This window comes from Paraburkholderia sp. Clong3, from assembly GCF_050436485.1.
Lineage (GTDB): Bacteria > Pseudomonadota > Gammaproteobacteria > Burkholderiales > Burkholderiaceae > Paraburkholderia > Paraburkholderia tuberum.
In genome coordinates this window covers 171673-229343 of sequence record NZ_JBNDMH010000002.1, presented here as the reverse complement: position 1 = coordinate 229343, position 57671 = coordinate 171673, and the positions used below count along the sequence as shown (strand labels likewise).

Genomic DNA, 57671 nt, shown 5'->3' with positions numbered 1-57671 from the left:
CGAGCGTGCCCGCGACGCCCGCGAAAAACGCCGACAGCACGACCACGCCATAGCGAACCCGCCGCGGATGGCAGCCGATCGCCGCCGCGCGCGCCGGGTTGTCGCGCACAGCGTTCGCGAGCCGCATGAACGGTGTGCGCGACAGCGCGAACATCGCGACACTGGCCACGACGCTCCACAGCGCGATTAGCGCATAGGCCTCGCGCGCCGGACCGAAGCTCCAGCCGCCGAGGGCTGGCCCGCTCGCGCGATCGATCGCGACGCCCGCCTCGCCGCCGAACCAGCCCGGCAGCGTCCACGCGGCCGCGACGACGAGCTCGCCGAGACCGAGCGTGATCATCGCGAATGCGGTGCCGGCACGACGCGTCGCGATGAAGCCGAACAGCACGCCGCACAGCGCGCCGCCGATGCCGCCGAGCAACGGCAGCAGCACGAGCGGCATGCCGCCCGCGTTGAACACCCGCGCGGCGATCAACGCGCCGAGCCCCGCATAAGCGGCGTGCCCGAACGACAGCAGCCCGGTCCCGCCGAGCAGCAGGTTGTACGACAGCGCGAACACGATCATCGTCGCGCTTTGCGCGAGATAGCCGAGCAGCCAGCTGTGCGGCCAGATGAAAGGCGGTACGGCCAGAAAGGCGACGAGCGCGAGCCACGGCGCGAGCGCACGGCCGCCCCCGCGAGGCGGCACCTCGCTTTCCAGCGCGTTTGACGACCCGCTCCGCTTACGCATGATCGTCTCGCCGTCCGAACAGCCCGCGCGGCCTCGTCGCCAGCACCGCGACGAGCAGCAGGTACGGCAGCAGCGGCGCCAGTTGCGCGAGCGTCAGCGCGTCCCATTCGGGCGGCAGCACGGCGCCGGCGAGCGACACCACGTCGCCCAACGACAGATCGCTCGCGACCGCCAGCGTTTGCAGGCATCCCACCAGCAGCGACCCGACGAGCGCCCCGCTCAGCGACCCGAGCCCGCCGATCACGACGACGACGAACACGATCGAGCCGAGCGACTCCGCCATCGCCGGCTCGATGACGAACAGCGGCGCGCCGATCACGCCGGCCAGCGCGGCGAGCGCGGTGCCGGCCGCGAACACGCCGGTGAACACGCGCGGCACGTCGTGCCCGAGCGCTTCGACGGCCTGCGCGTGCGTGAGCGCGGCGCGCACGATCAAGCCCGTCTTCGACACGCGCAGCATCGCGACGAGCGCTGCGAGCATCGCGAGCGATACCGCCATCATGAACGCGCGGTAGCGCGTGAAGACCGCGCCGTACAGCGAGAACAGCGGACCGTCGAGCACCGCCGGAATCCTCGCCGACAGCGGACCGAGCCCCCAGCCGAGCTTGACGAGTTCGCCGAGCAGATAGGCGGCGCCGAACGTCAGCAGCAGTTCGGGCAGATGCCCGTGCCCGCGCACGCGCCGCAGCAGCCAGCGTTCGAGCGCCGCGCCGAGCAGACCGACGAGAAGCGGCGTAACCACCAGCGCGCTCCAGAAGCCGGCGCGCGCCGCCACCGAAAAGCCGACGTACGCGCCGAGCATATAGAAGCTCGCATGCGCGAAGTTGAGCACGCCGAGCATGCTGAAGATCAGCGTCAGGCCGGCCGACAGCATGAAAAGCAACAGCCCGTAGCTCAGGCCGTTGAGCAGAGTGATGATGAACGACTGCACGCGTCTAGTCCGCCGGCCCGATGACGCACAACGGTTCGAGTGCCGCGCGCAGCTCGGCGGGCAGGTTCACGGGACGACGCGTCGCGCGATCCACGTAGACGTGCACGAAATGCCCTTGCGCGGCGGGTTCGGCGTCGCCGTCGCGAAATAGCCCCACCTCGTAGCGCACGCTCGACGTGCCGAGCCGCGCGACGCGCAAGCCCGCGTCGATGCGATCGGGAAACACGAGCGGCGCGAAGTAGTTGCACTGCGTCTCGACGACCAGCCCGATCGTCGTGCCGTGTTCGAAATCGAGTACGCGCGCGCGGATCAGATACTCGTTCACGACGGTGTCGAAATAGCTGTAGTAGACGACGTTGTTCACGTGGCCGTAGACGTCGTTGTCCAACCAGCGCGTGGTGATCGGCAGGAAATGCGGATACGCGGCGCGGCCGGCGGGGGCGGGTTTGTTCATCGGACGTGGCGGTTGGTGGAGGCGAGGATCACAGCGACTCGGTCAGCATGCGGCGATAGTCGTCGGCGCTCGCCTCGCGCGGATTCGTGCGATGACAATGGTCGACCAGCGCGCCCTGCACAACCTTGTCGAACATGCTTTCGTCGACGCCCATCTGCCTGAGGCCGGTCGGCAGTCCAAGCCGCGCCGTCATGTCGAACAGCGCCTGCGCGAGATCCGCATGCTCGGGCACCCCCATCACGCGACGCATGCGCGCATAGCGACGCTCGGCCACCACGCTCGGCGCGCGCTCGTTGAAGCGCAGCACCGCGGGCAGCACGACCGCGTTCAGTGTGCCGTGATGCAGCGACGTGCGGCCGTTCATCTTCAGGCCGCCCAGCGGATGCGACAGCGAGTGCACGCAGCCGAGGCCCTTCTGGAACGCCATCCCGCCCTGCATCGACGCGCTCATCATGTTCAGGCGCGCCTCGCGATCGCGGCCGTCCGCGCACGCGCGCTCGATGTTGTGCCACGCGCGTTCGAGGCCGTCGAGCGCGATACCGTCAGCGGGCGGATTGAAGGCCGGCGAGAGGAAGGTCTCGATGCAATGCGCGATCGCGTCCATGCCGGTCGCGGCGGTCAGCCCCGGCGGCAGGCCGAGCGTGAGACCGGGATCGCACAGCGCCGATTTCGGCAGCAGATTCCACGAATGAAAGCCGAGCTTGCGGCCGTCGTTCAGGATCACGATCGCGCCGCGCGCGACTTCGCTGCCAGTGCCGGCCGTGGTCGGAATCGCGATCAGCGGCGCGACGGCGTCGGTGATCTTCGCGCTGCCGCCTTCGATCGTCGCGTACTGCGTGAGCGGCCCCGGATGCGTGGCCGCGATCGCGACGCCCTTCGCGAGATCGATCGACGAACCGCCGCCCACCGCGATCAGCCCGTCGCAGCGCTCGTCGCGATACACCTGGGCGGCCGCGAGCACCATTTCCTCGGTCGGGTTCGACGGCGTATCGTCGAACAGCGGCACGTCGCCGAGCTTCAGCGCGTCGAGTGCCTGCCGCGCAATGCCGGCCGCGACGACGCCCTTGTCGCTGATCACCAGAGGCCGCTCGATGCCGATGCGCGTGCACTCGGACGACAGTTGCGACAGGGCGTCGTAGCCCAGATGAATATGGGTCAGGTAGTAGATGTAGGCCATGCCGTTTTCTCCCTGAGCGTGCGCTCATTGACCGCCGATTGACGTGGATGATCGGTTCGGTGATGCGTCGATGGATGTGCCGAGTCGTGTGGTGTCGCGTGCGTTGTGGGCTGTCTCCATGGTGGCTGTGATTTCTGCGTCGTCTGTGTGCTGGCTAATGTTGCGGCTCGATGGGCCGAACGCCTCACTGCCCCGGCCGCTCGACGAATTCGAACGGCAACCCGCGTCGCCGCATCCATTCGCCGAGCGCCTGGCCGGTGCCCGCGCGCCACGGCCGCAGCTTCGCGGGCTCGACGAGCCGGTATTCGAGCAGCTCGGGCGACAGCGCGATCGTCCCATGCGCCTTCACGTGATACGCGATGATCAGCTCGTTCTTGCGGATGAATTCGTACACGCCGATCAGCTCGACCGACCCGGCGTGCAGCGAGGTCTCCTCCATCACTTCGCGCGCGATGCCCTGCTCCGGCGTCTCGCCGTTTTCGAGGAAGCCGGTGATCAGCGCGAACATGCCCTCGGGCCACGCGGCATTGCGCGCGAGCAGGATCTTGCCCTCGTACTCGACGATCGCCGCGACGACCGGCAGCGGGTTATTCCAATGGACGTAGCCGCACTCGATATCGGGACAGCTCTGACGGACGCGGCCGCCCTCGTGGTCGGGGTCGGCGCGTTCGGTCAGGGGTTTCGCGCAGCGGGGACAGAATCGGTACTCGGTCATGGCGGGGGACGTCTCTTTGTTTCGTGTTTTCTGGCGGGTCGCAGTTGGGTGGCTTTGCGCGTGTGCCGAGTGGTGCATCGAGGCGCCGGTGGTAACTCGGGTTCCAGCAACCTCACGCGTCTTCCATCACGCGACGCACAGCTCACGCACGTCGGCGGCGAAACGCTCGACCGTGTCGGGCTGCGTGTCCCACGCGCACATCAGCCGGCAACCGCCCGCGCCGATGAACTCGTAGAACTTCCAGCCGCGCGCGCGCACCGCCTTCGCGGCATGCGGCGGCAACTGCGCGAACACCGCGTTCGATTCGCTCGCAAACATGATGCTCACGCCGGGGATTTCCTGCAAGCGCGTCTCCAGCAGACGCGCCATCGCGTTCGCGTGACGCGCGTTGCGCAGCCATACGTCGTTGTCGAGCAGGCCGAGCCACGGCGCGGAGATGAAGCGCATCTTCGATGCGAGCTGTCCCGCCTGCTTCAACCGATAGGCGAAATCGTCGGCGAGCGCGCGGTCGAAGAACACCACCGCCTCGCCGACCGGCAAGCCGTTCTTGGTGCCGCCGAAGCACAGCACGTCGACGCCCGCGCGCCATGTGATTTCCGACGGATGCACGTCGAGCGCGGCGACCGCGTTCGCGAAGCGCGCGCCGTCCATGTGCACCTTCAGATGACGTCGCTTCGCGATCGCCGCGATGGCGCGCACTTCCTCGACGCTGTAGACGGTGCCGACCTCGGTCGACTGCGTCAGCGTGACGATCTTGGGCTTCGGATAGTGGATATCGGCGCGCCGCGTGATGATGGACTCGATCGCATCGGGCGTGAGCTTGCCGGCGATGCCCGGCGCCGTGAGCAGTTTCGAGCCCCCTGAAAAGAACTCGGGGCCGCCGCATTCGTCGGTCTCGATGTGCGCGAGTTCGTGGCAAATCACCGAGTGGTACGACTGGCACAGCGACGCGAGCGCGAGCGAATTGGCCGCCGTGCCGTTGAACACGAAGAACACTTCGCAATCGGTCTGAAACAGGTCGCGCAGACGGTCGCAGACCTGGTTGGTCCAGGAGTCGTCGCCGTAGGCCGGCTCGTGGCCGCTGTTGTTGGCGGCGATCAGCGCGTCGAGCGCTTCGGGACAGATGCCGGCGTAGTTGTCGGACGCGAAATGTTGCATGGTCGAGCGACGCGCCCGGCGACAGGCGCGAGGGAATGACGGAAAGCGGTCATTTTAGTGCGCCCGTGCGAGATTTGTTTTCGCGTCTTAGCTGCAACCGCAATCCGGCATGCGGCCACGGCGCGGGCCACGCGGCACGCGCGTCACTGCGATCAGTCCCGCCGCCCCCGCCAGCAGCGCACCCGCGGCGAGCCACAGCGCCAGCGAAAACGACCCCGTGTGCGCGGCAATCGGCGCGGCCACCAACGGACCCGCGATCTGACCGATGCCATAGGCCGCGGTCGCATAACCCATCAGCCCGGCCGCGTCGTCGCCGCGCAGACGCCGCGCCTCGCGCATCGCGAACAGCGTGATCGCGGTGAACGGCAGGCCGATCAGGATGCTGCCGAGCGAGAACCCGCCCGCCGTCGGCCATACGATGCCCAGCGCGATGCCGAGCGCCTGCAGCACATACGAGCCCGCGAGCAGCGCGCGGTTGTCCCAATGCACGGGCAAACGCGCGGCGAGCAACGCGCCGACGATCAGCGCCGCACCTAACATCGGCCAGAACAGGTCCGGCCACGCCGAGCCCGGCAACGCGTGGCGCGCGATGACCGGCAGAAAGGTCGCGGTGATGATGTAGCCGAAGCCCGGGATACCGTAGAGCAGGACCAGCCAGAACGCGTCGGCGCGGTGGACGGCATGGCTCGTCTGAATGCCGGCCGTACGAGGCGGCTGGTTTGCGCTGGCGCGCGATCCGGTGGCGGGCTTTGCGGTTGCGGAGCTTGCAGCGGCAGGCTTCGCTGTTCCCGCACGCTGCGCTTCGCCAAACGCCGGCCACACCAGCACCGACAGCACCGCGCCGATCGCCGCAAAGCCGATCCATCCGACCACCGCGCCATAGCCGCCCGCGACGCTGACCAGCAAGCCGGTGCCGACGATGCCCACGCCCGGCCCCGTATAGATGACGCCGCTCCACGCCTGCGCGCCGAGTTCGGCGAGCCGCCGCAAGCCCCACTGCGACGCGAACACGAAGGTCCATGCGCTGACCGCGCCGGCGACGAAGCGCACCAGCGCCCACACCCAGAACTGGCCGGTGACGCCCATCGCGAGCGTCAGCAGCACGGTCGCGGCGAGTCCGACGCGCACCATGCGCGCGGGCTCGACCCGCAGCGCCGCGCACGTCATCGCGCCGGCGAAATAGCCGGCGTAATTGAACGACGCGAGCCAGCCGCCATGCTGGATATCGATCTGCGGCTGGCCGAGCGCGGCGCCGTGCAGCATCAGCGGCAGCAGCGGCGTGAATGCGAAGCGCCCGATACCGAGCGCGACGGCCAGCGTGACCATGCAGGCGAGCGCCGCGCGCCGGGCGGCGTGCGGCCCGTGGAAGCGCGGGTACGCGTGGGAAGCGAGATCGTTCATGATCGGACGGTCAAACGGCGATGGTATGAATCCATACTAGCTTGACCTTTGAATCACGAAAAATGAATAATTAGAATGTTATTCATCGCCAGGAGAGAATCATGGATCTGGCCGCTCTGACCATTTTTCGCGCGGTCGTGCGCGAAAACGGCGTGACGCGCGCCGCGGCGAAGCTCAATCGCGTGCAATCGAACGTGACCACGCGCATCAAGCAGCTCGAGGAACAGCTCGGCACCGAGCTGTTCATCCGCGACGGCCGCCGCCTCGTGCTGACGCCGGCCGGCGAGACGCTGCTGCCCTACGCGGAACGGCTGCTCGCGCTCGCCGACGAGGCGCGGCACGCGGTACGCGAGGATCGTCCGAGCGGGCGTCTGCGTCTCGGCACGATGGAAAGCGTCGCGGCGACGCGTCTGCCGGGCCTGCTCGCGCAATATCACCAGCAATGGCCAGCCGTCGAACTGGAACTGGAGACCGGTACGACCGGCAGGCTGATCGAGCGGGTGCGCGAGTTCGAGGTCGATGCGGCGCTGGTCGCAACACCGCTCGATCCGGCCACGCTCGGCGATCTGTTCGAGACCGTGCCGATCTTCCGCGAGGAACTCGTGATGCTGACGCCGCGCGGTCATCGGCCGATCCGCGAAGTGCGCGACATCGCGCTATCGACGCTGATCGCGTTCGAGCGGGGCTGCGCGTATCGCGCGTATATCGAGAAGTGGTATCTGGAGCACGGCATGCGGCCGCAACGGGTGCTGGAACTCGGCTCGTATCACGCGATCGTCGCGTGCGTGGCGGCCGGCGCGGGCGTCGCGGTCGCACCGCGCTCGGTGCTCGATCTGGCGACCGACACGAGCAATATCGCGGTGCACGAATTGCCCGATATCGGCACGATCGACACGCTGCTGGTGTGGCGACGCGGGCATTTTTCGTCGGCGCTCAATGCGTTGCGACGCACGCTGGTGGCGTCGCTGGAAGGGACGGCCGAGGTGGATGCGGTGGCGTCCGCGGATGCGAATGTGGTCTGATCGTTGAATCCGCCCCGGCAACCAGGTTCGACGCAACCCGGTCGGCTTCAGCAAAAGCGAAGGGACCACGCAACGCGCCGATCCTGCTGGCGCACCGCGTGGCCCCTTCGTCGAACCCGGCTCGACTTCTCGTCGAGCCGGACTCAACCGACCATCAGAATCAAAGCTGCCCTTCGACCCAGCCCTTGACGCCCGCGAGCGCCGCCGGCAGGTTGGCCGGCTCGGTACCGCCGGCCTGCGCCATGTCCGGACGGCCGCCGCCCTTGCCGCCCACCTGCTGGGCCACGAAGTTGACCAGTTCGCCCGCCTTGACCTTCTTGCTGGCGTCGGCGGTCACACCCGCGATCAGGCTGACCTTGCCGCCTTCCACCGACGCGAGCACGATCGCCGCGCTCTTCAGCTTGTCCTTGAGCTTGTCGACCGTTTCGCGCAGCGTCTTCACGTCCGCGCCTTCGAGCGTCGCCGCGAGCACATGCACGCCGCCGATTTCGATCGCCTGGCCCGCGAGTTCGTCGCCCTGGCTCGACGCCATCTTCGACTTCAGCGCGCCCAGTTCCTTCTCGAGCGCCTTCACCTGGTCTTGCACCTGGCCGATGCGCTGCGTGAGTTCCGCCGGTTGTGCCTTCAGCGCGGCCGCGGCCGCGTTGACGCGCGCTTCGAGCTCCTGCACGTAGCGCACCGCGTTGTCGCCCGTGATCGCCTCGACGCGACGGATACCGGCCGCGACGCCGCCTTCCATCACGATCTTGAAGAAACCGATGTCGCCCGAGCGATTCACGTGCGTACCGCCGCACAGCTCACGCGAGAAGCCGAGGTCGAGCACGCGCACTTCGTCGCCGTACTTTTCGCCGAACAGTGCCATTGCGCCGCCCTTCACCGCCTCGTCGTACGACATCACACGCACGATGCCGGGCGCGTTCGCCAGCACTTCGGCGTTGACGATTTCCTCGACGCGGCGAATCTGCTCGTCCGTCATCGGCGCGTTGTGGGCGAAGTCGAAGCGGGTCTTGTCGGCGTCGACGAGCGAGCCCTTCTGCTGCACGTGCGAGCCGAGCACTTCGCGCAACGCCTTGTGCATCAGGTGCGTGGCCGAGTGGTTGCGCGCCGTGCGGGCGCGGCGCACCGCGTCGATTTCGGCCTTGACGATGTCGCCGAGCTTCAGCGTGCCCTGCTCGAGCGTGCCGTGGTGGCCGACCACGTCGGCCTGAACCTTCAGCGTATCGACGACCGCAAAGCGCGTGCTGGCGTTGGCGAGCACGCCCTGATCGCCGACCTGGCCGCCCGACTCGGCGTAGAACGGCGTGTGATCGAGCACGACGACCGCCTGCTGGCCGGCCTGCGCCTGCTGCACCGACGCGCCATCGACGTACAGCGCGACGACCTTCGCGTCGTCGAAGACGATTTCTTCGTAGCCGTGGAAGGTGGTCTTCGCACCCGAGTATTCGAGGCCCTGCGCCATCTTGAACTTGCCCGCCGCGCGAGCCTGCTCGCGCTGACGCGCCATCGCGTCGTCGAACGCGGGTTCGTCGACCGTCACTTCGCGCTCGCGGCAGACGTCCGCGGTCAGGTCGAGCGGGAAGCCGTAGGTGTCGTGCAGCTTGAACGCGAGTTCGCCGTCGAGCGTCTTGCCGCTGGTTTTGCCACCTGCGGCGTCGAGATCGGCCAATGCGGCCTCGAGAATCGACATGCCGTGTTCGATCGTCTCGAAGAAGCGCTCTTCTTCCTGACGCAGCACGTCGGTCACGCGCTGCTCGGCCTGCTTCAGTTCAGGGTAAGCGTCGCCCATCTGCGCGACGAGGTCGGCGACGAGGCGATGGAAGAACGAACCCTTCTTGCCGAGCTTATAGCCGTGGCGGATCGCGCGGCGCACGATACGGCGCAGCACGTAGCCGCGGCCTTCGTTGCCCGGAATCACGCCGTCGACGATCAGGAACGAGCACGCGCGGATGTGATCGGCGATCACCTTCAGCGAGTTGTTGCCCAGATCGGTCACGCCGGTTTCGCGGCCAGCGGCTTGAATGAGCGCCTGGAACAGGTCGATCTCGTAGTTGCTGTGCACGTGCTGCAGCACCGCGGCGATGCGCTCGAGGCCCATGCCGGTGTCCACGCATTGCTTCGGCAGCGGCGTCATGTTGCCCTGCGCGTCGCGGTTGAACTGCATGAACACGAGGTTCCAGATTTCGATGTAGCGGTCGCCGTCTTCCTCGGGCGATCCCGGCGGCCCGCCCCACACGTCCGGGCCGTGGTCGTAGAAGATTTCCGAGCACGGGCCGCACGGGCCGGTGTCGGCCATCTGCCAGAAGTTGTCTGATGCGTAGCGCGCGCCCTTGTTGTCGCCGATGCGGACGATGCGCTCGACCGGCACGCCCACTTCCTTCGCCCAGATGTCGTGCGCTTCGTCGTCTTCCTGGTAGACGGTGACCCAGAGCTTGTCTTTGGGCAGCTGGTAGACGCCGGTCAGCAGTTCCCACGCGTAGTGGATCGCGTCGCGCTTGAAGTAGTCGCCGAACGAGAAGTTGCCGAGCATCTCGAAGAACGTGTGGTGACGCGCGGTGTAGCCGACGTTCTCGAGGTCGTTGTGCTTGCCGCCGGCGCGCACGCTGCGCTGCGCTGTCGTGGCCCGCGAATACGGACGCGATTCCGCGCCGAGGAACACATCTTTGAACTGCACCATCCCCGAATTGGTGAAGAGCAGTGTCGGGTCGTTGCCGGGCACGAGGCTCGACGAACGGACGATCGTATGGCCCTTCGATTCGAAGAACTTGAGGAATTTCTCGCGGATTTCAGCGGCTTTCATAGCGGGCGGGGGACGGTCCTGACGGTTCCTGACGGAGACTGGCGGTCGGTGGGATGCGCCAACTTTCTGTTTCTTTAAACGACTGATTATACGGGATCGGCAAGCGCGCGCGGCACTGCGCGCCGCCTAGTTGGCGCTCGCTTGTCCGATCGTCCGATCCGCGCCATGACGTTCGGCTGACTGCGCCCGCGAGCGCGAATCGCTTAAGATGACTTCCGCGAAACTACGCGCGAAATAACGCATGGCAGCTCGCCGCGCGGCCTGCAACCATCAGGAGACATTCAGGAACATGGGCGCTCTCAGTCACATCCGCGTGCTGGATCTCACCCGCGTGCTCGCCGGTCCATGGTGCGCGCAGACGCTCGCCGATTTCGGCGCCGACGTCATCAAGATCGAACGTCCCGAGGTCGGCGACGACACGCGCCACTGGGGGCCTCCCTATCTGAAAACGCCGGACGGCGCGGACACGCGCGAGGCCGCCTACTATCTCGCGGCGAACCGCAACAAGCGCTCGGTCACGCTCGACATCGCGTCGCCCGAGGGTCAGCGGATCGTGCGCGAACTGGCCGCGCAAAGCGACGTCGTGCTCGAGAACTACAAGGTCGGCCAGTTGAAGAAGTACGGCCTCGACTATGAATCGCTCAAAGAGGTCAAGCCCGACCTGATCTACTGCTCGGTCACGGGCTTCGGGCAGACCGGCCCGTATGCGCAGCGCGCCGGTTACGACTTCATCGTGCAGGGGATCGGCGGCTTCATGAGTATCACCGGCGAGCGTGACGGTCAGCCGGGCGGCGGCCCGCAGAAGGCCGGCGTCGCGATCGCCGACCTGATGACCGGCATGTACTCGACGATCGCGGTGCTGACCGCGCTCACGCACCGCGACCGCACGGGCGTTGGCCAATACATCGACATGGCGCTGCTCGACGTGCAGGTCGCGATGCTCGCCAACATGAACTCGAACTACCTCGCGAGCGGCCAGCCGCCGGCGCGCTGGGGCAATGCGCATCCGAACATCGTGCCCTACCAGACCTTCCAGACCAGCGACGGATGGATCATCGTCGCGGTCGGCAACGACGGACAGTTCCGCAAGTTCGTCGAAGTGGGCGGCCGCCCGGAACTCGCCGACGACGAGCGTTTCGCAACCAACCCCGCGCGCGTGCGCAATCGCGAACTGCTCGTGCCGATGCTCGCGGACATGGTCCGCCTGCAGGGCAAGCAGCAATGGATCGCGGCGCTCGAAGCGGCCGGCGTGCCGTGCGGACCGATCAACAACCTCGACGAAGTGTTCGACAACGAGCAGGTGGTCGCGCGCGGTCTGCAGGTCGATCTGCCGCATCCGTCGGGCGGCACGGTCAAGCTCGTGCGCAATCCGATCACCATGACCGGCACGCCGCCGCAGGCGCTGAGCCATCCGCCGCTGCTCGGCGAGCATACCGAGCGGGTGCTGAGCGACGTGCTCGGATACGACGCGCAGACGATTGCCGAGTTGAAGCGCAAAGCGGTGATCTGATCGAGAAGGCGGCGAGACTCAGCGCATCGCCGTTAGCGAAGCCAGCCAGCCCCGCCCCTCGTCCCAATCGTCGAGACCGCTGTCGGCGTTGATGTGGCCGCGCGCGCCGATCCCGATCCAGCGGCTGCCCCACGCGTTCGCGCAGGTTTGTGAAAACGGCACGCCGCCATAAGGATCGTCGCTGCTCGCCACCACGATCGTCGCAAACGGCAGGCGGGTGAGCGGCACCGGCGCAAAGCCGCCCGCGTCCCTCGGGAAGTGCGCTTCGTCCGGATCGGGCACGGCGACCAGCAGCGCGCCGGCCACCTTCGCGAGCTGCGCCGCGCTTGCGTACTGCGAGGCCCAGAACGCCGTGGTCAGACAGCCGAGGCTGTGAGCGGCGAACACGACCGGCGCGTCCACGGCGTCAAGCGCGGCGGCCAGCGTACGGCACCAGGCGTCGCGCGAAGGGTGGTCCCAGTCCGGCATCTGCACGCGGACGACCGCGGGATCGAGCGCTTCCCAGCGCGTTTGCCAGTGGCCTGGGCCGGAGTCCAGATAGCCCGGCAGAACGAGTGTGGTTGATTGGTGTTCGCTCATCGTGCTTCCCCGTGTTCGGCTTATCGCCCGCTCGCGGGATAGCGCGGCGGGCCGTCTACCGTATCACGCGTGCCACGCCGCCACCACGGGGATCGCTCGCGGGCTCGGGTGTCGTGCCGTCCACGCGGATCATCTGCACGTCGCCGTTGAACGCCTGCTGCTCGACCGTAAAGCCGAGCGCCTTCAATTGCGTGGCGAGCTCATCCGGCGCGGGACGGTACGGCTCGAAGTAGATCGTCTTTGGCGGCAGCAGCTGATGATGGAAACGCATCGCGGCGAGCGCGTCCGTCGGTGACATGTCGAAGTCGTACAGATTCGTCATCACCTGGAAGATCGTCGTCAGGATGCGAGAGCCGCCGGGCGTGCCGATCGCTAGCGCGATCTTGCCGTCCTTCAGCAGCAGCGTGGGCGTCATCGACGAAATCGGGCGGCGGCCCGGCGCGATCGCATCCGGCTCGGCATCGGCGGCGCCGGGTGTCGACGCCGCGCCCGTCGCGCCGGCGACGGCTGGCTTGATCACGAAATCGTCCATCGCATCGTTCAGCAGAAACCCGCCGCCGTCCACCACGACGCCCGAGCCGAAATCGCCGTTCAGCGTGTAGGTGTTCGACACCGCGTTGCCCCATTTGTCGACCACCGAGAAATGCGTGGTTTGCGCCTTCTCCGTCGCCGCGCCGCCGTCGACACCGGGTTTCGCCGTCGCGGCGGCCGGCGCTTCGTCGGCTTTGACTTCGGCCGCGCGCTGCGCGAGGTAGGCGTCGTCGATCAGCTTCGCGACCGGCACCGGCGATGCGTCCGGGTCGCCGATATGGCGCTGCCGGTCCGCGAACACGCGATCCTCGATCTGCGCGATCAGATGGATGTACGGCGCTGAATTCAATGCAAGGCCGTCGAACGCCGGCTGCAGATCGGCCCGCATCTTCAGCATCTGGATCAGCCCGAGGCCGCCCGAGCTCGGCGGCGGCGCGGTGATCACGCGGTAGCCGTGCCAGTCGGCCGCGAGCGGCTCGCGCCACAGAGCCTTGTACTGGCTCAGATCCTGGCTCGTGATCAGGCCGTGGCCGTACATCTGCGCGGCGATCATTTGAGCGGTGCGGCCCTCGTAAAACTCGCGGCCGCCGTCGCTCGCGATCCGCCCCAGCGTCTGCGCGAGTTCCGGTTGGCGCAGCATCGCGCCCGCCTTCAGGTTCGCGAAGTAGGCGTCGAAATTGGTCTTGCCGGCGAAACTCCTGGCGGCCGCGTCGCGTCGCTGCTGCAGCCGCGGGTCGACCTGGAAGCCGTCGGTCGCGTAATGGATCGCGGGCGCGAGCACCTGCTTCCATTTGAGCTTGCCGAAGCGCCGCTGCGCTTCCCACATGCCATCGACAGTGCCCGGCACGGCCGCCGCGCGATGCCCGACCGTGCTTATGCCCGGCGCCACGTTGCCCTTGTCGTCGAGGTACATGTCGCGGGTCGCCTGCTGCGGCGCGCGCTCGCGATAGTCGAGAAAATACGGCTTGCCGTCGACCAGCAGCGTCATGAATCCGCCGCCGCCGAGGTTGCCCGCATCGGGCCGCGTGACGGCGAGCGTGAAAGCCATCGCGACCGCGGCATCGACCGCGTTGCCGCCTGCGGCGAAGATCTGCTGCGCGGTGTCGGCGCTGTAGCTATCCGGCGCGGCGACTGCCGACGCATCGAGCGCCGGCTTCGGCGCCGGTGTTTTCGCGGCGGCGGACAGCGGCGCGGCCACGTTCACGGCAAGCGCGGCAAACCAGGCCGAAGCGAGCACACGACGGTTACGGCAAGAAAATCGGGCGCTAGCCAAAGCGCGGGCAAAGGGCGCGCGAAACGCGCCGTGCGTCGGGACAGACATCCGAGAAAACTCCGGCAACGAGGCGAGCATGGCGCACGAGCAGCGGAGCCTCGTGCAGGAAGATGAAGGACAGCGTGGACGGCTCGGGCAAGCCCGCCCCGCGCGAAGGCCCAGCACAGGCGCGCGGGCCGCGCGCAGCAGCGCATCCTAAGTCGGCGCGTCGCGCGTCGCCAACCCGTTTTACCTCCTGTTACAGCCCCGCGCGCCGGCTTGCCTGACTCCGGCAGCCGCGCCAAACCCACTGCGCCGTTGGCTGCGCGCCGCAACCACCTGCCGCGAACGGGCTCGTCAGGTAGAATTGACGGCTACACGGGCGCATTGCGCGCCCCCACGGACTCTCATCTTCTCGCATGAATACCGAACGCAACGACGCGCCCGCGACATCCAATTTCATCCGCAACATCATCGACGACGACAACCGCACCGGCAAATGGAGCCAGCGCGTCGAAACGCGCTTCCCGCCGGAGCCGAACGGCTATCTGCACATCGGTCACGCAAAGAGCATCTGCCTGAACTTCGGCGTCGCGCGCAGCTACGGCGGCGTGTGCCATCTGCGCTTCGACGACACCAATCCGGAGAAGGAAAGCGTCGAGTACGTCGAGTCGATCATCGACTCGGTGCGCTGGCTCGGCTTCGAATGGGAAAAGGACCGCACCGAGCATCTGTACTTCGCGAGCGACTACTACGACAAGCTGTACGAGTTCGCGGAGCTGCTGATCCAGCGCGGCCGCGCGTACGTGGATAGCCAGTCGGCCGAGGAAATCCGCGCGAACCGCGGCTCGGCCACCGAAGTCGGCACGCCGTCGCGCTTCCGCGAGCGTTCGGTCGCGGAAAACCTCGACCTGTTCCGCCGCATGAAGGCGGGCGAGTTCAAGGAAGGCGAGCACGTGCTGCGCGCGAAGATCGACATGTCGTCGCCGAACTTCAACATGCGCGACCCGGTCATCTACCGCATCCGCTTCGCGCATCACTACCGTACCGGCGACACCTGGTGCGTGTACCCGATGTACGACTACACGCACTGCATCTCGGACGCGCTCGAAAACATCACGCATTCGCTGTGCACGCTCGAGTTCGAAGATCACCGCCCACTGTACGACTGGATCCTGAACGAACTCGCCGAGGCCGGTGTCTTCGGGCGTCCGCTGCCGCAGCAAATCGAGTTTTCGCGCCTGAACCTGACCTATGCGATCACCAGCAAGCGCAAGCTGCTGCAACTCGTCAACGAAGGCCATGTGGAAGGCTGGGACGACCCACGCATGCCGACCATCGTCGGCTTGCGCCGGCGTGGCTTCACGCCCGAGTCGATCCAGCTGTTCTGCGAGCGCATCGGCGTGACCAAGGTCGACTCGTGGATCGACATGAGCGTGTTCGAAGGCGCGCTGCGCGACGATCTCGACGAGAAGGCGCCGCGCATCGCCGCCGTGCTCGATCCCGTCAAGCTGATCATCGACAACTTCCCCGAACGCCTCACCGAGCCGTGCCACGCACCGGTGCATCCGCATCATCCGGAACAGGGCCTGCGCGAGTTTCCGATTTCGCGCGAGCTGTGGATCGAGCGCGAGGACTTCACGCAGACGCCGCCGAAGGGCTACTTCCGCCTGTTCCCGGGCAACAAGGTGCGGCTGCGCTACGGCTACGTGATCGAATGCACGCACGCGGACAAGGACGAGAACGGCAATATCGTCGCGGTGCACTGCAACTACTTCCCGGACAGCAAATCGGGCACCGAAGGCGCGAACAATTACAAGGTCAAGGGCAACATCCACTGGGTCAGCGCGGCGGCCGCGTGCCCGGCCGAAGTGCGCATCTACGACCGGCTGTTCAAGGAACCGCAACCGGACGCCGGCGGCCGCGACTTCCTCGAAGCGCTGAATCCGGACTCGAAACGCGTGGTCCAGGCCTACCTCGAAACCGGCGCGCGCCATGCGCTGCCGGAGCAGCGCTACCAGTTCGAGCGCCACGGCTACTTCGTCGCCGACCGCGTCGATTCGAAGCCGGGTAAGCCCGTATTCAACCGCATCGTCAGTCTGCGCGACAGTTGGGGCAAGCCGGCCTGAGCCCGCGCCAGCGAGGGCCCGGCGTTGCGGGCCCATCCGGGTTGCCGGATGTTTCGATCGACACTCACTGCGCGCTCGCCTGAGCGCGCCGGTCCGGGAGGTCCGATGAAGGTTGCAGACCGCCACGGGGAAGGGTCTGAAGGCAGGGTTCGCGTCGCACGGAGCGCGTGCGGCTCACGCTTCCCGCGTCTGCTGCGCGGCATGCACAGCGTGCTGCTTACGCTGGCCGCCTGCGGCGTGCTCGCGTTCACCGGCCCCACCCGCGCGGATGAACTGACCGGCACGCTGAGAAAGATCCACGACGACGGCGTCGTCGCGATCGGCGTGCGAGAGGCGTCGATCCCGTTCTCGTACTTCGACGGCAAGCGCACGGTCGGCTACTCGCAGGCGATCGCGATGCAGATCGTCGATGAAATCAGGAAAACGCTCGGCATGGCGCAGCTGCGGGTTCACGAAATCACGGTAACGTCGTCGAACCGCACGCCGATGCTGCTGAACAACCAGATCGATCTCGAATGCGGCTCGACCACGCACACGGTCGAGCGCGAGAACGTCGCCGCGTTTTCAGACAGCTTTTTCCAGTACGCGGTGCGCATGATCACGCGCAGGAACAGCGGCATCACCGATTTCCCCGATCTGGCCGGCAAGCCGGTCGTGACGACCGCGGGCACGTCCGACGAGCGCCTGCTGCGCAGCCTCAACACCGACAAGCAGCTGAACATGCGCATCATGAGCGTGCGCGACCATCAGGAGGCCTTCAACGCGATGAAGGACGGTCACGCGGTGGCGTTCGTGATGGACGAGCCGATCGTCTACGGTTTCAAGGCGACCGACCCGCATCCCGACGATTTCATCGTGACGGGCACGCCGCTTGGCTACGAGGTTTATGCGTGCATGTTCCGCAAGGGCGACGAGCCGTTCCGCGCGCTCGTGAATCGCGTGATCGTGCGTTCGCAGACGTCCGGCGACGCCGAGCGTCTGTATCGGCAGTGGTTCACGCAGCCGATTCCGCCGCATGGCATCAACGTCAATTTCCCGCTGTCGGAGCAGAACCGCGCGTTGTTCGCGCATCCGAACGACCACGCGCTCGATTGAAGGCGGCGTGCGCCGTCTATAGCGACCGGTGCAACTCGGTGAGCGACAGCGTCGTCTCGAAGAGCCGCGTCAGACTACGGCTCGCATAGCGCGGCACCTCTTCGATCGACGCCCAGCGGTAATCATCCATTTCGGGGATCAGCGTGCCGTCCGAGCGGCGCGGAAACAGCGACGTGCAGGTGCACGTGCTCAGATCGAGCTCGCCGGCACCCGCGCGCGCCGCGAACAGATGCAGGTCCTTGTCGCGCCGGTAGACGAACAGGCCGAGATCCTTCAGCCGATCGGCCTCGAGCGCGATGCCGGTTTCCTCGACCATCTCGCGCAGCGCCGTCACGTGCGGCGCCTCGCCGGCCTCGCCCTGGCCTTTCGGGATGTCCCAGTGCGTCGTTTCGGTGGCGTGCGCGAGCAGCACGCGTCCGTCGGGATCGAGCAGCACGATCCCGCACGAGACGATTCGCGGGCTCATCGCGCAGCCTCACTGCATCCACCTCTCGCCCCGCGCTCACGCATGCTCAACGCTTCTGCAGCTGCCAGGCGCCACCTTCCTTGCAGAAGTTCGGACGCAGGTTCATCGATTGCCCCTTTGCATTGAGTACGACCCCGAGGGTGCGGCAGGTGCGTGCGCCTTCGGTCGAGGTGCTGTCCATCGAGATGGTCGCGTCGATCTTCACGCTATTGCCGGTGCCGTCGTTGACCCACGTGAAGCTCTCGCCGTCCTTCCTGTCATTGAGCGCGCTCATGACCGCATGCTTGATCGAGTCGTTGTCACGCTGTCTCATATAGGTGATCGGCGTGTCGCCCAGAAAGCCGAGGTTCGCGGCTTGCGCGCCGATCGCCGCACCGAGCAGGAGGCTCGCGGCACTGAGGTGGAACAGCACACGGGTTCGCGTCGACATGTAGGACTCTCCTCGAAGTGTGCACGGCGCGCACGGGCGCACGGCGGCTTTTGATCCTGACCTCAAAAGCATAGCATGCACACTTCGGCAGGCAGCGCGCCATCGACGCGGCCATCAACGCGCGGCGGCCGTCCCCTGCAGGCGGAACGTGTTGACGACGTCGCGCAGCATCTGCGCCTGCTCCTGCATCGACTGCGCGGCGGCCGCCGCCTGTTCGACCATCGCCGCGTTCTGCTGGGTGGTCTCGTCCATCTGCGCAATCGCGAGATTGACCTGCTCGATGCCGCGGCTCTGCTCGTCGGACGCGGCGGAAATCTCGCTGATGATGTCGGTCACGCGCTTCACCGCATCGACGAGCGACTCCATCGTGCCGCCCGCCTTCTCGACGAGCGTCTTGCCGCTGCCGACGCGCGCGACCGAATCCTCGATCAACGTCTTGATCTCCTTGGCCGCGTCGGCGCTGCGGCGCGCGAGGTTGCGCACCTCGCCCGCGACGACCGCGAAGCCGCGGCCCTCCTCGCCGGCGCGCGCGGCTTCGACGGCCGCGTTCAGCGCGAGGATGTTGGTCTGAAACGCGATGCTTTCGATCACGCCGATGATATCGACCACCCGCGCCGAGCTCGCCGCGATGCTCTGCATGTTCGCGACGACGTGCTGCACGGCCTCGCCGCCCTCGCCCGCGAGCTGCGACGCCGAGCGCGCCATGCGATTGGCCTGCAGCGCGTTGTCGGCGTTCTGCTTGACGGTCGCCGTCAGTTGCTCCATGCTCGCGGCCGTTTCGCCGAGCGACGACGCCTGCTGTTCCGTCCGCGCCGACAGATCGAGATTGCCCGCGGCGATCTCTTCGGCCGCGACCGTGATCGTTTCGGTGCCGCCGCGAATGCGCCGGATCGCGTCGGCGAGGCGGCTTTGCATGCGCTGCATCGCGAACAGCATGCTTTCCTGATCGTCGCCGGCCAGCGTGACCGGGCACGACAGATCGCCGTCGGCGATCGTCTGCGCGACGCTCGCCGCATAGGCGGGCTCGCCGCCGAGACTGCGCTTCACGTTGCGGATGATCAGCACGAGCGCGACGGTGCTGAAGCTGCCGATCACGAGGATCGTCAGCAGATAGCGCAGCAGGTCGGCGCGGAACGCCGCGTCGATGTCGTTGACGTAGACACCCGAAATCAGAAACCAGTCCCACGCGGCAAAGCGCTTGACGAAGCTGATCTTCGGCACGCGCTCGTTGTTGCCGGCGAGGCGGCCCATGTAATCGACGAAGCCCTGCCCGTGCGCCTGCGCGACCTTGACCATTTCGACGAACAGCAGCTTGCCGTCGCTGTCCGCGTAGTGCGACACGTCCTTGTTGCGCAGATCGGCGAGCATCGGATGCATGATCACGACCGGCGTGGCAGTCGACACGATCATGTAGCCGCTGCCGGGGTAGCGCATCGCGGAGAGTCGCGCCAGCGCCTGCTGCCGCGCCTGTTCGGGCGTCAGCTCGTGCTGGTCGGCGCGCTGCGCGTAGTCGGCGACGATGCCGTACGCGCTTTCCACGACGTTCTGCACCGCCGACTTGCGCTCGGCCAGCATCGTCGCGCGCGACTGCCATGCGGCCCAGCCGCCGAGGCCGAGCAGGCCGAGCCACGTAATCAGCAGCGCGAGCCAGAGTTTGGTGTTGAGGCTAAGTCGGTTCACGCTGATTCCTCCATCGCGGCGCGTCACACGGTTCTGTTGAATTAACGGCGCCCCGCGCGATTTCCTGAGTCGGGAAACACCCGAAGCGAGCCGTACGAACACGCAACAACCTGGCAGCCACCGGGCGTGCAACATTGCACAAAAACAAAAAGGGTTACAGGCGCGAAACCTGTAACCCTTCGATGATTCTGGTACGGCAGGAGGGGCTCGAACCCCCGACCCTCGGCTTAGAAGGCCGATGCTCTATCCAGCTGAGCTACTGCCGTATGGATCGATATCTGCATGAAACCGGCACTCGCGGCGAGCCGCCCGATTTCCCACAAACTAAAATTCTAACTGAGCTGCAACCAACCGGGCCCGGATTATAACCGATCGCCCGGCGCGCTCAGACCGGCTGCGGATGCAGCATGAACCAGCCGAGGAACAGGATCCCCGCGATCGCGCAGTACGCGCCAAACGACGCGAGACGTCCGCGGCCTTCGAAATAGCGCATCAGGAAACGCACGCTCAGGTACGCTGCGATCGCGGTCAGCACGCCGCCGAGCACCGCGTCGGCAAGCTGGCTCGGCGCGTGAAGCAGCTTCGGCAGTTCGAGTACGCCAGCCGCGAAAATGATCGGCGTGCCGAGCAGGAACGAAAACTCGGCGGCTTTCTCGGTGGTGAGGCCGGCCGCATTGCCGGCGATCATCGTCAGGCCACTGCGCGAGAAGCCCGGAATCAGCGCGCCGATCTGCGCGAGGCCGACGAAGAAGGCCTGGCGGAACGTCAGCTTTTCCGGCGCCTGATGCGCGCGCGCGCGTTGCAGACGATCGCCGAACCACAGCAGCGCGCCATTCACGATCAACGCAATCGCGACGATCCGCAGATCATGAAAAAGCGCCTCGAGGCGCTTTTCCAGCACGAGACCGACGAGGCCCGCCGGAATCGTACCGATGATCAGCGCCCACATCATGTGACCGTCGTCGTTGCGGCGGCCGCCGAGCGACGCGAAGAAACCGCGCACCAGCGCGTACCAGCGCGCGCGGAAGTACCACAGCAGCGCGAACGCGGTGCCGAGATGCAGGGCGACGAGGAACGGCAGCAGTTGCGGCGCATGCTTGTCGATATGCATGTCGAACAGGGCTGGCACGAGCAACGTGTGGCCAAGGCTGCTCACCGGAAACAGTTCGGTAACGCCTTGAAGCACGCTCAGAAAAATGAGAAACGACAGGTTCACGCGGCGGTCCTTGTAAGCAAAGTGTCGGGAACTGCGCGCCGCACAAAAGGGGGAGCCGGCGCGTCAAAGGCGCACCGATTATGCCTGGCTACACACCCAGCGCCAAGCGGTTAGGCCACATTCGGAGAAATATTGACGCGCCGCGTCACAACTCGACACCGTTGTTACGCGAGAGCAAGAAAGCGGGCGGCGGATTCGTCGCGCGCGTGCTGCGAAAGCAGGGAATGAAACCAGCGGATCAGCGCTTGAGAGAGTGGAAGAAGTAATACGTGCTGGCGGTGAATATTCCGAATAAGCCCACCGCCATTGCCATTGCGAGATCCATGATGCCTCCTGAGCCGATTCGCCCGGGGGTCGGATGGACCGGACGCTCCGACGGATTATCAATAGGATTCGCCCTTTTCCGACACCCGCAATTTCCCGGGAAGGGTTTCCCCGTAGCGCAAAGCAGCGCAAAATCGCGGTTTCGCCGCGCGCGACGCAGCCGCAGCGAATGGCGCAAAACGCCGCTTCGATGCAGATGCAACGGCCGACCCACGCGGCCGCTTTGCACGACCCTCAACCTCTATCTGGCTAGCTATTGACCATGCCCCTCTCCCCGGAACAGGACATTCTCGAGATCGCCCAGGACGCCTCGGTGCTCCGTTTTTCGCCGCAAGCCGGCGGCCGTCTGCTGTCGTGGACGATCGACGGCGAAGAGGTGATTCACTGGCCCGAGCACGCCGACTGGAGCGTGCCCGCGCGGATTCGCGGCGGCAATCCGCTGCTGTTTCCATTTCTCGGCCGTCATCGCGTCGACGGCAAGATCGGCTATTGGCGTGACGCGCGGGGCACCGTGCGCGAGCTGCCGATGCACGGCTTCGCGCGTGACCTGCCGTTCGAGCCTCACGCCGACGTGCATGGCGCCGGCCTGCGGATGGTTCTGACCGACAGTGAAGCGACCCGCGGCTCCTATCCGTTCGGCTTCCGCTTCGAGGCCGCCTACGAGCTCATCGATCCGCGCACGCTCGACGTGACGCTGACCACCACCAATACCGGCGACGCGCGCCTGCCCTACTACGCCGGCCATCACTTCTACTTCACGCTGCCGCACACGCAGCGCGCGCAAACGACGCTCGAACTGCCGCGCACCGAGCGGTGCCGTCAGCTCGAGGACGGTTCGATCAGCCCCGCCGAGCCGGGCGAACCGAGCTACACACTCGACGAAGACCGGATCTACGACCGCTTCCATTGCCTGACCGGCACGCCCGATCGACCGGTAAGGGTCGAGGCGCCGGGCATCGATCGCGTGATCACGATCGATCTGCAGCGGCCCGGCTCGGTGCCCTGGTACGCGGTGACGACGTGGACTGAAACGCCGCAGTCGGACTTTTACTGCGTGGAGCCGTGGCTCGGGTTGCCCGATGCGATCCACAACGGCCGAGGTTTGCGCTGGCTCGAGCCGGGACAAACCGAAACGGCGGCACTGCGCATTACCGTCGAGAAGACCAGCTGATACGCCGGCGCCGGCGGCGAGCCGCTCGAAGCGGCCGTCCGCCACTTCGCCCCCCTCGCCGGGGGGCGCAACACCAAAACCGTTAGAATCGAACGCTTTGTCTGTCTGTGCCGCGTGATCGGGATCAGCGCGCGGCAGTGCTTTGCGAGGTCCAATGCTGGAAACGACAAGAATCAAACGACTCGGCTGCGCGGCATTGCTCGCGCTGCTCGCCGCGTGCGGGTCGGCGCCGGTGGGGCCGGGCTACTACCGGGTCGAACGGGGCGACACGCTGTCGAAAATCGCGCGCGGCAACCGGCAATCGGTGCAGAACATCGCGCGCTGGAACAACCTGACCAATCCCGACAGCATCGAGGTCGGCCAGGTGCTGCGCGTCGCGCCACCGGGCGGCGCGGCGTCGACGAGCGGCGCGATCCGCAGCGGCGGTGGCGGTAGCAGCAGTGGCAGCGCGAGCGCGGCGGCCGCGCCGCGTCCTGCGCCCGCGGACACTACGCCGGCGACCGCGCCCGCGCCGATCTCGCTGGTATGGCCGGCCGACGGCACGGTGTTCCGCCGTTTCGACGGCGGCAACTCGAAGGGTATCGATATTGCCGCGGCGGCCGGCACGCCCATCGTCGCGGCGGCGCCCGGCACCGTCGTCTATGCGGGCAACGGTCTGCGCGGCTACGGCAATCTGCTGATCCTCAAGCACAACGCCGACTATCTGACCGCTTACGCGCATAACCGCGCGCTGTTGGTGAAGGAAGGCGAATCGGTCAAGCGCGGCCAGAAAATCGCCGAAATGGGCGACACCGATACCGATCGCGTAATGCTGCATTTCGAACTGCGCTACCAGGGCCGTTCGATCGATCCGTCGAAACAACTGCCACCGCGCTAGGCGGCGGGCGCGGGAACCCGCCGTGCTATAAACGCTCAATTCGAAGCGGCGTGGCTGCGCGCCACGCCCTTCCGTTATTTGCAAGGAATCTGAAATGAAAAGCCCATTGGCGCGCGTCGCGACGGCTGCAACGATCAGTCTTGGCCTCCTGACGCTCGGCGGCCTCGGCGGCTGCTCGACCACGACCACGATGACCTATCTGCCGAGCGGCGACACCGGCTTCGCGATCAACTGCAGCGGCAGCGATGCCAGCACGAGCTGGGCCGAGTGCTACAAGCGCGCGGGCGAAACCTGCGGCAACTACGGGTACGACGTGGTTTCGAAAGACGTCGACAACGGCGCGACGTCGGGCGGCACGATCGGTGGGATTTTCGGCGCGAATGTGAAAAACCGTTCGATGGTCATCCGCTGCAAGCAGTAAAGGCAGCGCGCCGTGCGGCACGGGCGGCCGCCGAGCGGCAGAGCGTCACCGCTTAGCGGCGTCGCCAGCGCCCGGAGCGCGGATCGATGCGCGCGGCGAATCGCACCAGCAACGCGAGCGCGATTAGCCACACGCCGACAAAAATGATCACCCCGGTCATGAGTCTCGCGCCGAAAAAAATAATCCGCCATCATCGGCCGCACATGTGAATTCGCGGTGAAGATCGCTGCGGCAGGTTAAACATCCGCGTAAATCCATTCAAAAAAAAGCCCGGCACGAGGCCGGGCTAACGGGGGTTCGGCGCATATCGGCAAAGGACCGGTTCACCATGCGCCAGAACGAAATCTAACAATCCGGATTTCCAAGCGCAATGTATTAATTTTGCAGCCAATGTTACACGGCGTACGGATTCCGCAATCCGTGAATCGGAAATGTCGGAATCAGACCGGCTTAATGCGCCGCAGCTGGGATACTCCACACGCCAAATCATTCAAACCAGGAATGTCGGAGTATCGCACCGGCTAATGCTCCTGGGCTATCGGCGGAAAGTCCCGCCAAACCAGCAGAGGAAAGACGTCTGGCCGAATAACACTAACTCATTCGGCAATAACGCCGCTTTGGCTTGCCAATATTAACTTGGTGCGGAAACGCACGTAACGCATCGATTAGTCGCGGCAACTCTTCCGAATAAGCGCCGATACTTCTTCACAACAAATTCGCGAATAGTGAAATCTTTAACATTGACAATTCCGCCGACAATATTGAAACCGCATTCAAACTCGTTTCAGTTTTGAATATTCGGACGATTAATAGCCGGTGCTGATAGGCGGCACGCCTCGTGTGCCGCCGTCGTTGAATCCACCGGCATCCAGGTTCAGAATCCGATTCAGTCAGCGCTGCATAAAAAACCGCCCGGCACGTTGCGCAAGGCCGCCACGCGGCCCGCCGGTCCTTGCCAATAGTTTATAGTGACGGCCCCGTCCGACCCTGTCCACGATGACTTCCAATGACGCCTCCCAAAGCCCCCTTTATGCGAAGCTGCTCGGCGAAACCGCCAAGATCGGCTGGAGCGAACTCGAACGTTTTTTTGCGCGCGGCATACTGCTGCACGTCGCGCGCGACCTCGATCTCGTGAGCGTCGCCGAGGCAATCGCCAACGACGACACCACCCGGGTCGCCCAATGGTTGTCCTCCGGCCTCGTCGTGCGGGTTCAGTCGGAGACGGCCGCCGATTTCGCCGCGCGCGACCCCGAGCTGTGGGCCGTCGTCGTCTCGCCTTGGGTGTGCGTGCAGGAGCGCTCTTGAACGACGCGAGGACGCCCGATGCCGGTATGCCCGATGCCGCTACGCCCGATGCCGGTATGCCCCCCGCCGCGCGATCCGAAACCGCCGCACACCCAGCCGGCGCGCCCGCGCTGCCGGTGCGCTGGCATCGCCGGGTGCTCGCGCTCGCGTTGCCGATCGTCCTCGCGAATCTGACGCAACCGATCCTCGGCGCGGTCGACACCGCCGTCGCTGGTCATCTGGACAGTGCCTCTTACCTCGGCGGCGTCGCGCTCGGCGGGCTCTTCTTCAACTTCGTGTTCTGGGGCTTCGGCTTCCTGCGCATGGGCACGACCGGCCTCGTCGCGCAGGCGCACGGCGCGGGCCGCAGCGACGAGTTGCGCAACACCGTCGTGCGCGCACTGCTGATGGCGGCCGCGATCGGCGCACTGGTGCTGCTCGTGCAGCAACCGCTGATCGACTATGCGCTGCGGGCGATCGGCGGCAGCGACGCCGTGCAGCGGCACGCGCAGGTTTATTGCCACGCGCGCATCTGGGCCGCGCCGCTCGCGCTCGGCAACTACGTGATACTCGGCTGGCTGCTCGGCACGCAGCAGGTGCGGCTCGCATTGCTGTCGCAGGTCTTCATCAACAGCGTGAACATCGCCGCGGTGCTGCTGTACGTGTACGCGTTTCATTGGGGCGTGGCCGGCATCGGCGCGGCTACCGCGACCGCCGACGCGCTCGGCTTCGTGCTCGGGCTCGCCCTGCTATGGCACGGCAGGCCGCGCGGCCTGCCCGCGCTGAATCGCGCCGCCTTGTTCGACGCCGCCGCGCTGAAGCGGCTCGTCGTGCTCAATCGCGACATCTTCGTGCGCACGCTGTGCCTGCTGTCGTCGTTCGGCTGGTTCGCGCATCTCGGCGCGCGGCAAGGCGACGCGACGCTCGCCGCGAACGCATTGCTACTCAATTTCCAGACCTTCATGGCGTACGGGCTCGACGGTTTCGCGCACGCGGCCGAGGCGCTGGTCGGCGCGGCGATCGGTGCGCGCGATCGTCACGCGTTCGCGCAGGCGGTCAAGGTCACCGCGCTGTGGTCGGCGCTCGGCGCGCTCGGCTTCTCGTGCGTGTACTGGGGTGCGGGCGCGTGGATCATCGAGCGGCTGACCGATCAGGCCGCCGTGCGTGCCGCGGCCGAAACCTATCTGCCGTGGGCGGCGCTGTCGCCGGTCATTTCGGTGTGGGGCTTCCTGCTCGACGGCGTGTTCATCGGCGCGACGCGAACGCGCGAGCTGATGATGTCGATGACGGTGTCGCTTGCGGTGTTCGTGGCGGCGTCGTCGGCATTGCTCGCGTGGCACGGCAATCACGGGCTGTGGATCGCGCTGCTGATCTTCATGGCCACGCGTGGCGCAACGCTCGCGCGTTACCTGCCGGGCGTGTCGCCGGGGATTGCGGCTGCCTAGCGCGGTGCGCTGGGCACCGTTGGCTATTCGGCGGACGACAGACCGTTACGGCTTGAAACAAGCGCATACATATCGCATAACGAGCGCGTTATGGAATGCTCTCAGCCCGTGCTCTCCGGGCGAACCGTCGGCACGGGTCAGACGTGCCGGCGTGCCCGCGCCGGTGCTTCGCTTTCCCCGCCCTTTCCCGCTCGTTTTCACTTCAATGAGCGCTCACTGCGCGACGGGCGCGGGCACCATCGCGGGCGGTCGATCGTCGGTGGGCACGCCGTGGTAGTCGGCGGGATCATGTGGTGGGCTGCCGCGATGCGCGGACGGATTGTCCGCACAGCCGGCGACGCCGGCGCACAACAGCAAGGCAAGAGTCAGAACGCGGGTCATTTTGCAATCGTCTCCGGGACAAAGCGATGGCGGACGTCCGCCGGCGCGCCGAGAGTCTAACCGCAAAGCGCGTTCGGCGACGCCATCACAACACACCTTGTGCGTCGCTCGTTCCAATTGGTGAGATTTCGCCGGACCTGCGCTACCATGGGTTCATGGCTGAACCTACCGGGAGACTGCCATGGACGGTGAATCGATCGCGGGCCTGATCGGGCTCGCAATAGGCCTGATCGTGCTGGTGGCGTTGTCGATTTTCGAATCGCGGGCCTACCGGCGTGAACACGATGGCGAGGGCATGCTGCACCACTGGACGCATCAGCATCTACATATGCCGCATTGGAGGCGTCCAAGGCATTGATGCGGGTGATCTTCGACTCTGACCGAATGGCCTCTGGCCGCGGCACCGGCATGTCACGGTGCCTCAGTCGCGCGGTCCGCTCGATGACGCGTTGACCGGCGTTGCGGCGCCTGCGCGCATCGAGGTCCGCTGGACGTGCGCAACGCCTTTCCGGTTCTTTCGGCATACCTACATCGAACGACGACGCTTCCTGCGTCGCTCTCTCCTTCTGCGCTTTCGTCCAAGGCCTCACTGCATCGAGCTTAACGGGTGATGGGCACATGCCTTGCTGGTTCCGATCCAGCAACAGACGCGCGACACGCGCGTCGATTGTCGCGGCGCGCGCGCCAAACCAGCGTGAAGAGGCGGCCAGCGATTTCGCGGCCCCCTCAAAAAGGAGAACGCCATGACCGTCGGAACCATCCTGCTAATCGTGCTCATCCTGCTGCTGATCGGCGCGTTGCCAAGCTGGCCGTATAGCAGCGGCTGGGGCTATCGGCCGACTGGACTCGTCGGCGTCGTGCTGATCATCGTGATCGTTCTGCTGTTGATGGGGCGTATATAGCCCACCGCGAGGCCGGCGCGAGCCCGCTACGGTGAACGTCGTTGCCCGTGCGGTTGGTGCCGCCAAGGGATTGACGCTCCTGCCCGCACCCCCTATACTCCCGGATTCGTCGGAGCGTAGCGCAGCCTGGTAGCGCATCTGATTTGGGATCAGAGGGTCGTAGGTTCGAATCCTATCGCTCCGACCACGAAAAGCAGGTCGAAACCCGCGAAGCCTCCGGCTTCGCGGGTTTTTGCTTTTTTGGCTCGCGTTCACGTGGACGCCGACAGCCGACCCGTCAGGCACTCGCCTTGCAAATCATCACCCGCGCATGCGACAGTGCTTGGGGCAGCTACCTCGCCGCGAAGACGCGCAAGCCCGCCGCAACGCCATCCCAAGCCGCTCAAAAAGGAGACTCCCATGGACCTGATCCTCTGGCGTCACGCCGAAGCAGAAGATGTCGCCGCGAGCGATCTCTCCCGCGCGCTCACCACGCGCGGCCGCAAGCAGGCGCAGAACGCCGCGAAATGGCTGCGCGCCCGTTTGCCCGACGACGCGGTCATACTCGCGAGCCCCGCCGTGCGCACCATCCAGACCGCCGAGACGTTGAGCGACCAGTACCGCGTCGTGCGCGAACTCGCGCCGAACGCGAGCGCGAACGACGTCCTGGAAGCGGCCGGCTGGCCCGGCGGCATCGCGCAAACCGTGGTGATCGTCGGCCATCAACCGACGCTCGGCCACGTCGCCGCGCAACTGCTCGGCGACAGCCGCGCGAGCTGGCCACTGAAAAAAGCCGGCATCTGGTGGATCGAGAGCCGCGAGCGCAACGGCGAAGATGAGGCGGTGTTGCGCGCCGCCATCAGCCCCGATCTGATCTAAGCGCGCGTGTCGCGCGACACCTCCGACATTACAGGCACCCACGCGAGGGCTTACGGGCAGTCATCCAATCGTCACGGCTTTGCCATGCGAGCGTCACCGCGCGTTACTACATTGGCGAAAAAAGAAATCCTCACTCTTTTCGACCAGGACAGCCAATGCGAGAACTGCCGACGCCCACCCTGCCCTTCGCCTCGCTTTTCGAACCGCGCCGTCTGCCACGCGCCGAGGAAACGGTCACCGCGCAGCATCGCCTGCAAGTGTCGTGGGCGCGTACCGACGAAGAGCTGCGTGAAGCGCAGCGTCTACGCTATCGCGTCTTCGCCGACGAAATGGGCGCACGCCTCAGCGGCCCCGCGGGCCTCGACGTCGACGCCTTCGATTCGTACTGCGACCATTTGCTGGTACGCGATCTCGACACGTTGAAAGTAGTCGGCACGTATCGCGCTCTGCCGCCGCATCAGGCCGCGCGCATCGGCCGTCTATATGCGGAAAGCGAGTTCGACGTGTCGCGTCTCACGCATCTGCGCGCGAAGATGGTCGAGGTCGGCCGCTCGTGCGTGCATCCGGACTATCGCAGCGGCTCGGTGATCATGTCGCTATGGGCTGGGCTCGCCGCGTACATGAAGCACAACGGCTACGAGACGATGCTCGGCTGCGCGAGCGTCGCGATGGCCGACGGCGGCCACTATGCGGCGAACCTGTATTGCTCGCTGCGCGACAACGCGCTGACCGCGCCCGAATATCGCGCGTTCCCGCATACGCCGCTGCCGGTCGACGAACTGCAGACGGGTGCCGCCGTCGCGCCGCCCCCGCTCGTGAAGGGCTACTTGCGTCTCGGCGCGAAGATTTGCGGCGCACCGGCGTGGGACCCCGACTTCAATACCGCGGATTTCCTGACGCTGTTCCGTCTGTCCGATATCAACGCGCGCTATGCGCGGCACTTCCTCGGCGATGCGTTGCCGCGATAAGCTGCGCCGAGATACGAAAAAGCCCTGCATTTGCAGGGCTTTTTTTATTCGTGCACACGCCGCGAATCGACGCGTGCGTCGATCCGCATCGCGTCAATCGTCCGTATAAACGACACGGTACGGAATCCCGACTTTCTCCCACTCCGCCGCCTCCTGGATCAGGCTGTAATCCGTCAACGGATTGTTGGCGACCCACTCGTTCGGCAAACGCACCTCGTAACCGCCGTTCGCCTGAGCAACCGTGATGCCCGGCAGGCCGACGTCCGCGCGTCGACGGCACAGCAACGCCGCGAGCCGCAGACAGAACAGCAGCGGCCATTCGACCTCGCGCGTCTGCGACAGCTTGCCGAGCTTGCCCGCGTGGCCGAGCACGAGCGCGGCGAGGCGCGCCTGGTCGGTACGCGAAAAGCCCGGCATGTCGGCATTGCTCGCGATATAAGCCGAGTGTTTGTGATACGCGCTATGCGAGATCGACAGGCCGATTTCGTGTAGCGACGCCGCCCAGCCGATGAACATGCGGTTTTCCGCGCGGCGTTCCTCGTCCGGTTCGACGAACTGGTCGTAGAAGCTCGTCGACAGATCGCCGATGCGCCCCGCCTGTGGGCGATCGACGCCATAGCGGCGCATGAAGCCCTCGACCGTCACCGTACGCATGTCCTCGTGCTGCGAACGGCCGAGCAGGTCGTACATGACGCCGAGGCGCAGCGCGCCGTCGGTGGTGTCGACATAGTCGACGCCCAGTTCGTCGAACACCGCGATCATGATCGACAGTCCGCCCGCGAGCACCGGCACGCGGTCGCTCTTCAGCGCAATCAGTTTCAGCCGGTTGACGTTTTCGGCCTTGATCAGCGCGCGCTTGAGCCGCTCGAGGCCGCCGCGCGAAATGCCGTGGGTGACGCCCGCATCGTTGAAACTGTTCGCCTCGACCAGTTCGGCGAGCGCGCGCGCGGTGCCCGACGAGCCGATCGCCTGCTCCCAGCCGGTCTTCTTGTATTCGGCGGAAATGATCTGGATTTCGCGGCGCGCGGCGAGCTCGGCCTGGCGCATCGTGTACTCGTCGACGTTGCCGGCCGGGAAAAACGCGCGGCTATGGCTCACGCAGCCGATATACAAACTCTCCATCATCATCGGCGTGTAGTGCGAGCCGATGATGAATTCCGTCGAGCCACCGCCGATATCGACGACGAGCCGCTTGCCCGCGCTCGCCGGCACCGAGTGCGCGGCGCCCGCATAAATCAGGCGCGCTTCCTCGCGCCCGGCGATCACTTCGATCGGAAAACCGAGCGCGGCCTGCGCTTCGCCGAGAAATTCGCCCGCATTCTTCGCGATGCGCAGCGTATTGGTCGCGACCGCGCGCACGTGGTCCGGATGAAAATCGCGCAACCGCTCGCCGAAGCGCTTCAGCGCATCCCAGCCACGCACCTGCGATGCGCGATCGAGCATCTTGTCGCTTGATAGCCCGGCCGCGAGCCGCACCGGCTCGCGCAAGGCGTCGACCTGATAGATCTGGCTGCCCGCGTCGGTTTCCTCGACCCGGCCCACGATGAGCCGGAAGCTGTTCGAACCGAGATCGACGGCGGCGAGGAGATGAGGAATATTGACCATCGGGTAAGCGTACTCCATGCGCGCGAGCGCCGCGGCTGCGGCCGAGGGCGTGACGGCGGACTCCGGCAGCGCCGCGCGCCCGCCCGGCGCCTTCGGCGCATGGTGCGCGTCGCGGCCGGCCGCACTGTTCAAAGACGCCATTCTAAGCGTAGCAGCCTTCACGGTGTCACCTCGCGGCGCAGGGAGTTCGGTATCGTCGCATAGGTAGCGCGTCATATTGACGACAGACGACGATTGCGGCATAAAATGTTAAAAAATCGCCGATGTCATCATGGCGTCATCAAACCGTGAGAAGTTCCGAGCGTCTTTCCGTCTCCATTTCAGATATTCCAATCTCGCCGCCGATGTCCGTCCGCTATCCCCTATTGAATCGCGAGCTGGGCATTCTGGGTTTCAACGAGCGTGTGTTGGCGCAAGCCGCCGATCCCGCCGTCCCTTTGCTCGAACGTCTCCGCTTTATCTGCATCACCAGTAGCAACCTCGACGAATTCTTCGAAGTCCGCATGGCCGGGCTTCAGGAACAGATGGGCGACAACCCCGGCGCATTGTCGCCCGACGGCATGTCGCTGCTTCACATGTACGACCTCGTGGTCGAACGTGCGCAGAAGCTCGTGCATCGCCAGTACACGATGCTGCACGACACGGTGCTCACCGCGCTCGAACAGGAAGGCATCTATTTCCACGGCAACGAAGCCTGGAGCGACGCGCAGACCGAATGGGCGCGCAACTACTTCTTCAACGAACTGCTGCCGGTGCTCACGCCGATCGGTCTCGACCCCGCGCATCCGTTTCCGCGCGTGCTGAACAAGAGCCTGAACTTCGTCGTCGAGCTCGAGGGCAAGGACGCGTTCGGCCGTCAGGCGATGATGGGCATCGTGCAGGCGCCGCGCGCGCTGCCGCGACTCGTGCGCATGCCGCAGGAGCTGTCGGGTTATCCGCATGGCTTCGTGCTGCTGAGCTCGCTGCTCCAACACTTTGTCGGCGAGCTGTTTCCGAATCTCTTCGTGCGCAGCTGCAATCAGTTTCGCATCACGCGCAACAGCGAGCTGTTCGTCGACGAAGACGAAATCACCAATCTGCGCGTCGCGTTGCAGGGCGAACTGCCGGCGCGGCATCTGGGCAATGCGGTGCGGCTCGAAGTGTCGGCGGAAACGCCCTCGCATGTGGTGCGGCGCCTGCTCGACGAAAGCGGTCTGTCGAACAAGGACTGCTACTACGTGAACGGCCCCGTCAATCTGGTGCGGCTGATGCAGCTGCCCGAGATGGTCGACCGGCCCGATCTGAAGTTCGTGCCGCACATTCCGTCGACGCCGAGGCAGATCGCCAACAGCGCGAGCATGTTCGACGTGATCGATCAGGGCGACGTGCTGCTGCATCATCCGTACGAGAGCTTCCAGCCGGTGCTCGAGCTGCTGTTGCAGGCGGCCAAGGACCCGAACGTGGTCGCGATCAAGCAGACCATCTATCGGACCGGCACCGACTCGCCGCTGATGGATGCGCTGATGCAGGCCGCGCGCAACGGCAAGGAAGTCACGGTGGTCGTCGAGCTGCTCGCGCGCTTCGACGAGGAAACCAACATCAACTGGGCCTCGCAGCTCGAAGCGGTCGGCGCGCACGTGGTCTACGGCGTAGTCGGCCACAAGTGCCACGCGAAGATGATGCTGATCGTGCGACGCGTGTCGGCGGGCGGCAAGTCGAGCCTGAAGCGCTACGTGCACCTAGGCACGGGCAACTATCACCCGCGCACCGCGCGCCTCTATACCGATTTCGGTCTGATGACCGCCGATCAGAAGATCTGCGAGGACGTGCACCATGTGTTCCAGCAGCTCACCGGCATCGGCGGCGAGCTGAAGCTGCACGAGCTGTGGCAGTCGCCGTTCACGCTGCATCCGAAGCTCGTCGACGCGATCCGCAAGGAAGCCGAGCATGCGCGCGCGGGCAAGAAGGCGCGCATCGTCGCGAAGATGAACGCGCTGCTCGAGCCGACGGTGATCGCCGAGCTGTACGAAGCATCGCAGGCCGGCGTGAAGATCGATCTGATCGTGCGCGGCGTGTGCTCGCTGCAGCCGGGCGTGCAAGGGCTCTCCGAGAACATCACGGTGCGCTCGATCGTCGGGCGCTTTCTCGAACACCATCGCATCTACTACTTCTACGACGGCGGCAAGGAACAGGTCTATCTGTCGAGCGCCGACTGGATGGATCGCAATCTGTTCCGGCGCGTCGAAGTCGCATTCCCGGTCAACAACCGGCGACTGAAGCGGCGCGTGATCGCGGAAGGGCTGTCGGCGTTTCTCGGCGACAACCAGTCGGCCTGGTTGATGCAGAGCGACGGTCACTATCGCCGGCGCCGGCCGGGCAAGGCGTCGCGCAATGCTCAGATGAGTCTGCTCGGCAAGTTCTGTTCGTAGTCGTCCGCGTTTCGGGTGACTGCCGCGCTCAAACCTGTGCGGTTTGACAGCGCGCCGTCCGATACACCGGAAAGCGCACCGTGAACGTGCTGCCGCGCCCTTCTTCGCTCTTCACGTCGAGTTGCGCATCGTGCCGTTGCAGTACGTGCTTGACGATCGCGAGACCGAGCCCGGTGCCGCCCGTGTCGCGCGAACGGCTGCGATCGACGCGATAGAAGCGCTCGGTGAGCCGCGGGATATCGGCGGCCGGAATGCCGAGGCCGCTATCGGTGACCGAGAACACCGCATGGCCACCCTGCGCACGCCAGTTAATCTTGATCGAGCCGCCGTCCGGCGTGTAGCGGATCGCGTTCGTCACCAGATTGCCGAATGCGCTGAAAATCTCGGTTTCGACGCCGGTGACGGTCAGCGCTTCGTCGGCATCGAAGACGATCTTGTGATGATCGCTGGACAGGCTCTGCGCGTCGTCATGCAAATGCCGCAACACCGCGCGCATGTCGATCATCTGATCGCTCGGTGGCTTGTTGTCGCCTTCGAGCGTCGCGAGCACGAGCAGATCGCTGACGATATGACGCATGCGCGACGCCTGCTGCTCCATCAGCTCGAGATAACGCGCGCGCTCGGCTTCGCCCAACGGCAGCTCGCGCATCGTCTCGAGAAAGCCGGACAACACGGTGAGCGGCGTTTTCAATTCGTGCGACACGTTGGCGACGAAGTCACGCCGCATCGCGTCGGTGCGCTCGAGCTCGGTGATGTCCTGCGACAGCACGAGCTTGCGATTGTCGCCGTAAGGAAACACCTGCACCGACAGCACGTTCTGGCGCTTGTCGCCCATGCCGCGCATGATCAGCATTTCTTCGTACCGATGCGAATTCAGATAGCGCACGAAATCCGGATGACGCACCAGATGCGTGATGTGCTGACGCAGATCGCGCTTCGCATCGAGCCCAAAGTGGCTTTCGGAAATTGCGTTGCACCACTCGATCTGATCATGATCGTCGAGCATCGCGACACCGTTAGGCGACGCCTGGATCGCCTGGATGAAACGCGAATGCTGCTGCTCGACCTGGCGCACCTGGGCATGCCAGCGCTTCGCGAGCTTGTGCAGACGGTAATAGATTTCGCCCCAGATGCCGGGGGCGCTCGGCACTTCGCCGTACACCGGCGCGTCGAGCAGACGCCACAGACGCTGCTTGTGGAAGGTACTGAAGACGCTCTGTGCGAGCAGCAGGACGATGGCGAGAGCGAGCCCTGCCTTGACGTTCAGCAGTGCGCCGACCACCGCGCACAGAACAGCAAGCAGCACGACCGACACGATGGAGCGCGCCCAGATGATGTTCATGGTCTAGCGATCGAAGAGAAAATACAGCGCAGGAGGGAGGTACGGCGACACAGCGCCATGTGATGCAGCGCGCCGCCGACGGCTATCAGGCGCTCTTCGCCAGCCGGTAACCGCTGCCGCGTACCGTTTCAATCATAGCATCGCACCCGGCCGGCTTGAGTGCCGCGCGCAGACGCTTGATATGCACGTCGACGGTCCGCTCTTCGACGAACACGTGATCGCCCCACACCTGATCGAGCAGTTGCGTGCGGCTGTGCACGCGCTCCGGGTGAGTCATGAAGAAGTGCAGCAGACGGAATTCGGTCGGGCCGAGATCGAGCTTGATCTCGCTGCCTTCCGCATGCGCGGCGACGCGGTGCGTGGCCGGATCGAGCCTCAGGCCGTTGATTGCGACCACGTCTTCGGTCAGCTGCGGCGCGCGGCGGCGCAGCACCGCCTTGATGCGCGCCATCAGTTCCTTCGGCGAGAACGGCTTCGTCACGTAGTCGTCGGCGCCGATCTCGAGGCCGAGCACCTTGTCCTGCTCGTCGCCTCGCGCGGTCAGCATGATGATCGGGATATGCTTCGTACGCTCGTTGTTGCGCAGATCGCGCGCGAACGAAATACCCGATTTACCCGGCAACATCCAGTCGAGCAGCACGAGATCGGGCAGTACGTCGCTGATCAGGTTGTGCGCCTGCTCCGCGTTGTACGCGCGAATCGGGCAGTGCCCGGCGTGTTGAAGATTGACCGAAATCAGTTCGGAAATGGCGGGCTCATCTTCAATGACGAGAATGCTGCTGGGCATCGGCACCTCTGTTCCTTATCTCTGGATTAGCTGAGCGCTTCGCGTTCGAGCGTGTCGCGCGACTGGTGCCGCACGTCGGTACCCTTGACGATGTAGATGATGAATTCCGCGATGTTCTTCGCGTGGTCGCCGATCCGCTCGATTGCCTTGGCGATGAACAGGAAGTCGAGGCCCACCGAGATCGAACGCGGATCTTCCGTCATATACGAAATCAGCTTGCGCACGAACGCGCGGAATTCCTCGTCGATCGCCTTGTCGTCGCGCACGATCTGCGCGGCGGCGACCGTGTCCAGACGCGCGAACGCGTCCAGCGCACGGCGCAGGATCGACACGGCCATTTCGCCCGACAGCTTGATCTCGGCGATGTTGATGGTGCGCGATGCGCCGTCTTCCATCAGACGCTTGGTGCGCTTCGCGATCTTTTCGGCTTCGTCGCCGGCGCGCTCGAGGTTCGTGATGGTCTTCGAGATCGCGATCAGCAAGCGCAGATCGCGCGCGGCCGGCTGACGGCGCGCGATGATGTTGCTGCACTCTTCGTCGATCTCGACTTCCATCTTGTTCAGACGGTCTTCGGCGACGATCACCTGCTCGGCGATGTCGAGGTCGAATTCGTTGAGCGCCTGCATCGCGTTGACGATCTGCGATTCGACGAGACCGCCCATTTCGAGCACCTTCGACGAAACGAGGTTCAGGTCGGCGTCGAACTGGCTGGACAGATGTTTATCCGACATGTCGTACTCCGTTGTATTGCCCGGCGGATTAGCCGAAGCGGCCAGTGATGTAGTCCTCGGTTTCCTTGCGGACCGGCTTGATGAAGATCTTTTCGGTGTCGCCGAATTCGATCAGTTCGCCGAGGTACATATAGGCAGTGTAGTCCGAACAGCGGGCCGCCTGCTGCATGTTGTGCGTGACGATCACCACCGTGTAGTCGCTCTTGAGTTCAGCGATCAGCTCTTCGATACGGCCCGTCGAAATCGGGTCGAGCGCCGAGCAGGGCTCGTCGAGCAGCAGCACTTCGGGGCGAATTGCAATACCGCGCGCGATGCACAGACGCTGCTGCTGGCCGCCCGACAAACCGTAGCCGCTCTGGCCGAGCTTGTCCTTCGCTTCGTTCCACAGCGCCGCCTTGGTCAGCGCCCATTCGACGCGATCGTCCATTTCCGAGCGCGACAGCTTCTCGAACATCTTCACGCCGAACGCGATGTTGTCGTAGATCGACATCGGGAACGGCGTCGGCTTCTGGAACACCATGCCGATGCGCGCGCGCAGCAGCGAAATGTCCTGGCGCACGGTCAGCAGGTTTTCGCCGTCCATCACGATTTCGCCTTCCGCGCGCTGCTCCGGGTAGAGCGCGTACATCTTGTTGAAGGTACGCAGCAGCGTGGACTTGCCGCAGCCCGACGGGCCGATGAACGCGGTCACCTTGCCTTCGGGAATCTGCAGATTGATGTTCTTCAGCGCGTGATACTTGCCGTAGAAGAAGTTGAGGTCCTTGACCTCGATCTTCGGATGCGACGGCGTTTGTGCGTGAGCGCTGCTTTCGGGGTCGGAGCCCGCGGGCGCGGCATGCCCGATCGGATTGAGTTGAGTTTCTGCCATGTTCATCGGATTCACTCCGCCCTTACTTGTTCGAGAAGATCGCGCGCGCGAGGATGTTCAGTCCCAGCACCGCGAGCGTGATCAGGAAGACGCCGGCCCACGCGAGAGATTGCCACTGCGCGAACGGGCTCATCGCAAACTTGTAGATCGTGACCGGCAGGTTCGCGACCGGCTGGCCCATATCGACCGAGAAGAACTGGTTCGACAACGCGGTGAAGAGGAGCGGCGCGGTTTCGCCGGCAATCCGCGCGACCCCGAGCAGCACACCGGTGACGATGCCCGCAATCGACGCCTTCAGCGTGATCGACAGCACCATCTTCCACTTCGGCGTGCCGAGCGCGAACGCGGCTTCACGCATCGCGCTCGGCACGAGTTTCAGCATGTTTTCGGTCGTGCGAATCACGATCGGAATCTGCAGCAGCGCGAGCGAGAGCACGCCGGCCCAGCCGCTGAAGTGGCCCATCTTCACGACGACGAGCGCGTAGACGAACAGACCGATCACGATCGACGGCGCCGACAGCAGGATGTCGTTGATGAAGCGCGTGAGGTTCGCGAGCCAGCCCTTCTGGCCGTATTCGGCGAGATAGACGCCCGCCATGATGCCGATCGGCGTGCCGACGAGCGTTGCGAGCCCTACCAGCATCACGCTGCCGACGATCGCGTTGGCGAGACCGCCGCCGTCGGTGTTCGGCGGCGGCGTCGACTGCGTGAACAGCTCGACCGACAGACCGCCGATACCGAGACGCAGCGTCGTATAGAGAATCCACACGAGCCACAAGAGACCGAACGCCATCGCCGCGAGCGACATCGTCAGCGCGAGCGCGTTCGTCATGCGACGGCGTCCTTGCAGGCGCACGCGCATCGTTTCGAGCGTCGCGGGGTCCTTCAGACCCGGCATGTTCAGGGACGGCCCGCTCATTTCGCGCCCTCCCCTTTCTCAAGACGCAGCAGCATGATTTTCGAAATCGCCAGCACGATGAATGTAATCACGAACAGGATCAGGCCGAGTTCCATTAGCGCCGACGTATGCAGGCCCGGCTCCGCTTCCGCGAACTCATTGGCGAGCGCCGAGGTGATGCTGTTGCCCGGCGAAAACAGCGAAATATTGTCGAGCAGGTTGGTGTTGCCGATTACGAACGTGACCGCCATCGTCTCACCCAGCGCGCGGCCGAGACCGAGCATGACGCCGCCGATCACACCGCTCTTCGTGAACGGCAGCACGATCTTCCACATCACTTCCCACGTCGTGCAGCCGATACCGTACGCCGATTCCTTCAGCAGCACCGGCGTGACTTCGAACACGTCGCGCATCACCGCTGCGATGTACGGGATGATCATGATCGCAAGGATCACGCCCGCGCACAGAATGCCGATGCCGATCGGCGGACCGGCGAACAGCGCGCCGACGATCGGAATGCCGCCGAGCACCGCGCCTAGCGGCTTCTGGAACCACACCGCGAAGATCGGCGCGAACACGAGCAGACCCCACATGCCGTACACGATCGACGGAATCGCGGCGAGCAGCTCGATCGCGATGCCGAGCGGCCGGCGCAGCCACGCGGGCGACAGTTCAGTCAGAAACAGCGCGATACCGAAGCTGACGGGCACCGCGATGAGCAGAGCGATGATCGACGTCGCGAGAGTGCCGTAGATCGGCACGAGCGCGCCAAATTGCTTGCTGGGTGGATCCCACACCGCCGTCCACAGGAACGCGAGACCGAACTCGCGAATCGACGGCATCGAGGCGACGATCAGCGACACGATGATGCCGCCGAGCAGCAGCAGCGTGACGATGGCGGAAAGGCGTGCGAGGCCGCCGAAGATCACATCGCCCGAGCGGCCAGGCGCTTTCTGCTGCGACGCGCTGCCAGGCGGAGTGGCCCGGCTCGTGCCGGACCCTAAATGAATATCGGACATGAGAGCCTGAGGGACCTGTTTCCAGTTGCCGGACGACACATGTCGGGCGGTCGGTGATGCATGCGGCGCATGCCGCGTGAAAGTCACAGGCCGTCCTCGCACGAGGACGGCCGGGGTGCTACAGGGCGCGGCCCAGATCGACCGCGCCAGCTTACGCCTGTTACTCGTCGAGCGTCTTGCCTGCCGAATCCTTGATCTTCTGCTTCCACTGCGTGCGGATTTCCGAGACGACCGACTGCGGCAGCGAGATGTAGTCCAGATCGTTCGCAGCCTGGCCGCCGTTCTTGAACGCCCAGTCGAAGAACTTCAGCGTTTCCGCGCCTTGCGGTGCCTTGTCCTGCGTCGTGTGCAGCAGCACGAACGTCGCGCCGACGATCGGCCATGCGTTCTTGCCCGGCTCGTTCGTCAGAATCTGATAGAACGACTTCGACCAGTCGGCGCCGGCCGCCGCTGCCTTGAACGTGTCGGTCTCCGGCTGAACCACCGCGCCGGATTCGTTCTTCATCGCGACGTAGTTCATGTGGTTCTGCTTGGCGTACGCCCATTCGACGTAACCGATCGCGCCCGGCAGACGCTGCACGAAAGCCGCGACGCCGTCGTTGCCCTTGCCGCCCGTGCCGGTCGGCCAGTTGACCGTCGCACCTTCACCGACCTTCGTCTTCCATTCCGGGTTGACCTTCGACAGGTAGTTCGTCCAGATGAAGCTGGTGCCCGAACCGTCGGCGCGGCGCACCACGGCGATGTCCAGATCCGGCAGCTTGACCTTCGGGTTCAGCGCGACGATTGCCGGGTCGTTCCACTTCTTGATCTTGCCCAGGTAGATGTCGCCGAGTACTTCACCCGACAGCACCAGTTCGCCCGGCTTGACGCCCGGCACGTTGACTGCCGGCACCACGCCGCCGACCACCGTCGGGAACTGGAACAGGCCTGCCTTCGCGAGTTCGTCGTCCTTCAGCGGAGCGTCCGACCCTGCGAAATCGACGGTCTTCGCCTCGATCTGCTTGATGCCGCCCGAAGAACCGATGCCTTGGTAGTTAACCTTGCCGCCGCCGGTCTTCTGATAAGCGTCGGCCCACTTCGTGTAAATCGGTGCCGCGAACGTGCTGCCCGCGCCGGTGATGTCTGCGGCTTGCGCTGCGATTGCGAAGAGCGCGCCAGCGACGCCAGCGAACACGGTTTGCATCAATTTCATGAGACCTCCAAGGGGTGTGAGCGTGTGGTGTGAGCGTGAAACTCGAACACCGCGAAGCTTAGGGTCTCTTTATGACAAAAACGTGACTGATAATGAATCAGATGTGACAGTCATATTACCCCGTGAAAGGTGCCGAAGCCGCCGAATTGCCGCTGTGCCGATGCCCGTTGCATCGCATTTTTCAGGGTAGACGAAAAAGATGGGGCGCGAACGTTTGCGCTGCGCGCGGAGGTCGTTTTTGTGCGGGATGTGCCGTCCTTTTGGCGGCTGCGGAGTGGGATTCGATGGGGTGAGGAATGAGCCTTCGTTGGGTGTGAAAGCCCGGCCACGCAGTTTATGGAGCCCGCTGAATCTTCTGCTTGCGACGCTCAGGCAGGCGGCAAGCGGTCGCCACCGCCCGCCGTCGACTCGGGAATCGATCAGGCCGTCGCTACCCGCACGGCTTCGGCAATCGCTTCAGAATGCTCGAGCGCGTCCGCGACGTTCTGCGCCTCCACCATCACGCGCAGTACCGGCTCGGTGCCCGACGCGCGAATTAGCACGCGGCCGCGGCCGTCGAGCGCGCCTTCGGCCACCTTGATCGCACTGCGGATCGTCTCGCTGCCCTTCCAGTCCGAGCCGGGCTTCATGCGTACGTTGATCAGCTTCTGCGGAAACAGGGTGACACCGTCGAGCAGATCCGCGAGCGATTTGCCGCTGCGCTGCATCGCCGCCAGCACGAGCAGAGCGGACACGATGCCGTCGCCGGTCGAATGGCGATCGAGTGACAGAATGTGGCCCGAACCTTCGGCGCCGAGCTGCCAGCCGTGCTCGCGAAGCTGTTCGAGCACATAGCGGTCGCCGACCGCGGCGCGCACGAACTTGACGCCGGCATTCTGCAGCGCGACCTCCACGGCCATGTTGGTCATTAGCGTGCCGACCGCTCCTTCCACGTGGCCGGCGGTCGCCATACGGTCCTTGACCAGCACGTACAACAGCTCATCGCCGTTGAAAAGGCGGCCGGACTCGTCGACGACCTGCAGACGGTCGGCGTCGCCATCGAGCGCGATACCGAGGTCCGCGTGGTTCGCGCGCACCGCGCGAACCAGCGCATCCGGCGCGGTCGCGCCGACGCCGTCGTTGATATTGAAGCCGTTCGGCGAGACGCCGATCGGGATCACTTCCGCGCCGAGCTCATGGAACACGTGCGGCGCGACGTCGTACGCGGCGCCATGCGCGCAATCGACGACGAGCTTCATGCCGCGCAGGTCGTACGCGGCCGGGAATGTGCTCTTGCAGAACTCGATGTAGCGGCCACCTGCGTCATCGAGACGGCGCGCTTTGCCCAGTTGCTCGGAGGCCGCGCACGCGAGCGGCAGTTCGAGCTGCTCCTCGATCTGCGCCTCGACGTCGTCCGGCAGCTTGTTGCCGTCGGCCGAGAAGAACTTGATGCCGTTGTCGTAGTACGGGTTGTGCGATGCGCTGATCACGACACCCGCGCCAAGCCGCAGTGCGCGCGTCAGATAGGCGATGCCGGGTGTCGGCATCGGGCCGGCCAGCATCACGTCGACGCCGGCGGCCGAGAAGCCCGATTCGAGCGCGGCTTCGAGCATGTAGCCCGACACCCGCGTGTCCTTGCCGATCAGCACGGTCGGACGGGTGCCTGTTTTCGCCCATTGATCGGCGCCCGCGAGCACCTTGCCGGCCGCATAGCCGAGCCGCAACACGAATTCCGGCGTGATCGGGCCTTCGCCGACCTTGCCTCGAATGCCGTCCGTTCCGAAGTAACGACGTGCCATGTTTGTTCTCCCTGTCCGTGGCTGCGGGTTCAACCGTGCGCGCGGCTCTGCTTGTCCGCGTCGCGCAGGGTTGCCCATACTTTCAATGCATCGACTGTTTGCGCGACGTCGTGTACGCGCAGAATCGCGGCGCCCCGTTCGGCCGCGCACACCGCCGCGGCGATGCTGCCGGCCACGCGCTCCGGCGCCGGCCGCCCCGTCACCGCGCCAACCATCGACTTGCGCGACATGCCCGCAAGAATCGGATACGGCGAAGCGGCGCGCGGAGCCGTGTCGCGCAGATGCGCGAGCAGCGCGTAGTTATGCTCGACGACGACCTTGCCGAAGCCGAAACCCGGATCGACGCTGATACGCTCGCGCGCAATCCCCGCCTGCTGCAACGTCGCGACACGCTCCTCGAGGAAGTGGCGCACTTCGCCGACGACGTCGTCATAGTGCGGCTCGCCCAGCTGCATGGTCTGCGGCTCACCTAGCATATGCATGACACAAAGGCCGCAGTCGCTGTCGCGCACCGCGTCGATCGCGCCGGGCATGCGGAAGCCCCAGATGTCGTTGATCAGGTCGGCGCCCGCGTTCAACGCATAACGCATCACTTCCGGCTTGTACGTATCAACCGACAATGGCACGTTCGCGCCACGCAGTTGCTCGACGAGCGGCAACACGCGCTCCAGCTCTTCGTCGAGCGGCACCGGCGGCGCGCCAGGACGCGTCGATTCCCCGCCGATATCGATGATGTCCGCGCCCTCAAGCATCATGCGCTCGGCCTGGCGCAGCGCATCGCCGCGCGTCGCGAACTTGCCGCCATCGGAAAAGGAATCGGGAGTGACGTTCAGGATGCCCATGACCAACGGGCGTTCGAACGTCAGCTTGAAGCGGCCACACTGCAGCGGCTCTGGAAGGGGTGCGGAAGAGGAATCGACTTTCGACACGTAGCAATGCTTCACTTGGAACGGATAAATGCAAAACGGGCCGGTGTGTAGCACACCGGCCCGCACTTTCTACTGGCTGCCGATCAGGCCGGCGCGGTTGCGCTGCCCGGCTTGACTTCGGTGCCCGGGCTGCCGCCCGACGAGGCGTCGCTTGCCGACGGCGGCGAGCTCTTCGGCGAACGCGGCGGACGGCCTGCCATGATGTCGTTGATCTGATCGGCGTCGATCGTCTCCCACTCCATCAGTGCGGCGGTCATCGCCTCGACCTTGTCGCGGTTCTCTTCGAGCAGGCGCCGTGCGAGATTGTACTGCTCGTCCAGCACATGACGGATTTCCGCGTCGACCTTCTGCTGCGTCGCTTCCGAAATGGTCCGCGTGAAGCCTCGGCCGAACGGCGAAGCGTCGTTCTCGTCGTCGACATAGACCATCGGTCCGAGCGCATCCGTCATGCCGAAGCGGGCAACCATTGCGCGAGCCGTCTGCGTCGCCTTGTTGAAGTCGTCCGACGCACCGGTGCTGATCAGGTTCAGGAACAGCTCTTCCGCGACGCGGCCACCGAACAGGATGGCAAGACGGTCGAGCAGATATTCCTTCGAGTACGTTTCGTTGTCATGCTCCGGCAACTGCCATGTGACGCCCAGCGCACGGCCGCGCGGAATGATCGTGACCTTGTGCACCGGATCGGCCTTCGGCAACAGCTTCGCGATCACCGCATGACCCGATTCGTGATACGCGGTAGCACGCTTCGATTCTTCGCGGATCACAGCCGACTTGCGCTCTGGACCCATGAAGATCTTGTCCTTCGCATCCTCGAAGTCCGTCATTTCGACGATGCGCTTGCCGCGGCGCGCCGCGAACAGTGCTGCTTCGTTGACGAGGTTTGCGAGATCTGCGCCCGAGAAACCGGGCGTGCCGCGCGCGATCACTGCCGCATCGACGTCGTTCGAGATCGGCACCTTGCGTAGGTGCACCTTCATGATGTGCTCGCGGCCGCGAATATCGGGCAGACCCACGTACACCTGACGGTCGAAACGGCCCGGACGCAACAGCGCCTTGTCGAGCACATCCGAACGGTTCGTCGCGGCGATCACGATGACGCCCGAGTTCGCCTCGAAGCCGTCCATTTCGACGAGCATCTGGTTCAGCGTCTGTTCGCGCTCGTCGTTGCCGCCGCCCATGCCGGCGCCTCGATGACGGCCGACCGCGTCGATTTCGTCGATGAACACGATACACGGCGCGTGCTTCTTGGCCTGCTCGAACATGTCGCGCACGCGGGCCGCGCCGACGCCGACGAACATTTCCACGAAATCTGAACCTGAAATGCTGAAGAACGGCACCTTCGCCTCGCCGGCGATGGCGCGCGCGAGCAGCGTCTTACCGGTTCCCGGCGGGCCAACGAGCAGCACGCCGCGCGGAATACGACCACCGAGCTTCTGGAATTTCTGCGGATCGCGCAGGAAGTCGACGAGTTCCGACACTTCTTCCTTGGCTTCGTCGCAACCGGCGACGTCGGTGAAATTGATTGCGTTGTTGTTCTCGTCGATCAGCCGCGCGCGCGACTTGCCAAACGAGAAGGCCCCGCCTTTGCCGCCCCCCTGCATCTGTCGCATCATATAAAACCAGAAACCGATGATCAGGATCGTCGGTCCGAGGTAATACAGCACGGACATCAGTGCATTGGGTTCGTCGTCAGCCTTGCCGCTCACCTGTACGCCATACTTCATCAGATCGCCGACCATCCAGATGTCGCCGGGCGACACGATCTGGTACTTCTGGCCGTCTGCTGGAGTGACCGTGAGGTTCCGCCCCTGGACAATGACGTTCTTGACTTTGCCGTTCTTCGCGTCGTCCATGAACTGCGAATAGGAAACGCCTTCCTGGACACGGGGCTTGTCGAACTGCTTGAACACCGTAAACAGCACCAGTGCGATCACCAGCCACACTGCTGCTTTCGAAAACATATTGTTGTTCAAAGCACCACTCCTTCACTTAGACGGGCGCCTACATTTGCCTTGCGGCACCACGAAAGCATTCTAATCCAGTCCGCAGCCCCCTGCCATAACGTTTCACTACCACGGAAATAGGGTAGCGGGCCGGCTTGACGCCCGTCTCCGGACGCATCGGGCTCATTATTGGCAGAGATGGAACCGGCTCGCCGCATCCCTATGCGGGACGCTTCAGATGCTTACCCAAAATAAATGTTTCTGACGATTTATCCCGCGACGCCTTCGGCTTGCGGGCCGCCACCACCTTGAATTGGCGTTTGAACTTTTCGACAATCTGACTGTATCCGCTGCCGTGAAAGCATTTGACTAAAAGGGCACCATCCGGCTTCAGGTGATTTTGCGCGAATTCGAGCGCGAGATCGCATAAATGCTCGATCCGCGCCGCATCCGCGATCGCCACGCCCGACAGGTTGGGCGCCATATCCGAAATTACAAGGTCTACCTGGCGCGCACCGACCAATTCTTCGAGCTGGACCAGCACCGAGTCTTCGCGGAAATCGCCCTGGATGAAGTGCACGTCGGCCACCGGCTCCATTGGCAGAATGTCCAAAGCGATGATCGTGCCGTCGATGCCACCTTCGCGCTCCGCGTTGCGCTGCGAGCCGCCCGCGAGCTTGTTGCGCACGTACTGGCTCCAGCTGCCCGGCGAGGAACCGAGATCGACGATCACCTGCCCGGGACGGATCAGCTTGTCCTGCTCGTCGATTTCCTTGAGCTTGTAGGCCGCGCGGGCGCGATAACCTTCCCGCTGCGCCATTTTGACGTACGGATCGTTGATGTGGTCGTGCAGCCACGCGGTATTGAACTTGTTTTTTGCCATTAAAGATTTAACTATTGCTGCGTCGGGTCGCGCTTTAGGGGATAATACGCGGTTAATTCGCGCGGCCCCCGCCAGACTGGCGGCGATCCGCGATTCTGTTGTTCTGACGCGCGCCCTGCTGAATCGAGTGGCCCGAATCGCTCGGCGATCGGACGCAAACGCAGGAGCCGCCATTTTAGTCGAGTCTTCCACTTTCCATGCCAGCCCTCAAAGTCTCTTCCGACCAACGCGCCGAGTTGCGCTCCCAGGCACATGCGCTCAAACCGGTCGTGCTCGTCGGCGCCGAAGGCTTGACCGACGCTGTGCTCGCCGAAATCAAAGTGCACCTCGCCGCGCATCAACTGATCAAAATTCGCGTGTTCGGCGATGAGCGCGAGGAGCGCATCGCTATCTACGAAGAAATCTGCGACGCGCTGAACGCTGCACCGATCCAGCATATCGGCAAGCTGCTCGTGATCTGGAAGCCAGAATCGGCACAGCCGGCGGCAAAAGCGAAGCGCGGCGCGTTGCCGAGCGCCCGCGAAGCGGCAGCCGAAGAAGCCCGGCCGGCCAAGGGACGCGCACCCCGCATCGTCAAGGTCGCCAAGCCGACCGATGTGCCGATGCGCAAGCCGCGAGCGAAAGCGGTGCTGGTGCGCGGCAATGAACGCGTGACGCAGGGCGGCAACATCAAGCGCGCGAAGAAGCGTCAAACCAGCGCAAAGCGTTCGCATCAGTCGAAGTAAGAGAACACGCGCCCAAGGTGCGGACCGACTCCGCACTGCGCATTGGCGGCCTTGAGCGCGAGGCCCGAAGCAGCGCGAATAAACCGTAGTTGGACACCGGAATCGCGACGATTCGTCGCATTGTGAGGGTCATCGCGGGCATCGGCATCGACCCGGCGGCCATGGCACGCGCACCGTCACACCATCAGCCACCCGCGAGCTTCAGCCCGCCACCTTGCCCGTGACGCCGCGCGCGCCCTCTTCCTCGGCCGCGGCACCAACAGGCGCCGGCAGCAGCCAAACGAGCGCAACCCCTAGCAGGCTCTCGATCAGGTAGAACAGACTGGACACGCCATGCAGGATGCCGAAGCGCGTCGCATAAACGGAATGCCCGATGTCGCTGCCCGCCTCGAGCGCCGCCACGCGCATCGCGTTCATGAACGGCTGCAACGCGAAATAGCCAACCAGCACGCATACGAGCATACCGGCGAGCAGCCAGCGCAAGCGGCGATATGCGCCACTCCCGCGCCGCACGAGCAAATTGGCGAGACCGAGCAGCAAAATGCCGCACACGACGCCAATCACACCCTGAATACGAAACAGCTGCGCGGCGACGGCGCCCGCCGTCATCCGGTCGAGCGTCGTGAACAGCACGGGCGCAACCGCATAGCCGATAGTCAACAGACTACCGACCCACACCACCGTCAACAGGCGGAAAAAACGATGCGGCATCAAAGACACCGGTGCCACCCTCAGATGTAGCTGACCGCGATGATTTCGTATTCGCGCACGCCGCCCGGTGCTTGCACCGACGCGACGTCGCCTTCCGACTTGCCGATCAGCGCACGCGCGATCGGCGAGCTGATCGAGATCAGGCCGTGGTCGATGTCCGCTTCGTCGTCGCCGACGATCTGGTATTTGACCGACGCACCCGACTCGAGGTCTTCGAGCTCGAGCGTCGCGCCGAACACCACGCGGCCGTCCGCTTCCACTTGCGACGGATCGATCACCTGCGCGCCCGCGAGCTTCGACTCGATTTCGGCGATACGGCCTTCGATGAAGCCCTGCTTTTCCTTCGCAGCGTCGTATTCCGCGTTTTCCGACAGATCGCCCTGGGCGCGCGCTTCCGCGATCGAGTTGATCACGGCCGGACGTTCAACCGATTTCAGGCGCTGCAATTCATCGCGCAGCATGTCTGCGCCGCGCTTCGTCAATGGAATAGTGCTCATAAACAACTCTGGAGGCAAAAAACGGCCATAAAAAAAATCACCGCGGTTAAGTGCATTCCGCGAAAGCCGCCGCCCGTGGACAAACCCGGGCCGCAGCACCTGCGGAACGCCGCTTAACCGCGGCACTTACATCTTGGACAGCTAGTCGAAGCCTTAGTTTAGGCGAGCATGGAGTCCTTGTAAATCATAGACTTCCAGGTTCTTCAGATAACGAAGACCCTCCACCGCCGCGCGCGCGCCCGACATCGTCGTGTAGTAGGTGACCTTGTTCGCCTGCGCGCTCATGCGGATCGAACGCGAATCGGCGATCGCCGCGCGCGTTTCGTCGACGGTCGTGAAAACGAGCGCGATCTCGCCGTTCTTGATCATGTCGACGATGTGCGGACGGCCGTCCTTCACCTTGTTGACGACCTTGACTGGCACGCCGGCCGCTTCGATCGCGGCAGCCGTGCCCTTGGTCGCGACGATCGGGTAGCCGAGCTCGTGCAGCATGCGCGCGACTTCGACTGCCTTCGGTTTGTCGGCGTCCATCACGGTCAGCAGCACCGTGCCCGATTCGGGCAGACGCGAACCCGCCGCGAGCTGCGACTTGAACAGAGCCTCGCCGAACGTCTGGCCGACGCCCATCACTTCGCCGGTCGAACGCATTTCAGGTCCGAGCACCGGGTCGACCGCCGGGAACTTGACGAACGGGAATACCGCTTCCTTCACGCTGAAGTACGGCGGCTCGACTTCCTTCGCCACGCCTTGCGCGGCGAGCTTCTGGCCGACCATCGCGCGCGCTGCGATCTTCGCGAGCGGCAGGCTGGTCGCCTTCGACACGTACGGCACCGTGCGCGACGCGCGCGGGTTCACTTCGAGCACGTAGATGATGTCGTCCTTCGAGCCGTCAGCCTGCGGTACCTGCTGGATCGCGAACTGCACGTTCATCAGGCCGACCACGTTCAGCGCCGTCGCCATCGCAGCGGTCTGGCTCTTCAGTTCGGCGACGGTCGCCTTCGATAGCGAATACGGCGGCAGCGAGCAGGCCGAGTCGCCCGAGTGCACGCCCGCCTGTTCGATGTGCTCCATCACGCCGCCGATGAACACGGCATCGCCATCGGAAATGCAATCCACGTCGCATTCGATCGCGTCGTTCAGGAAGCGGTCGAGCAGCACCGGCGAGTCGTTCGACACCTTCACCGCCTCGCGCATATAGCGCTCGAGATCTCGCGGCTCGTGGACGATTTCCATCGCGCGGCCGCCCAGCACGTACGACGGACGCACGACGAGCGGATAGCCGATTTCGTCGGCGAGCTTCAGTGCTTCGTCTTCGGCGCGCGCGGTGCGGTTCGGCGGCTGGCGCAGACCGAGGTCCTGCAGCAGCTTCTGGAAGCGCTCGCGGTCTTCGGCCGCGTCGATCATGTCCGGCGACGTACCGATGATCGGCACACCGTTCGCCTCAAGGTCGAGCGCGAGCTTCAGCGGCGTCTGGCCGCCGTACTGCACGATCACGCCGACCGGCTTTTCCTTGTCGACGATTTCGAGCACGTCTTCGAGCGTCAGCGATTCGAAGTACAGACGGTCGGAGGTGTCGTAGTCGGTCGACACGGTTTCCGGGTTGCAGTTGACCATGATCGTTTCATAGCCGTCCTCGCGCATCGCGAGCGCGGCATGCACGCAGCAGTAGTCGAACTCGATACCCTGGCCGATCCGGTTCGGGCCGCCGCCCAGCACCATGATCTTCCTGTTGCTGGTCGGATTCGCTTCGCACTCTTCCTCGTAGGTCGAGTACATGTACGCGGTCCTGGTTGCGAACTCGGCCGCGCAGGTGTCGACGCGCTTATACACCGGACGCACGTTCAACTCGATACGACGAGCGCGCACGTCCGCCGGCTTCGCGCCGAGCAGCTTGGCCAGACGACGATCCGAGAAGCCGCTTTGTTTCAGATACTTCAGCTCCTCCTTCGTCAGGCTCGCCAGCGTGCGGCCTGCCAGCGCATTTTCCTTCAGCACGATCTGTTCGATCTGTGCGAGGAACCACGGGTCGATCGCGGTCTCCTCGAAGATCTCTTGCGCGCTCATGCCCACACGGAACGCGTCGCCAACATACCAGATGCGATCCGGACCAGCTTCGCCGATCTCGCGGATGATCTCGTCGCGATTGGCGGTCTTTTCATCGAGACCGTCGACGCCGACTTCGAGGCCGCGCAGCGCTTTCTGGAACGACTCCTGGAACGTGCGGCCGATCGCCATCACTTCGCCGACCGACTTCATCTGCGTGGTCAGGCGCGAATCGGCTTCACGGAATTTCTCGAACGCGAAACGCGGGATCTTCGTGACGACGTAGTCGATCGTCGGTTCGAACGATGCCGGGGTCTGGCCGCCGGTGATTTCGTTCTTGAGTTCATCCAGCGTGTAGCCGACCGCCAGCTTCGCCGCGACCTTCGCGATCGGGAAGCCGGTTGCCTTCGACGCCAGCGCCGACGACCGCGACACGCGCGGGTTCATTTCGATCACGATCATGCGGCCGTCTTTCGGATTGATCGAGAACTGCACGTTCGAGCCGCCCGTGTCGACGCCGATCTCGCGCAGCACCGCGAGCGACGCGTTACGCAGGATCTGGTATTCCTTGTCGGTCAGCGTCTGCGCCGGAGCGACCGTGATCGAGTCGCCGGTGTGGATGCCCATCGGGTCGAGGTTTTCGATCGAGCAGACGATGATGCAGTTATCCGCCTTGTCGCGGACCACTTCCATTTCGTACTCTTTCCAGCCGAGCAGCGACTCTTCGATCAGCAGCTCGCGCGTCGGCGACAGGTCGAGCCCACGCTTGCAGATCTCTTCGAACTCGTCGCGGTTGTACGCGATGCCGCCGCCCGAGCCGCCCAGCGTGAACGACGGACGGATCACGACCGGATAGCCGCCGCTGCCAGTTTCCACGGCGATCTTCGCCTGCACCTGCAGCGCTTCTTCCATCGAATGCGCGGTGCCCGACTTGGCCGAACCGAGGCCGATCCTGGTCATCGCGTCCTTGAACTTCTGGCGGTCTTCCGCTTTGTCGATCGCTTCCGGCGATGCGCCGATCAGCTCGACCTCGTACTTCGCCAGCACGCCGTGCGCGTGCAGGTCGAGCGCGCAGTTCAGCGCGGTCTGGCCGCCCATCGTCGGCAGGATCGCGTCCGGGCGCTCCTTCGCGATGATGCGCTCGACCACTTCCCACGTGATCGGCTCGATATAGGTCACGTCGGCCGTGTTCGGGTCGGTCATGATCGTCGCCGGATTGCTGTTGACGAGAATGACCTTGTAGCCTTCCTCACGCAGCGCCTTGCATGCCTGCGCGCCCGAATAATCGAACTCGCACGCCTGACCGATGATGATCGGACCCGCGCCGATGATGAGGATGCTCTTGATGTCTGTCCGCTTGGGCATAACGCTCTCGCTAATGTATTCCTGAATTCTTTCCGTCGGCGCGCCGTTTTCACGTTGCGCGCGCTGTTTCGCGGCATGCCCGCCGCGTAGCGCCGCGGGCTGCGGCGGCGGCCGCCGCGAGCCGCTTCCGGCTGGCCTCTGCGGCCGGCCTGTACTACTTCAAGCCGCTGCGCTCTTGCCGTTCTTGTGCGCGTCCATCAACGCGGTGAAGCGGTCGAACAGGTACGCGATGTCGTTCGGACCGGGCGATGCTTCCGGGTGGCCCTGGAAGCAGAACGCCGGCTTGTCGGTCAGCGCGAAGCCCTGCAGCGTGCCGTCGAACAGCGACACGTGGGTCACGCGCGCGTTGGCGGGCAGCGTGTCGGCATCGACCGCGAAACCATGGTTCTGCGACGTGATCACCACGCGGCCGTCTTCGAGATCCTTGACCGGATGGTTCGCGCCGTGATGGCCGGTCTTCATCTTCATCGTCTTCGCGCCGACCGCGAGGCCCATGATCTGGTGGCCCAGGCAGATGCCGAAGGTCGGAATGCCGCGCTCGATGAACTCCCTGGTCGCCGCTATCGCGTAGTCGCACGGCTCAGGGTCGCCCGGGCCGTTCGACAGGAACACGCCGTCGGGGTTGAGCTCGAGCGCGTCAGCGGCGCTCGCTTGCGCCGGCAGCACGGTGACATGGCAGCCGCGCTCGGCCAGCATGCGCAGGATGTTCTGCTTGACGCCGTAGTCGAATGCGACCACGCGGTACGTCGGCGCTTTCTGCTCGCCGTAGCCCGTGCCCAGACGCCATTCGGTTTTGGTCCACTCGTAGGTTTCCTGGGTCGACACGACCTTCGCGAGGTCCATGCCGGCGAGACCCGGGAACGAGCGCGCGAGTTCGATGGCCTTCGCTTCGTCGTCGGAACCAGCGAGGATCGCGCCGTTTTGCGCGCCCTTGTCGCGCAGGAGGCGGGTCAGCTTGCGAGTGTCGATGCCGGCGATGGCGACCACGCCTTCGTCCTGCAGATATTGCGGGAGCGTGCCCTCCATGCGGAAGTTCGACGCGAGAACCGGCAGATCACGGATGATCAGGCCGGCGGCATGGACTTTCGTCGCTTCGACGTCTTCGGCATTCACGCCGACGTTGCCGATATGCGGGTACGTGAGAGTCACGATCTGGCGCGCGTAGCTCGGGTCAGTCAGGATTTCCTGATAGCCGGTGATGGCAGTGTTGAACACGACTTCACCGATGGTATGCCCGGGGGCGCCGATCGAATAACCACGAAAGACCGTGCCGTCGGCGAGCGCGAGTAGAGCGGGAGAAAATGACGGCAACACGGGAGACTCCTTGGGGGAACACCCTGTTGCCACCTGTCTATCCGATTGCAAGCCGCAGCGAAACACATCGTGGATGCGCGCGCAGACTCGCTCGCGAGTTGCCGGGTGACGCTGCAAGGGGCGCGACGGGTCCATTGTGCGGACGACTCGGCTGGGTGTGGAGCCCTTCTTGCTACGCCAATGGCGCGCGGCGGATGAACGGTATGGGGGAGGTAGGCGCTAGGGTGCGGGTGGATAAGCTCAAACCTTCAAATTATAGCCTGAATCCACTGTCCCCTCCAAATGGGAGATAGGACGAGGCGTTGAGGCGACGTGCCTGGGCGGACCTTCAAAGCCTTGCCGGGCCGCGTCGCCAGGTACTTGCCACGCCTGTCTATGCGGTTCTGTCGAGACACCACTATTGACGGGGACCGAACCGCCGTGGCGGCCCCTCCGGGTCCGACGCAAGGCCTGGCGCGGCCGTTCAGGCCTCCTGTTCCGCGCACATCTCGCCCGAACGGACAAGCTGCCGACCCGGCAACACGTACCAGATCGCACTCAGCACCTGCAGCGCGACGAGGATTTTCCACGCGCTCAGATGCGCGAGCGCCGGGTAATGCCCGCCGCTCGCCGGCCAGTGCGACAGCACCGCGCCAACGCCGATCTGGAAACCGAAGATCAGCAGAAAAATAATTAGCGTCAGCGTCGTGTTGACCCGGCCGATCATCTGCGGCGGGAAATGCCGCGCCATCACCGCGTAGCTCAGAATCCCGGTGCCGCCGAAGATGCCGTAGGCGGCCCACAACAGGCTCGCCGGCAACGGCGCGTTAAACATGATGAGCATCTGCGTCAGCACATATAGCGCCATGCCGATGCCGCAGAACGCGTACAGCGAGAGGCCGCGCCGCTCGAGACTACGCGCCGCCGCGCCGAAACCGACGCAGCCGGCCATCATCGCGAAGCCGAGAATCGACACGAGCGCCGCCGCCTGGTGCGGCTCGAAGCCTTGTACGTCGCGCAGCCATGCTCCGACCCACAACGACTGCATCGCGTAGAAGACGCCTTGCGTAACGACCGAGAACGACGCGATTTTCCAGAAAGCCGCGCTGCGCAGGATGTGCCACGTACCCTTGAACTGCGCGACGATGCTCGCCTGGCGATGCGTTTCGCGCGCGTCCGGAGCGAGCGTCCATTGCGCGAGCGCAACCGCTACCGTCAACACACCGAGTCCGACGCAAACCGGGCGCCAGCTGGAAAAACCGAGCACCCACGTGAGCGGCGAACCGACCATCACGCCGCCGAAACCGCCGATCGCCATCACAAGCCCGTTCATCAATGGCAAACGCGCCACCGGAAAATGCTGCGCGAGCGCCTTGAACGCGGCGCCGAGGCACACCGACACGCCAACGCCGATCAGCAGCCGCCCGACCATCATCATGCCGAGGCTGTGCGCGGCGCCGAATACCCAGATGCCGAGCGCGGCAAAAAGCAACGTGACGGAGGTCACGCGACGCGCGCCGAAGTGATCGAGCAGCACGCCAGCGGGGATCTGCGCGCCCGCGAAACCGAGGAAATACAGACTCGTCAGCACACCCAGATCGGCGGCTGACAGACCGAGATCGCGCGTGATGAACGGCGCGAAACCAAGATTGACGCCGCGAAACACGTAAGAGACGAAGTAGCCGGCGGAAAAAAGCAGAAAGACGCGCAGTTGGGTCGACGACATAAATCAGGAAGTAAACCTGGAAATGACCTCAAGAACCTCTCCCGAGGTTCGGACGGATCAGGACGGACCGGCACCCCGCGGGCAACGCGGCCGAAGCACGAACAATAAAGTAAATACCGCAAACGCGCAGGAATCGTCCGCGAAATGAAAAACGCCGTCACCCTGAGGTGACGGCGTTGGATGAACACGGTACGTGATCGGAGCGCAATCCATGCGCTGCCCCCGCAACGCATGTGGTCACTACCGTGAGAGCCGCTATTGGTCTATTTACCCTTCTTCTTCGCGTTGGCCACGGTCTTCGGGCGGCTCTCAGCCGCGGCCTTCGACGCCTTGCCGGGCTCCGAGGCCGAGACCTTCTCGACCTTGCCCTTGCTGGCAACGGGCGCCGCCGGCTTGTTACCCTTGCCGCCCGGCTCGGAGACCTTGACGACGGCGGAGTGGCCGCGCCCTTTCTTCTTATCGTAGCGCGATTCACCGTGTGTGTCTGCGACGTGGACGCCAATCTTCTGCACACTGCCGCCTTGCACGTCGGCGGCGATCTTTTCCGGACCCGGCTCGCTGGGTACCGGCTTGCCGACCGGCACGTGCAGCACGATCACCTGGCCGCGCGCAACCTGATCGCGATGCGTCCTGTTCCACGCCTTCAGCTGACCGACCGACACGCCGTAGCGCACCGCGATGGCCGCCATCGACTGATTGCGACGCACGCGGATCAGCATCTTGCGCGTGTCGGGTACGTCGGGTTCCATCGCGAGCACCGCGCTTTCGGCGACGTCGGCGCTGATGTCCTCGTCGTCGTCCGAGCCGCGCGGCACGACGATCGTCGAGCCCGGCTTCAGGCGCATACCGACCGGAATCTTGTTCACTTCCATCAGCGTGTCGGGGTCGACGCCGATCTTCTGTGCGATCGCCGCGGGCGTCGCGCGTGCATCGACCGTGTAGGTGGTCCAGGACGACAGCGAGCCCGAGTACGTTTTCAGATTGCGCTCGAACGCGGACGCGTTGTCGAAAGGCAACAGAATCTGCGGCTGCGTCGCGCCGAGAATCACCGGCTTCCTGAACGACGGGTTCAGCGAACGGAACTCGTCCGTCGACATGTTGGCGAGCCGCGCGGCGACGTCGACGTCGATGTCGTGCGAGGTCGTGACCGTCACGAAGTACGGGTGGTTCGGAATAGACGGCAGGGTGAGCCCGTACATCTGCGGGTTCATCACGAGGTTCTTGACCGCTTGCAGCTTCGGCACGTAGTTGCGCGTTTCGTTCGGCAGACGCAGGCTCATGTAGTCGGTCGGCAGACCCGCCGCCTCGTTGCGCGCGATCGCGCGCTGCACGTTGCCCTCGCCCCAGTTATACGCAGCGAGCGCGAGTTGCCAGTCGCCGAACATGTCGTGCAGGTTCGACAGGTAGTCGAGCGCGGCACTGGTCGACGCAAGCACGTCGCGGCGCTCGTCCTGCCACATGTTCTGCTTCAGGTTGTAGGTCCGGCCCGTGCCCGGCATGAACTGCCACATACCCGCAGCCTTGGCGACCGACAAAGCCTGCGGGCTATATGCAGACTCGATGAACGGCAGGAGCGCGAGCTCGGTCGGCATATGGCGCGACTCAAGTTCCTCGACGATGTGATACAGGTATTTCTGCGAGCGCTCGGTCATGCGCTGCACGTAATCGGGACGCTGCAGATACCAGTTCAGCTGCATGTCGACGAGGTCGCTCTGCAGGTCCGGCATCTGGAAGCCACGGCGAATGCGGCCCCACAGATCGGCGTCCTCGCTCGTCAACTGATTGACGGAGCTCTGGTCGACGTTGATGGTTTCTTTAGCGGTGGCGTTCTTGCGAAGGGCGTCGGCTACGGCCTGCTGGCTGGCGGGGTTAGTGGCGGTATTCGTCGTCGGTCCCTGACTCGCGCACGCGGCGAGTGTCAGGACCAACAACGCACTTAAGATAAATCGCATGAACGTCTCGGTTTCCACAAGGGCTGGAATTTGCAGCCGATAGTACGAAACGTCAACGTTTCCGTCAATTGGAAAATCAAGAAAAAAATCAACCAAATCTGGGGCTTGGCGAATTTTTCCGATTCATCGCGTGAAGAACCGCCGAATGCGCTCCGGATCAACGGAAGCGGTTCTTCCATTCGCGCATCAATGTGAAGGCCTTCAGCCGGTCAGACACCGTTTCGTGCAATCGTGCTTCGAGGTTCGACTGGATCGCCGGCTCGCCTGCGCGCAGGAACGGATTGACCGCGCGCTCGTGCGCGATCGTGGTCGGCAGCGTCGGCTGGTGGCGGGCGCGCAACTCGTTCGCCTTGTCGCGCCACGCCTGCAGTTCGGCATTGTGCGGCTCGCAAGCGAGCGCGAAGCGAATGTTCGACAGCGTGTATTCGTGTGCGCAATGCACTTCGGTTGCGCCGGGCAGCGCGGCGAGCGCATCGAGCGAATTCAGCATCTGCTGCGGCGTGCCTTCGAAAAGGCGCCCGCAACCGCACGCGAACAGTGTGTCGCCGCAAAACACGTGCGGCGTGCCGCGCGTATCGGCCGCATGGAAATAGGCGATGTGTCCGCTCGTGTGACCGGGCACGTCGAGCACGCTGAATTCAAGTGCGGGTACAGCGATCGTCACGTGATCGCCACTTTTGAGACGATGTGTCAGGTGCGCGATCGCTTCGCTGGCGGGGCCGTAGACCGGCACGTCCTGGCCGTTCAGCAGATCGGCCACCCCGCCGACGTGGTCTTGATGATGGTGCGTGAGTAAAATAGCGCTCAGCCGCCAGCCTCGTTGGGCCAGACAGGCGCGCACAGGGGCGGCTTCGCCCGGATCGACGACGACCGCGTGGTGTCCGTCGGCAATGACCCAGATGTAATTGTCTTCAAACGCCGGGACCGGTACGTACTCGAGCGCATTCATAGGCGACGCATTTTTAATATGACTGACCGAGCGATTATAGACTGGCCCGCCTGGACCGATTCGCCGCCAGGCCGCTACGTGCTCGACTGGGAGCAAACCCAGCTCGATCGCGTGGTGTCGGAC

Annotated in this window: 50 protein-coding genes and 2 tRNA genes (2 of these 52 only partly in view); 17 read left to right on the top strand and 35 right to left on the bottom strand. The window is 64.7% G+C overall.

Annotation, left to right across the window (positions count from 1 at the left end; all coding sequences use genetic code 11):
- From OKW30_RS05395 to OKW30_RS05365, 7 genes are all read right to left on the bottom strand, one after another.
- A protein-coding gene (locus tag OKW30_RS05395; RefSeq protein WP_429346185.1) for a branched-chain amino acid ABC transporter permease crosses the window boundary here: on the bottom strand, positions 1-730 show its 5' portion. Its footprint begins 617 nt before the window's first position; only the first 730 of its 1347 coding nucleotides appear in the window; it begins with the start codon at positions 728-730; its stop codon lies off the left edge, out of view.
- A complete protein-coding gene (locus tag OKW30_RS05390; RefSeq protein ID WP_429346184.1) occupies positions 723-1661 on the bottom strand; it encodes a branched-chain amino acid ABC transporter permease in 939 nt (312 codons plus the stop codon). Before OKW30_RS05390 ends, OKW30_RS05395 begins: the two co-directional genes overlap by 8 nt.
- 4 nt (positions 1662-1665) lie before the next feature.
- Positions 1666-2115, bottom strand: coding sequence for an acyl-CoA thioesterase (locus OKW30_RS05385; protein WP_429346183.1), 450 nt, complete (start codon positions 2113-2115; stop codon positions 1666-1668).
- Positions 2116-2143: 28 nt separating this feature from the next.
- Positions 2144-3292 carry an iron-containing alcohol dehydrogenase gene (locus OKW30_RS05380; RefSeq protein WP_184071710.1) on the bottom strand — a complete coding sequence of 383 codons (1149 nt, stop codon included), beginning with the start codon at positions 3290-3292 and terminating at the stop codon, positions 2144-2146.
- 184 nt (positions 3293-3476) lie between these two features.
- Positions 3477-4007, bottom strand: coding sequence for an NUDIX domain-containing protein (locus tag OKW30_RS05375; RefSeq protein WP_429346182.1), 531 nt, complete (start codon positions 4005-4007; stop codon positions 3477-3479).
- Positions 4008-4133: 126 nt separating this feature from the next.
- Positions 4134-5165: a threonine aldolase family protein gene (locus OKW30_RS05370; RefSeq protein ID WP_429346181.1), complete on the bottom strand. Its 1032-nt coding sequence runs from the start codon at positions 5163-5165 to the stop codon at positions 4134-4136.
- Between the two features lie 87 nt (positions 5166-5252).
- Positions 5253-6566, bottom strand: a complete 1314-nt coding sequence (locus OKW30_RS05365) for a YbfB/YjiJ family MFS transporter (RefSeq protein WP_429346180.1) — start codon at positions 6564-6566, stop codon at positions 5253-5255.
- 101 nt (positions 6567-6667) lie between these two features.
- Here OKW30_RS05365 and OKW30_RS05360 point away from each other — a divergent pair, with 101 nt between their 5' ends.
- Positions 6668-7588: a LysR family transcriptional regulator gene (locus OKW30_RS05360; RefSeq protein WP_429346179.1), complete on the top strand. Its 921-nt coding sequence runs from the start codon at positions 6668-6670 to the stop codon at positions 7586-7588.
- 160 nt (positions 7589-7748) lie between these two features.
- Here the strand turns inward: OKW30_RS05360 and alaS are convergent, their stop codons facing one another.
- A complete protein-coding gene (gene alaS, locus OKW30_RS05355) occupies positions 7749-10385 on the bottom strand; it encodes an alanine--tRNA ligase (RefSeq protein WP_429346178.1) in 2637 nt (878 codons plus the stop codon).
- Between the two features lie 289 nt (positions 10386-10674).
- Between alaS and OKW30_RS05350 the strand changes: the two genes are divergently transcribed.
- Positions 10675-11895, top strand: coding sequence for a CaiB/BaiF CoA transferase family protein (locus tag OKW30_RS05350; RefSeq protein ID WP_429293592.1), 1221 nt, complete (start codon positions 10675-10677; stop codon positions 11893-11895).
- 18 nt (positions 11896-11913) lie between these two features.
- On the opposite strand, the gene OKW30_RS05345 is transcribed toward OKW30_RS05350, so the two are convergent.
- Together OKW30_RS05345 and ggt are read right to left on the bottom strand one after the other, a co-directional pair.
- On the bottom strand, positions 11914-12474 hold the full coding sequence (locus tag OKW30_RS05345) for an RBBP9/YdeN family alpha/beta hydrolase (protein ID WP_429346177.1): 561 nt from the start codon (positions 12472-12474) through the stop codon (positions 11914-11916).
- A 55-nt stretch (positions 12475-12529) separates the two neighbouring features.
- Positions 12530-14326, bottom strand: a complete 1797-nt coding sequence (gene ggt / locus OKW30_RS05340) for a gamma-glutamyltransferase (RefSeq protein WP_429346176.1) — start codon at positions 14324-14326, stop codon at positions 12530-12532.
- Between the two features lie 350 nt (positions 14327-14676).
- Here ggt and OKW30_RS05335 point away from each other — a divergent pair, with 350 nt between their 5' ends.
- Both OKW30_RS05335 and OKW30_RS05330 read left to right on the top strand, forming a co-directional pair.
- Entirely contained in the window at positions 14677-16386 is a 1710-nt protein-coding gene (locus OKW30_RS05335) for a glutamine--tRNA ligase/YqeY domain fusion protein (protein ID WP_429346175.1), read from the top strand.
- A gap of 201 nt (positions 16387-16587) precedes the next feature.
- Complete coding sequence (locus tag OKW30_RS05330; protein WP_429347727.1) at positions 16588-17481, top strand: transporter substrate-binding domain-containing protein; 894 nt, start codon at positions 16588-16590, stop codon at positions 17479-17481.
- A gap of 16 nt (positions 17482-17497) precedes the next feature.
- Here OKW30_RS05330 and OKW30_RS05325 read toward each other — a convergent pair whose 3' ends face one another.
- From OKW30_RS05325 to OKW30_RS05305, 5 genes are all read right to left on the bottom strand, one after another.
- Positions 17498-17947, bottom strand: coding sequence for an NUDIX hydrolase (locus OKW30_RS05325; RefSeq protein WP_184047748.1), 450 nt, complete (start codon positions 17945-17947; stop codon positions 17498-17500).
- A gap of 46 nt (positions 17948-17993) precedes the next feature.
- Entirely contained in the window at positions 17994-18377 is a 384-nt protein-coding gene (locus OKW30_RS05320; protein WP_184071694.1) for a hypothetical protein, read from the bottom strand.
- A 114-nt stretch (positions 18378-18491) separates the two neighbouring features.
- A complete protein-coding gene (locus OKW30_RS05315) occupies positions 18492-20057 on the bottom strand; it encodes a methyl-accepting chemotaxis protein (RefSeq protein WP_429346174.1) in 1566 nt (521 codons plus the stop codon).
- Positions 20058-20246: 189 nt separating this feature from the next.
- A tRNA-Arg gene (locus OKW30_RS05310) sits at positions 20247-20323 on the bottom strand.
- A 119-nt stretch (positions 20324-20442) separates the two neighbouring features.
- Positions 20443-21273, bottom strand: coding sequence for an undecaprenyl-diphosphate phosphatase (locus OKW30_RS05305; RefSeq protein ID WP_184071686.1), 831 nt, complete (start codon positions 21271-21273; stop codon positions 20443-20445).
- A gap of 586 nt (positions 21274-21859) precedes the next feature.
- Between OKW30_RS05305 and OKW30_RS05300 the strand changes: the two genes are divergently transcribed.
- The 5 genes from OKW30_RS05300 to OKW30_RS05280 all read left to right on the top strand — a co-directional run bounded on the left by OKW30_RS05300 (position 21860) and on the right by OKW30_RS05280 (position 26795).
- Positions 21860-22768 carry an aldose epimerase gene (locus OKW30_RS05300; protein WP_429346173.1) on the top strand — a complete coding sequence of 303 codons (909 nt, stop codon included), beginning with the start codon at positions 21860-21862 and terminating at the stop codon, positions 22766-22768.
- Between the two features lie 154 nt (positions 22769-22922).
- Positions 22923-23645 carry a peptidoglycan DD-metalloendopeptidase family protein gene (locus tag OKW30_RS05295; RefSeq protein ID WP_429293597.1) on the top strand — a complete coding sequence of 241 codons (723 nt, stop codon included), beginning with the start codon at positions 22923-22925 and terminating at the stop codon, positions 23643-23645.
- Between the two features lie 94 nt (positions 23646-23739).
- A complete protein-coding gene (locus OKW30_RS05290) occupies positions 23740-24066 on the top strand; it encodes a hypothetical protein (protein ID WP_018433468.1) in 327 nt (108 codons plus the stop codon).
- Positions 24067-25062: 996 nt separating this feature from the next.
- Positions 25063-25371, top strand: coding sequence for a DUF2288 domain-containing protein (locus tag OKW30_RS05285; protein ID WP_090801091.1), 309 nt, complete (start codon positions 25063-25065; stop codon positions 25369-25371).
- Between the two features lie 56 nt (positions 25372-25427).
- Positions 25428-26795, top strand: a complete 1368-nt coding sequence (locus OKW30_RS05280; protein ID WP_429347726.1) for an MATE family efflux transporter — start codon at positions 25428-25430, stop codon at positions 26793-26795.
- A 213-nt stretch (positions 26796-27008) separates the two neighbouring features.
- Here the strand turns inward: OKW30_RS05280 and OKW30_RS05275 are convergent, their stop codons facing one another.
- Positions 27009-27176, bottom strand: coding sequence for a hypothetical protein (locus OKW30_RS05275; protein ID WP_167368601.1), 168 nt, complete (start codon positions 27174-27176; stop codon positions 27009-27011).
- 181 nt (positions 27177-27357) lie between these two features.
- Here OKW30_RS05275 and OKW30_RS05270 point away from each other — a divergent pair, with 181 nt between their 5' ends.
- The 5 genes from OKW30_RS05270 to OKW30_RS05250 all read left to right on the top strand — a co-directional run bounded on the left by OKW30_RS05270 (position 27358) and on the right by OKW30_RS05250 (position 29904).
- Positions 27358-27534: a hypothetical protein gene (locus OKW30_RS05270; protein ID WP_018421224.1), complete on the top strand. Its 177-nt coding sequence runs from the start codon at positions 27358-27360 to the stop codon at positions 27532-27534.
- Between the two features lie 385 nt (positions 27535-27919).
- Complete coding sequence (locus tag OKW30_RS05265) at positions 27920-28078, top strand: DUF3309 family protein (protein WP_090801093.1); 159 nt, start codon at positions 27920-27922, stop codon at positions 28076-28078.
- Between the two features lie 110 nt (positions 28079-28188).
- Positions 28189-28265: transfer RNA gene (locus OKW30_RS05260), tRNA-Pro, on the top strand.
- A gap of 212 nt (positions 28266-28477) precedes the next feature.
- Positions 28478-28936: a SixA phosphatase family protein gene (locus OKW30_RS05255; protein ID WP_018421227.1), complete on the top strand. Its 459-nt coding sequence runs from the start codon at positions 28478-28480 to the stop codon at positions 28934-28936.
- A gap of 155 nt (positions 28937-29091) precedes the next feature.
- Positions 29092-29904 carry a GNAT family N-acetyltransferase gene (locus OKW30_RS05250; RefSeq protein ID WP_184028352.1) on the top strand — a complete coding sequence of 271 codons (813 nt, stop codon included), beginning with the start codon at positions 29092-29094 and terminating at the stop codon, positions 29902-29904.
- 93 nt (positions 29905-29997) lie between these two features.
- On the opposite strand, the gene ppx is transcribed toward OKW30_RS05250, so the two are convergent.
- On the bottom strand, positions 29998-31650 hold the full coding sequence (gene ppx, locus OKW30_RS05245) for an exopolyphosphatase (protein ID WP_429346172.1): 1653 nt from the start codon (positions 31648-31650) through the stop codon (positions 29998-30000).
- 203 nt (positions 31651-31853) lie between these two features.
- Between ppx and ppk1 the strand changes: the two genes are divergently transcribed.
- On the top strand, positions 31854-33917 hold the full coding sequence (gene ppk1 / locus OKW30_RS05240) for a polyphosphate kinase 1 (RefSeq protein WP_184071676.1): 2064 nt from the start codon (positions 31854-31856) through the stop codon (positions 33915-33917).
- Positions 33918-33945: 28 nt separating this feature from the next.
- Here ppk1 and phoR read toward each other — a convergent pair whose 3' ends face one another.
- The 11 genes from phoR to OKW30_RS05185 form a co-directional block, all read right to left on the bottom strand.
- Positions 33946-35259 (bottom strand): phosphate regulon sensor histidine kinase PhoR, encoded by a 1314-nt coding sequence (gene phoR / locus OKW30_RS05235; RefSeq protein ID WP_429346171.1) that lies wholly within the window; start codon positions 35257-35259, stop codon positions 33946-33948.
- An 85-nt stretch (positions 35260-35344) separates the two neighbouring features.
- Complete coding sequence (gene phoB, locus OKW30_RS05230; RefSeq protein ID WP_429346170.1) at positions 35345-36046, bottom strand: phosphate regulon transcriptional regulator PhoB; 702 nt, start codon at positions 36044-36046, stop codon at positions 35345-35347.
- 26 nt (positions 36047-36072) lie between these two features.
- Positions 36073-36777 (bottom strand): phosphate signaling complex protein PhoU, encoded by a 705-nt coding sequence (phoU, locus tag OKW30_RS05225; RefSeq protein ID WP_184028343.1) that lies wholly within the window; start codon positions 36775-36777, stop codon positions 36073-36075.
- Between the two features lie 28 nt (positions 36778-36805).
- Positions 36806-37651 carry a phosphate ABC transporter ATP-binding protein PstB gene (pstB, locus tag OKW30_RS05220; protein ID WP_429346169.1) on the bottom strand — a complete coding sequence of 282 codons (846 nt, stop codon included), beginning with the start codon at positions 37649-37651 and terminating at the stop codon, positions 36806-36808.
- A gap of 16 nt (positions 37652-37667) precedes the next feature.
- A complete protein-coding gene (pstA, locus tag OKW30_RS05215) occupies positions 37668-38564 on the bottom strand; it encodes a phosphate ABC transporter permease PstA (RefSeq protein ID WP_429346168.1) in 897 nt (298 codons plus the stop codon).
- Complete coding sequence (pstC, locus tag OKW30_RS05210) at positions 38561-39562, bottom strand: phosphate ABC transporter permease PstC (RefSeq protein WP_184071668.1); 1002 nt, start codon at positions 39560-39562, stop codon at positions 38561-38563. The genes pstA and pstC overlap by 4 nt, the downstream gene beginning before the upstream one ends.
- Positions 39563-39722: 160 nt before the next feature.
- Positions 39723-40754 (bottom strand): phosphate ABC transporter substrate-binding protein PstS, encoded by a 1032-nt coding sequence (gene pstS / locus OKW30_RS05205; RefSeq protein WP_090801106.1) that lies wholly within the window; start codon positions 40752-40754, stop codon positions 39723-39725.
- A 419-nt stretch (positions 40755-41173) separates the two neighbouring features.
- A complete protein-coding gene (glmM, locus tag OKW30_RS05200) occupies positions 41174-42532 on the bottom strand; it encodes a phosphoglucosamine mutase (RefSeq protein ID WP_187628003.1) in 1359 nt (452 codons plus the stop codon).
- Between the two features lie 29 nt (positions 42533-42561).
- Positions 42562-43374 carry a dihydropteroate synthase gene (gene folP / locus OKW30_RS05195; RefSeq protein ID WP_184071745.1) on the bottom strand — a complete coding sequence of 271 codons (813 nt, stop codon included), beginning with the start codon at positions 43372-43374 and terminating at the stop codon, positions 42562-42564.
- Positions 43375-43544: 170 nt separating this feature from the next.
- Positions 43545-45434: an ATP-dependent zinc metalloprotease FtsH gene (gene ftsH, locus OKW30_RS05190; protein WP_018421239.1), complete on the bottom strand. Its 1890-nt coding sequence runs from the start codon at positions 45432-45434 to the stop codon at positions 43545-43547.
- 190 nt (positions 45435-45624) lie between these two features.
- On the bottom strand, positions 45625-46287 hold the full coding sequence (locus OKW30_RS05185; protein ID WP_184028328.1) for an RlmE family RNA methyltransferase: 663 nt from the start codon (positions 46285-46287) through the stop codon (positions 45625-45627).
- 197 nt (positions 46288-46484) lie between these two features.
- Between OKW30_RS05185 and OKW30_RS05180 the strand changes: the two genes are divergently transcribed.
- On the top strand, positions 46485-47012 hold the full coding sequence (locus OKW30_RS05180; protein ID WP_187628002.1) for a YhbY family RNA-binding protein: 528 nt from the start codon (positions 46485-46487) through the stop codon (positions 47010-47012).
- A gap of 201 nt (positions 47013-47213) precedes the next feature.
- Here OKW30_RS05180 and OKW30_RS05175 read toward each other — a convergent pair whose 3' ends face one another.
- The 7 genes from OKW30_RS05175 to gloB form a co-directional block, all read right to left on the bottom strand.
- Entirely contained in the window at positions 47214-47723 is a 510-nt protein-coding gene (locus OKW30_RS05175; protein WP_026225946.1) for a DUF4149 domain-containing protein, read from the bottom strand.
- A 20-nt stretch (positions 47724-47743) separates the two neighbouring features.
- Positions 47744-48220 (bottom strand): transcription elongation factor GreA, encoded by a 477-nt coding sequence (gene greA / locus OKW30_RS05170; RefSeq protein ID WP_026225947.1) that lies wholly within the window; start codon positions 48218-48220, stop codon positions 47744-47746.
- Between the two features lie 153 nt (positions 48221-48373).
- Positions 48374-51628, bottom strand: a complete 3255-nt coding sequence (gene carB, locus OKW30_RS05165; RefSeq protein WP_429346167.1) for a carbamoyl-phosphate synthase large subunit — start codon at positions 51626-51628, stop codon at positions 48374-48376.
- A 159-nt stretch (positions 51629-51787) separates the two neighbouring features.
- Positions 51788-52942, bottom strand: coding sequence for a glutamine-hydrolyzing carbamoyl-phosphate synthase small subunit (gene carA, locus OKW30_RS05160; protein WP_090801117.1), 1155 nt, complete (start codon positions 52940-52942; stop codon positions 51788-51790).
- 463 nt (positions 52943-53405) lie between these two features.
- Positions 53406-54647: an MFS transporter gene (locus OKW30_RS05155; protein ID WP_429346166.1), complete on the bottom strand. Its 1242-nt coding sequence runs from the start codon at positions 54645-54647 to the stop codon at positions 53406-53408.
- Between the two features lie 263 nt (positions 54648-54910).
- The gene (locus tag OKW30_RS05150; protein ID WP_429346165.1) at positions 54911-56599 is read right to left on the bottom strand and encodes a transglycosylase SLT domain-containing protein; all 1689 of its coding nucleotides are present in this window, start codon (positions 56597-56599) and stop codon (positions 54911-54913) included.
- Between the two features lie 157 nt (positions 56600-56756).
- The gene (gene gloB, locus OKW30_RS05145; RefSeq protein WP_429346164.1) at positions 56757-57548 is read right to left on the bottom strand and encodes a hydroxyacylglutathione hydrolase; all 792 of its coding nucleotides are present in this window, start codon (positions 57546-57548) and stop codon (positions 56757-56759) included.
- Positions 57549-57566: 18 nt separating this feature from the next.
- On the opposite strand from gloB, the gene OKW30_RS05140 reads away from it, so the two are divergent.
- Positions 57567-57671, top strand: partial view of a class I SAM-dependent methyltransferase gene (locus OKW30_RS05140; RefSeq protein ID WP_187627997.1) — the 5' portion only. Its footprint extends 786 nt past the window's final position; only the first 105 of its 891 coding nucleotides appear in the window; its start codon is at positions 57567-57569; its stop codon lies off the right edge, out of view.

What these genes read in the sequence shown, in the direction of transcription:
- OKW30_RS05385 (WP_429346183.1), bottom strand. Translation starts at nt 2,115, where the DNA reads ATGAACAAACCCGCCCCCGCCGGCCGCGCCGCGTATCCGCATTTCCTG.
- OKW30_RS05380 (WP_184071710.1), bottom strand. Translation starts at nt 3,292, where the DNA reads ATGGCCTACATCTACTACCTGACCCATATTCATCTGGGCTACGACGCC.
- OKW30_RS05375 (WP_429346182.1), bottom strand. Translation starts at nt 4,007, where the DNA reads ATGACCGAGTACCGATTCTGTCCCCGCTGCGCGAAACCCCTGACCGAA.
- OKW30_RS05370 (WP_429346181.1), bottom strand. Translation starts at nt 5,165, where the DNA reads ATGCAACATTTCGCGTCCGACAACTACGCCGGCATCTGTCCCGAAGCG.
- OKW30_RS05365 (WP_429346180.1), bottom strand. Translation starts at nt 6,566, where the DNA reads ATGAACGATCTCGCTTCCCACGCGTACCCGCGCTTCCACGGGCCGCAC.
- OKW30_RS05360 (WP_429346179.1), top strand. Translation starts at nt 6,668, where the DNA reads ATGGATCTGGCCGCTCTGACCATTTTTCGCGCGGTCGTGCGCGAAAAC.
- alaS (WP_429346178.1), bottom strand. Translation starts at nt 10,385, where the DNA reads ATGAAAGCCGCTGAAATCCGCGAGAAATTCCTCAAGTTCTTCGAATCG.
- OKW30_RS05350 (WP_429293592.1), top strand. Translation starts at nt 10,675, where the DNA reads ATGGGCGCTCTCAGTCACATCCGCGTGCTGGATCTCACCCGCGTGCTC.
- OKW30_RS05345 (WP_429346177.1), bottom strand. Translation starts at nt 12,474, where the DNA reads ATGAGCGAACACCAATCAACCACACTCGTTCTGCCGGGCTATCTGGAC.
- ggt (WP_429346176.1), bottom strand. Translation starts at nt 14,326, where the DNA reads ATGTCTGTCCCGACGCACGGCGCGTTTCGCGCGCCCTTTGCCCGCGCT.
- OKW30_RS05335 (WP_429346175.1), top strand. Translation starts at nt 14,677, where the DNA reads ATGAATACCGAACGCAACGACGCGCCCGCGACATCCAATTTCATCCGC.
- OKW30_RS05330 (WP_429347727.1), top strand. Translation starts at nt 16,588, where the DNA reads ATGCACAGCGTGCTGCTTACGCTGGCCGCCTGCGGCGTGCTCGCGTTC.
- OKW30_RS05325 (WP_184047748.1), bottom strand. Translation starts at nt 17,947, where the DNA reads ATGAGCCCGCGAATCGTCTCGTGCGGGATCGTGCTGCTCGATCCCGAC.
- OKW30_RS05320 (WP_184071694.1), bottom strand. Translation starts at nt 18,377, where the DNA reads ATGTCGACGCGAACCCGTGTGCTGTTCCACCTCAGTGCCGCGAGCCTC.
- OKW30_RS05300 (WP_429346173.1), top strand. Translation starts at nt 21,860, where the DNA reads ATGCCCCTCTCCCCGGAACAGGACATTCTCGAGATCGCCCAGGACGCC.
- OKW30_RS05295 (WP_429293597.1), top strand. Translation starts at nt 22,923, where the DNA reads ATGCTGGAAACGACAAGAATCAAACGACTCGGCTGCGCGGCATTGCTC.
- OKW30_RS05290 (WP_018433468.1), top strand. Translation starts at nt 23,740, where the DNA reads ATGAAAAGCCCATTGGCGCGCGTCGCGACGGCTGCAACGATCAGTCTT.
- OKW30_RS05285 (WP_090801091.1), top strand. Translation starts at nt 25,063, where the DNA reads ATGACTTCCAATGACGCCTCCCAAAGCCCCCTTTATGCGAAGCTGCTC.
- OKW30_RS05280 (WP_429347726.1), top strand. Translation starts at nt 25,428, where the DNA reads ATGCCCCCCGCCGCGCGATCCGAAACCGCCGCACACCCAGCCGGCGCG.
- OKW30_RS05275 (WP_167368601.1), bottom strand. Translation starts at nt 27,176, where the DNA reads ATGACCCGCGTTCTGACTCTTGCCTTGCTGTTGTGCGCCGGCGTCGCC.
- OKW30_RS05270 (WP_018421224.1), top strand. Translation starts at nt 27,358, where the DNA reads ATGGACGGTGAATCGATCGCGGGCCTGATCGGGCTCGCAATAGGCCTG.
- OKW30_RS05265 (WP_090801093.1), top strand. Translation starts at nt 27,920, where the DNA reads ATGACCGTCGGAACCATCCTGCTAATCGTGCTCATCCTGCTGCTGATC.
- OKW30_RS05255 (WP_018421227.1), top strand. Translation starts at nt 28,478, where the DNA reads ATGGACCTGATCCTCTGGCGTCACGCCGAAGCAGAAGATGTCGCCGCG.
- OKW30_RS05250 (WP_184028352.1), top strand. Translation starts at nt 29,092, where the DNA reads ATGCGAGAACTGCCGACGCCCACCCTGCCCTTCGCCTCGCTTTTCGAA.
- ppx (WP_429346172.1), bottom strand. Translation starts at nt 31,650, where the DNA reads ATGGCGTCTTTGAACAGTGCGGCCGGCCGCGACGCGCACCATGCGCCG.
- ppk1 (WP_184071676.1), top strand. Translation starts at nt 31,854, where the DNA reads ATGTCCGTCCGCTATCCCCTATTGAATCGCGAGCTGGGCATTCTGGGT.
- phoR (WP_429346171.1), bottom strand. Translation starts at nt 35,259, where the DNA reads ATGAACATCATCTGGGCGCGCTCCATCGTGTCGGTCGTGCTGCTTGCT.
- phoB (WP_429346170.1), bottom strand. Translation starts at nt 36,046, where the DNA reads ATGCCCAGCAGCATTCTCGTCATTGAAGATGAGCCCGCCATTTCCGAA.
- phoU (WP_184028343.1), bottom strand. Translation starts at nt 36,777, where the DNA reads ATGTCGGATAAACATCTGTCCAGCCAGTTCGACGCCGACCTGAACCTC.
- pstB (WP_429346169.1), bottom strand. Translation starts at nt 37,651, where the DNA reads ATGAACATGGCAGAAACTCAACTCAATCCGATCGGGCATGCCGCGCCC.
- pstA (WP_429346168.1), bottom strand. Translation starts at nt 38,564, where the DNA reads ATGAGCGGGCCGTCCCTGAACATGCCGGGTCTGAAGGACCCCGCGACG.
- pstC (WP_184071668.1), bottom strand. Translation starts at nt 39,562, where the DNA reads ATGTCCGATATTCATTTAGGGTCCGGCACGAGCCGGGCCACTCCGCCT.
- pstS (WP_090801106.1), bottom strand. Translation starts at nt 40,754, where the DNA reads ATGAAATTGATGCAAACCGTGTTCGCTGGCGTCGCTGGCGCGCTCTTC.
- glmM (WP_187628003.1), bottom strand. Translation starts at nt 42,532, where the DNA reads ATGGCACGTCGTTACTTCGGAACGGACGGCATTCGAGGCAAGGTCGGC.
- folP (WP_184071745.1), bottom strand. Translation starts at nt 43,374, where the DNA reads ATGGGCATCCTGAACGTCACTCCCGATTCCTTTTCCGATGGCGGCAAG.
- OKW30_RS05185 (WP_184028328.1), bottom strand. Translation starts at nt 46,287, where the DNA reads ATGGCAAAAAACAAGTTCAATACCGCGTGGCTGCACGACCACATCAAC.
- OKW30_RS05180 (WP_187628002.1), top strand. Translation starts at nt 46,485, where the DNA reads ATGCCAGCCCTCAAAGTCTCTTCCGACCAACGCGCCGAGTTGCGCTCC.
- OKW30_RS05175 (WP_026225946.1), bottom strand. Translation starts at nt 47,723, where the DNA reads ATGCCGCATCGTTTTTTCCGCCTGTTGACGGTGGTGTGGGTCGGTAGT.
- greA (WP_026225947.1), bottom strand. Translation starts at nt 48,220, where the DNA reads ATGAGCACTATTCCATTGACGAAGCGCGGCGCAGACATGCTGCGCGAT.
- carB (WP_429346167.1), bottom strand. Translation starts at nt 51,628, where the DNA reads ATGCCCAAGCGGACAGACATCAAGAGCATCCTCATCATCGGCGCGGGT.
- OKW30_RS05155 (WP_429346166.1), bottom strand. Translation starts at nt 54,647, where the DNA reads ATGTCGTCGACCCAACTGCGCGTCTTTCTGCTTTTTTCCGCCGGCTAC.
- OKW30_RS05150 (WP_429346165.1), bottom strand. Translation starts at nt 56,599, where the DNA reads ATGCGATTTATCTTAAGTGCGTTGTTGGTCCTGACACTCGCCGCGTGC.
- gloB (WP_429346164.1), bottom strand. Translation starts at nt 57,548, where the DNA reads ATGAATGCGCTCGAGTACGTACCGGTCCCGGCGTTTGAAGACAATTAC.